General features: G+C 52.1%; 58 protein-coding genes (2 of these 58 cut by a window edge). 23 read left to right on the forward strand and 35 right to left on the reverse strand.

Annotated features, from left to right (window positions below; genetic code table 11):
* The 3 genes from DL239_RS06365 to DL239_RS06375 form a co-directional block, all read left to right on the forward strand.
* Positions 1–169, forward strand: partial view of a methyltransferase domain-containing protein gene (locus DL239_RS06365; RefSeq protein WP_167683165.1) — the 3' end only. It extends 662 nt beyond the left edge of the window; the window shows 169 of its 831 coding nt (coding positions 663–831); the start codon falls outside the window, past its left edge; it ends in the stop codon at positions 167–169.
* 55 nt (positions 170–224) lie between these two features.
* On the forward strand, positions 225–1,262 hold the full coding sequence (hemH, locus tag DL239_RS06370; protein WP_167683166.1) for a ferrochelatase: 1,038 nt from the start codon (positions 225–227) through the stop codon (positions 1,260–1,262).
* A 118-nt stretch (positions 1,263–1,380) separates the two neighbouring features.
* Positions 1,381–4,377 carry an aminotransferase class III-fold pyridoxal phosphate-dependent enzyme gene (locus DL239_RS06375; protein ID WP_167683167.1) on the forward strand — a complete coding sequence of 999 codons (2,997 nt, stop codon included), beginning with the start codon at positions 1,381–1,383 and terminating at the stop codon, positions 4,375–4,377.
* Positions 4,378–4,515: 138 nt separating this feature from the next.
* Here the strand turns inward: DL239_RS06375 and DL239_RS06380 are convergent, their stop codons facing one another.
* Both DL239_RS06380 and DL239_RS06385 read right to left on the reverse strand, forming a co-directional pair.
* Positions 4,516–4,698: a hypothetical protein gene (locus DL239_RS06380; RefSeq protein WP_167683168.1), complete on the reverse strand. Its 183-nt coding sequence runs from the start codon at positions 4,696–4,698 to the stop codon at positions 4,516–4,518.
* Positions 4,699–4,838: 140 nt separating this feature from the next.
* Positions 4,839–5,456, reverse strand: a complete 618-nt coding sequence (locus DL239_RS06385; RefSeq protein WP_167683169.1) for a L,D-transpeptidase — start codon at positions 5,454–5,456, stop codon at positions 4,839–4,841.
* A 167-nt stretch (positions 5,457–5,623) separates the two neighbouring features.
* Here DL239_RS06385 and dalA point away from each other — a divergent pair, with 167 nt between their 5' ends.
* Positions 5,624–6,115, forward strand: a complete 492-nt coding sequence (dalA, locus tag DL239_RS06390; protein ID WP_167683170.1) for a divisome-associated lipoprotein DalA — start codon at positions 5,624–5,626, stop codon at positions 6,113–6,115.
* Between the two features lie 65 nt (positions 6,116–6,180).
* On the opposite strand, the gene DL239_RS06395 is transcribed toward dalA, so the two are convergent.
* The 8 genes from DL239_RS06395 to hslO all read right to left on the reverse strand — a co-directional run bounded on the left by DL239_RS06395 (position 6,181) and on the right by hslO (position 15,478).
* On the reverse strand, positions 6,181–6,699 hold the full coding sequence (locus DL239_RS06395) for a L,D-transpeptidase family protein (RefSeq protein WP_167683171.1): 519 nt from the start codon (positions 6,697–6,699) through the stop codon (positions 6,181–6,183).
* Between the two features lie 65 nt (positions 6,700–6,764).
* Positions 6,765–7,556 (reverse strand): ion transporter, encoded by a 792-nt coding sequence (locus tag DL239_RS06400; RefSeq protein ID WP_167683172.1) that lies wholly within the window; start codon positions 7,554–7,556, stop codon positions 6,765–6,767.
* A 21-nt stretch (positions 7,557–7,577) separates the two neighbouring features.
* Positions 7,578–8,825 carry a class I SAM-dependent RNA methyltransferase gene (locus tag DL239_RS06405; RefSeq protein ID WP_167683173.1) on the reverse strand — a complete coding sequence of 416 codons (1,248 nt, stop codon included), beginning with the start codon at positions 8,823–8,825 and terminating at the stop codon, positions 7,578–7,580.
* A 41-nt stretch (positions 8,826–8,866) separates the two neighbouring features.
* Positions 8,867–10,711 (reverse strand): ABC transporter ATP-binding protein, encoded by a 1,845-nt coding sequence (locus tag DL239_RS06410; protein ID WP_167683174.1) that lies wholly within the window; start codon positions 10,709–10,711, stop codon positions 8,867–8,869.
* Positions 10,708–12,546: an ABC transporter ATP-binding protein gene (locus DL239_RS06415; protein WP_167683175.1), complete on the reverse strand. Its 1,839-nt coding sequence runs from the start codon at positions 12,544–12,546 to the stop codon at positions 10,708–10,710. Before DL239_RS06415 ends, DL239_RS06410 begins: the two co-directional genes overlap by 4 nt.
* Positions 12,547–12,751: 205 nt before the next feature.
* Complete coding sequence (locus tag DL239_RS06420) at positions 12,752–13,906, reverse strand: CCA tRNA nucleotidyltransferase (RefSeq protein ID WP_167683263.1); 1,155 nt, start codon at positions 13,904–13,906, stop codon at positions 12,752–12,754.
* Entirely contained in the window at positions 13,906–14,499 is a 594-nt protein-coding gene (locus DL239_RS06425) for a CoA pyrophosphatase (RefSeq protein WP_167683176.1), read from the reverse strand. The genes DL239_RS06420 and DL239_RS06425 overlap by 1 nt, the downstream gene beginning before the upstream one ends.
* Complete coding sequence (hslO, locus tag DL239_RS06430) at positions 14,492–15,478, reverse strand: Hsp33 family molecular chaperone HslO (protein WP_167683177.1); 987 nt, start codon at positions 15,476–15,478, stop codon at positions 14,492–14,494. The genes DL239_RS06425 and hslO overlap by 8 nt, the downstream gene beginning before the upstream one ends.
* A gap of 78 nt (positions 15,479–15,556) precedes the next feature.
* Between hslO and DL239_RS06435 the strand changes: the two genes are divergently transcribed.
* A complete protein-coding gene (locus DL239_RS06435; RefSeq protein WP_167683178.1) occupies positions 15,557–16,009 on the forward strand; it encodes an NUDIX hydrolase in 453 nt (150 codons plus the stop codon).
* Positions 16,010–16,045: 36 nt separating this feature from the next.
* Here the strand turns inward: DL239_RS06435 and DL239_RS06440 are convergent, their stop codons facing one another.
* Entirely contained in the window at positions 16,046–17,314 is a 1,269-nt protein-coding gene (locus DL239_RS06440) for a PP2C family protein-serine/threonine phosphatase (protein ID WP_206188366.1), read from the reverse strand.
* Between the two features lie 174 nt (positions 17,315–17,488).
* Between DL239_RS06440 and DL239_RS06445 the strand changes: the two genes are divergently transcribed.
* Positions 17,489–17,815 (forward strand): Hpt domain-containing protein, encoded by a 327-nt coding sequence (locus DL239_RS06445; RefSeq protein WP_167683180.1) that lies wholly within the window; start codon positions 17,489–17,491, stop codon positions 17,813–17,815.
* A 16-nt stretch (positions 17,816–17,831) separates the two neighbouring features.
* Here DL239_RS06445 and ilvA read toward each other — a convergent pair whose 3' ends face one another.
* The gene (gene ilvA / locus DL239_RS06450; protein WP_167683181.1) at positions 17,832–19,058 is read right to left on the reverse strand and encodes a threonine ammonia-lyase IlvA; all 1,227 of its coding nucleotides are present in this window, start codon (positions 19,056–19,058) and stop codon (positions 17,832–17,834) included.
* 76 nt (positions 19,059–19,134) lie between these two features.
* A complete protein-coding gene (locus tag DL239_RS06455) occupies positions 19,135–19,896 on the reverse strand; it encodes a hypothetical protein (RefSeq protein ID WP_167683182.1) in 762 nt (253 codons plus the stop codon).
* A 137-nt stretch (positions 19,897–20,033) separates the two neighbouring features.
* On the opposite strand from DL239_RS06455, the gene DL239_RS06460 reads away from it, so the two are divergent.
* From DL239_RS06460 to msrA, 4 genes are all read left to right on the forward strand, one after another.
* The gene (locus tag DL239_RS06460) at positions 20,034–21,257 is read left to right on the forward strand and encodes an argininosuccinate synthase (RefSeq protein WP_167683183.1); all 1,224 of its coding nucleotides are present in this window, start codon (positions 20,034–20,036) and stop codon (positions 21,255–21,257) included.
* Positions 21,257–21,694, forward strand: a complete 438-nt coding sequence (locus DL239_RS06465; protein WP_167683184.1) for a DUF1810 domain-containing protein — start codon at positions 21,257–21,259, stop codon at positions 21,692–21,694. Before DL239_RS06460 ends, DL239_RS06465 begins: the two co-directional genes overlap by 1 nt.
* Before the next feature lie 77 nt (positions 21,695–21,771).
* Positions 21,772–22,056: an SCP2 sterol-binding domain-containing protein gene (locus DL239_RS06470; RefSeq protein ID WP_167683185.1), complete on the forward strand. Its 285-nt coding sequence runs from the start codon at positions 21,772–21,774 to the stop codon at positions 22,054–22,056.
* 178 nt (positions 22,057–22,234) lie between these two features.
* Complete coding sequence (msrA, locus tag DL239_RS06475) at positions 22,235–22,900, forward strand: peptide-methionine (S)-S-oxide reductase MsrA (RefSeq protein ID WP_167683186.1); 666 nt, start codon at positions 22,235–22,237, stop codon at positions 22,898–22,900.
* A 71-nt stretch (positions 22,901–22,971) separates the two neighbouring features.
* Here the strand turns inward: msrA and DL239_RS06480 are convergent, their stop codons facing one another.
* Entirely contained in the window at positions 22,972–23,844 is an 873-nt protein-coding gene (locus DL239_RS06480; protein WP_167683187.1) for a ribokinase, read from the reverse strand.
* 6 nt (positions 23,845–23,850) lie between these two features.
* Complete coding sequence (locus DL239_RS06485) at positions 23,851–26,106, reverse strand: NADP-dependent malic enzyme (protein ID WP_167683188.1); 2,256 nt, start codon at positions 26,104–26,106, stop codon at positions 23,851–23,853.
* Between the two features lie 422 nt (positions 26,107–26,528).
* Between DL239_RS06485 and mutS the strand changes: the two genes are divergently transcribed.
* Positions 26,529–29,147 carry a DNA mismatch repair protein MutS gene (gene mutS / locus DL239_RS06490; protein ID WP_206188376.1) on the forward strand — a complete coding sequence of 873 codons (2,619 nt, stop codon included), beginning with the start codon at positions 26,529–26,531 and terminating at the stop codon, positions 29,145–29,147.
* Between the two features lie 91 nt (positions 29,148–29,238).
* Here mutS and DL239_RS06495 read toward each other — a convergent pair whose 3' ends face one another.
* Positions 29,239–29,802, reverse strand: a complete 564-nt coding sequence (locus DL239_RS06495; protein WP_167683190.1) for a nucleotide exchange factor GrpE — start codon at positions 29,800–29,802, stop codon at positions 29,239–29,241.
* A gap of 9 nt (positions 29,803–29,811) precedes the next feature.
* Positions 29,812–30,876, reverse strand: a complete 1,065-nt coding sequence (gene hrcA / locus DL239_RS06500) for a heat-inducible transcriptional repressor HrcA (protein ID WP_167683191.1) — start codon at positions 30,874–30,876, stop codon at positions 29,812–29,814.
* 143 nt (positions 30,877–31,019) lie between these two features.
* On the opposite strand from hrcA, the gene rph reads away from it, so the two are divergent.
* From rph to DL239_RS06520, 4 genes are read left to right on the forward strand one after another with little or no spacing between them, the layout of a single operon-like run.
* Positions 31,020–31,733, forward strand: a complete 714-nt coding sequence (gene rph / locus DL239_RS06505) for a ribonuclease PH (protein WP_167683192.1) — start codon at positions 31,020–31,022, stop codon at positions 31,731–31,733.
* Positions 31,730–32,344, forward strand: a complete 615-nt coding sequence (rdgB, locus tag DL239_RS06510; RefSeq protein ID WP_167683193.1) for an RdgB/HAM1 family non-canonical purine NTP pyrophosphatase — start codon at positions 31,730–31,732, stop codon at positions 32,342–32,344. Before rph ends, rdgB begins: the two co-directional genes overlap by 4 nt.
* Complete coding sequence (hemW, locus tag DL239_RS06515; protein ID WP_167683194.1) at positions 32,337–33,491, forward strand: radical SAM family heme chaperone HemW; 1,155 nt, start codon at positions 32,337–32,339, stop codon at positions 33,489–33,491. Before rdgB ends, hemW begins: the two co-directional genes overlap by 8 nt.
* A gap of 6 nt (positions 33,492–33,497) precedes the next feature.
* A complete protein-coding gene (locus tag DL239_RS06520; protein ID WP_167683195.1) occupies positions 33,498–33,851 on the forward strand; it encodes a YbaN family protein in 354 nt (117 codons plus the stop codon).
* Here DL239_RS06520 and DL239_RS06525 read toward each other — a convergent pair.
* From DL239_RS06525 to DL239_RS06555, 7 genes are all read right to left on the reverse strand, one after another.
* Positions 33,841–34,734, reverse strand: a complete 894-nt coding sequence (locus DL239_RS06525) for a ParB/RepB/Spo0J family partition protein (RefSeq protein ID WP_167683196.1) — start codon at positions 34,732–34,734, stop codon at positions 33,841–33,843. The two genes, DL239_RS06520 and DL239_RS06525, sit on opposite strands and share 11 nt — an antisense overlap.
* 17 nt (positions 34,735–34,751) lie before the next feature.
* Positions 34,752–35,561 (reverse strand): ParA family protein, encoded by an 810-nt coding sequence (locus tag DL239_RS06530; protein ID WP_167683197.1) that lies wholly within the window; start codon positions 35,559–35,561, stop codon positions 34,752–34,754.
* A complete protein-coding gene (rsmG, locus tag DL239_RS06535; RefSeq protein WP_167683198.1) occupies positions 35,554–36,171 on the reverse strand; it encodes a 16S rRNA (guanine(527)-N(7))-methyltransferase RsmG in 618 nt (205 codons plus the stop codon). Before rsmG ends, DL239_RS06530 begins: the two co-directional genes overlap by 8 nt.
* Positions 36,168–38,042 (reverse strand): tRNA uridine-5-carboxymethylaminomethyl(34) synthesis enzyme MnmG, encoded by a 1,875-nt coding sequence (mnmG, locus tag DL239_RS06540; protein WP_167683199.1) that lies wholly within the window; start codon positions 38,040–38,042, stop codon positions 36,168–36,170. The genes rsmG and mnmG overlap by 4 nt, the downstream gene beginning before the upstream one ends.
* 12 nt (positions 38,043–38,054) lie before the next feature.
* Positions 38,055–39,341 carry a tRNA uridine-5-carboxymethylaminomethyl(34) synthesis GTPase MnmE gene (gene mnmE / locus DL239_RS06545; protein WP_167683200.1) on the reverse strand — a complete coding sequence of 429 codons (1,287 nt, stop codon included), beginning with the start codon at positions 39,339–39,341 and terminating at the stop codon, positions 38,055–38,057.
* 28 nt (positions 39,342–39,369) lie between these two features.
* Positions 39,370–40,641: a transcription termination factor Rho gene (rho, locus tag DL239_RS06550; RefSeq protein ID WP_167683201.1), complete on the reverse strand. Its 1,272-nt coding sequence runs from the start codon at positions 40,639–40,641 to the stop codon at positions 39,370–39,372.
* Positions 40,642–40,767: 126 nt separating this feature from the next.
* A complete protein-coding gene (locus tag DL239_RS06555; RefSeq protein WP_167683202.1) occupies positions 40,768–41,226 on the reverse strand; it encodes a CopD family protein in 459 nt (152 codons plus the stop codon).
* A 405-nt stretch (positions 41,227–41,631) separates the two neighbouring features.
* Here DL239_RS06555 and DL239_RS06560 point away from each other — a divergent pair, with 405 nt between their 5' ends.
* The 4 genes from DL239_RS06560 to dnaQ are packed head-to-tail and all read left to right on the forward strand — an operon-like array spanning position 41,632 to position 44,366.
* Complete coding sequence (locus DL239_RS06560) at positions 41,632–42,231, forward strand: Maf family protein (RefSeq protein ID WP_167683203.1); 600 nt, start codon at positions 41,632–41,634, stop codon at positions 42,229–42,231.
* Positions 42,228–43,061, forward strand: coding sequence for a shikimate dehydrogenase (locus tag DL239_RS06565; protein ID WP_167683204.1), 834 nt, complete (start codon positions 42,228–42,230; stop codon positions 43,059–43,061). The genes DL239_RS06560 and DL239_RS06565 overlap by 4 nt, the downstream gene beginning before the upstream one ends.
* Positions 43,058–43,651: a dephospho-CoA kinase gene (gene coaE, locus DL239_RS06570; protein WP_167683205.1), complete on the forward strand. Its 594-nt coding sequence runs from the start codon at positions 43,058–43,060 to the stop codon at positions 43,649–43,651. Before DL239_RS06565 ends, coaE begins: the two co-directional genes overlap by 4 nt.
* Positions 43,644–44,366 carry a DNA polymerase III subunit epsilon gene (gene dnaQ / locus DL239_RS06575; RefSeq protein WP_167683206.1) on the forward strand — a complete coding sequence of 241 codons (723 nt, stop codon included), beginning with the start codon at positions 43,644–43,646 and terminating at the stop codon, positions 44,364–44,366. The genes coaE and dnaQ overlap by 8 nt, the downstream gene beginning before the upstream one ends.
* 66 nt (positions 44,367–44,432) lie before the next feature.
* Here dnaQ and secB read toward each other — a convergent pair whose 3' ends face one another.
* Together secB and DL239_RS06585 are read right to left on the reverse strand one after the other, a co-directional pair.
* Complete coding sequence (gene secB, locus DL239_RS06580) at positions 44,433–44,924, reverse strand: protein-export chaperone SecB (RefSeq protein ID WP_167683207.1); 492 nt, start codon at positions 44,922–44,924, stop codon at positions 44,433–44,435.
* A gap of 68 nt (positions 44,925–44,992) precedes the next feature.
* Entirely contained in the window at positions 44,993–45,490 is a 498-nt protein-coding gene (locus tag DL239_RS06585; RefSeq protein WP_167683208.1) for an FxsA family protein, read from the reverse strand.
* 109 nt (positions 45,491–45,599) lie between these two features.
* On the opposite strand from DL239_RS06585, the gene DL239_RS06590 reads away from it, so the two are divergent.
* The 3 genes from DL239_RS06590 to DL239_RS06600 are packed head-to-tail and all read left to right on the forward strand — an operon-like array spanning position 45,600 to position 47,892.
* Positions 45,600–46,256, forward strand: a complete 657-nt coding sequence (locus DL239_RS06590; protein WP_167683209.1) for a Tim44/TimA family putative adaptor protein — start codon at positions 45,600–45,602, stop codon at positions 46,254–46,256.
* Positions 46,253–47,305 (forward strand): murein transglycosylase A, encoded by a 1,053-nt coding sequence (mltA, locus tag DL239_RS06595; protein WP_167683210.1) that lies wholly within the window; start codon positions 46,253–46,255, stop codon positions 47,303–47,305. Before DL239_RS06590 ends, mltA begins: the two co-directional genes overlap by 4 nt.
* The gene (locus DL239_RS06600) at positions 47,305–47,892 is read left to right on the forward strand and encodes a Smr/MutS family protein (RefSeq protein WP_167683211.1); all 588 of its coding nucleotides are present in this window, start codon (positions 47,305–47,307) and stop codon (positions 47,890–47,892) included. Before mltA ends, DL239_RS06600 begins: the two co-directional genes overlap by 1 nt.
* An 8-nt stretch (positions 47,893–47,900) precedes the next feature.
* Here DL239_RS06600 and DL239_RS06605 read toward each other — a convergent pair whose 3' ends face one another.
* The 4 genes from DL239_RS06605 to hslV form a co-directional block, all read right to left on the reverse strand.
* A complete protein-coding gene (locus DL239_RS06605; RefSeq protein ID WP_369410546.1) occupies positions 47,901–48,938 on the reverse strand; it encodes an alpha/beta hydrolase in 1,038 nt (345 codons plus the stop codon).
* A gap of 158 nt (positions 48,939–49,096) precedes the next feature.
* Positions 49,097–50,404, reverse strand: a complete 1,308-nt coding sequence (hslU, locus tag DL239_RS06610) for an ATP-dependent protease ATPase subunit HslU (protein WP_167683213.1) — start codon at positions 50,402–50,404, stop codon at positions 49,097–49,099.
* A gap of 11 nt (positions 50,405–50,415) precedes the next feature.
* A complete protein-coding gene (locus DL239_RS06615) occupies positions 50,416–51,480 on the reverse strand; it encodes a hypothetical protein (protein WP_167683214.1) in 1,065 nt (354 codons plus the stop codon).
* Positions 51,477–52,034 carry an ATP-dependent protease subunit HslV gene (hslV, locus tag DL239_RS06620; protein WP_167683215.1) on the reverse strand — a complete coding sequence of 186 codons (558 nt, stop codon included), beginning with the start codon at positions 52,032–52,034 and terminating at the stop codon, positions 51,477–51,479. The genes DL239_RS06615 and hslV overlap by 4 nt, the downstream gene beginning before the upstream one ends.
* A 195-nt stretch (positions 52,035–52,229) precedes the next feature.
* On the opposite strand from hslV, the gene DL239_RS06625 reads away from it, so the two are divergent.
* Positions 52,230–52,421: a DUF1127 domain-containing protein gene (locus tag DL239_RS06625; protein ID WP_167683216.1), complete on the forward strand. Its 192-nt coding sequence runs from the start codon at positions 52,230–52,232 to the stop codon at positions 52,419–52,421.
* A 59-nt stretch (positions 52,422–52,480) separates the two neighbouring features.
* Here the strand turns inward: DL239_RS06625 and DL239_RS06630 are convergent, their stop codons facing one another.
* The 5 genes from DL239_RS06630 to addB all read right to left on the reverse strand — a co-directional run.
* Positions 52,481–52,846: a Lin0512 family protein gene (locus tag DL239_RS06630; RefSeq protein ID WP_167683217.1), complete on the reverse strand. Its 366-nt coding sequence runs from the start codon at positions 52,844–52,846 to the stop codon at positions 52,481–52,483.
* Positions 52,846–53,193, reverse strand: coding sequence for a Lin0512 family protein (locus DL239_RS06635; protein WP_167683218.1), 348 nt, complete (start codon positions 53,191–53,193; stop codon positions 52,846–52,848). The genes DL239_RS06630 and DL239_RS06635 overlap by 1 nt, the downstream gene beginning before the upstream one ends.
* Positions 53,194–53,329: 136 nt before the next feature.
* Positions 53,330–53,698, reverse strand: coding sequence for a thioredoxin (trxA, locus tag DL239_RS06640; RefSeq protein ID WP_167683264.1), 369 nt, complete (start codon positions 53,696–53,698; stop codon positions 53,330–53,332).
* Between the two features lie 14 nt (positions 53,699–53,712).
* The gene (gene addA / locus DL239_RS06645) at positions 53,713–57,069 is read right to left on the reverse strand and encodes a double-strand break repair helicase AddA (protein WP_167683219.1); all 3,357 of its coding nucleotides are present in this window, start codon (positions 57,067–57,069) and stop codon (positions 53,713–53,715) included.
* Positions 57,066–57,671, reverse strand: the 3' portion of a protein-coding gene (gene addB / locus DL239_RS06650) for a double-strand break repair protein AddB (protein ID WP_167683220.1). It continues 2,325 nt past the right edge of the window; only the last 606 of its 2,931 coding nucleotides appear in the window; its start codon lies beyond the right edge, outside the window; it ends in the stop codon at positions 57,066–57,068. The genes addA and addB overlap by 4 nt, the downstream gene beginning before the upstream one ends.

A 57,671-nucleotide genomic window follows, 5' to 3' on the forward strand; every position in this document is an offset into this window, starting at 1 on the left:
TCGACAGCATTTCGCCACCGAAAACAATCGCCTGCCAGCCACCTTTGAACTGGTTTGCCTGACCGGCTGGTCGCCATCCGATTCACAGCAGAAACCCTTGCGCCCCGGTTCGGCCAAAGCTCGACTGGCCGACGCTCTAAAGGTGCCAGAGACCAAATTGCCCGATTGACCCCAAATCGGTTTTCCCTATTCATCCGAACGACCCAGCCTTACAGGACGCCACCATGTCGGACGCCACAAAACACGCCAATCACCCATCGCTACCTACCGAGAAAGTAGGCATCTTGCTGGCAAACCTTGGTACTCCGGATGATTACACCTATTGGCCAATGCGGCGGTATCTGAGCGAGTTTTTGTCTGACCAGCGGGTAATCGACTATCCGAAATGGAAATGGCAACCTTTGTTGCAGCTGATCATTCTGACTAAACGTCCCTTCAGCTCGGGCGCGGCGTATAAATCCATTTGGAACCACGACAAGGGTGAAAGCCCCTTGATGACCATTACCAAAGACCAGACCGCCAAGATGGCCGAGGCCTTAAAGGCACGGTATGGAGATCAGGTTATGGTCGATTTCTGCATGCGTTATGGCAATCCTTCGACCAAATCCAAGGTTCGTGCCATGGTCGAAGCAGGGTGCACCAAAATTTTATTCCTGCCGCTGTACCCACAATACGCCGGTGCCACTTCGGCCACCGCGAATGATGCATTTTTCAGCGCCCTGATGGACGAAACCTGGCAGCCTGCGGCCCGCACGGTTCCGGCCTATTTTGATCACCCCGATTATATCGACGCTTTGGCTAAATCTATCGAAGATGCCTTTGCCAAAATGGCAAAACGTCCTGACATCCTTGTGGTGTCATATCACGGTATGCCCGAGCGCTATTTGCAACAGGGTGATCCCTATCATTGCCAATGTCAAAAAACCACGCGCCTGCTGAAGGAACGCCTTGGTTGGGACGACACCGATCTGGTCAGCACCTTCCAGTCTCGGTTTGGCCCCGAGGAATGGCTGAAGCCCTATACCGTTGATCATGTTGCCGAACTTTCCAAGCAGGGCAAGAAAAACATCGCTGTTGTCGCCCCAGCGTTTTCGGCCGATTGCATCGAAACACTGGAAGAGATCAATGACGAGATCCGCGAGAGCTTTGAAGAGGCCGGAGGTGAGGTGTTTGAATACATCCCCTGCCTAAATGACAGCGACAGTCACATCGAGGCGCTGTCCACAATCGTGCAAGAAAACCTGAAGGGTTGGCTCGACTAAAAGAATTTGCAGTGCCGGGTGGACTAATCCAACCACCTTAGTCCAAATACGCGCAACGATATTTGTTTGCGCTGTAACAGATCAAGCGGCAGCACAAACGTGACATGGGAAAGCACGGATGAGCGAACTGCATTGGGCCACAACGCTGCAACAAAACTGGGGCATCACGGCGAACCTGACCCGGTTAGACGGTGAGTATGACCTGAACTATCTGGCCGAGGATGAAGACGGCCAAGGCTACATTCTAAAAGCTATGCGACCCGGTTGCGAAACCTGGTTGGTCGATATGCAAATCAAGGCGTTGGAGCATATCGAAGCTGGTGCGCCCGATCTACCCTGCCCCCGCGTTGTCCGCACGCCGTCCGGCGATTCTATGTTGGAGCTACCCGATGAAAACGGTGACCTGTGTCTGGTGTGGTTGCAGAACCGGCTGCCGGGAGTGTGCTATGCCAAGAAAGCCCCCAAGACACCTGATCTGATTTTTGATGTTGGCAATGTTCTGGGCAACTGCGCCAAGACGCTGGCTGATTTTCAGCACAGTGGGCTGCAGCGCGACTTCAAATGGGATCTGACCACAGCTGATTGGATTGCGGATCAGCTGGACTGCATCGCCGACCCAGCACGGTGCGCCATTATTGCCGATATTGCAGCTGAGTTTGCCAAGATCAAGCCAGCCCTTGCGTCCATGCCATCACAGGCGATCCACAACGACGCGAATGACTATAACATCCTTGTCACTGGTGAGCTGAGCGAACCGCGTCGTGTATCCGGATTTATCGATCTTGGTGACATGTGCGCCTCTCCCCGCGTTTGCGACTTGGCCATTTCTGCGGCCTATATCGTGTTGGACCATCCCAACCCCGAGGCTGCGCTGGCAGACATTGTGGCGGGTTTTCACGCGGCCAATCCGCTCAGCCCGGCCGAAGTCGACCTGATCTGGCCACTGCTGCGCGCTCGTCTGGCGGTTAGCGTGGTCAATTCGACCCTGATGGCCGTGGATAACCCAGATGATCCCTATGTGGTGATTTCCCAAGGTCCGGCCTGGCGGTTCTTGGAAGGGCACCCGCTGAACGGCGGCTTGGTCGCTGCGCGGCTACGCGCGGCCTGTGAACTGCCGGTCGTTGATGGTGCTGATCGTGTGATGGCCTATTTGGAGGCTGAACGTGGGAACTTTGCCCCGCTGATGGGCACAGACCTGACCGAGACTCCAATGGGCAGCCTCTCGGTTGAAAATTCCACCTGGCCACAAAACCCGTTTGATCTGCCTGCTGACGAAGCCGCCCGCGTGGGTGAGGAGTTCGGTGATGGAATTTGGCTGGGCTACTACCACGAACCGCGTCTGATCTACACGGCTGATGCCTTCCGCAAAGGTCCGTACAGGGCCAGCGATCGTCGCACCGTGCACCTGGCCGTTGATGGATTCGCTCCAGCAGAAACCCTACTTTACGCGCCTCTGCAGGGTACGGTTTTTGCAATTGAAAACCGAAATAACCATCTGGATTACGGCGGAGTCATCATCCTGCGCCATGAAACACCAGATGGTGATGCCTTCTACACTTTGTACGGTCATCTGAACCCTGAGTGCTGCAACCGCCTGAAGCTCGGCGATTCCATCGAAAAAGGCGCCGAGTTCTGCCGTTTGGGAGACGCTAGCGTCAATGGTGGCTGGGCGCCGCACGTGCACTTCCAACTGGCGTTGACCACTGATGGAATCGAGGCCGATTGGCCCGGCGTCGGTGATCCGGATGAGATGTACATGTGGCAGGCAATCTGCCCGAACCCAGCGGGGTTGTTGAACCTGCCAGAAGACAAGGTCTGCTATCAGCCAACCGACAAAGGTGAGGTTTTGGCAGGTCGCAAGGCGCATTTTGGTGGAAATCTGTCACTGACCTATACCGACCCTGTGATGCTGGTACGTGGATGGAAACATCATCTGTTTGATGAATGGGGTCGCCCCTATCTGGACGCCTATAACAACGTGCCTCATGTCGGCCATGCACACCCGCGTATTCAGGCTGTCGCCGCTGATCAGCTTAAGCGGATGAATTCTAATACCCGCTATCTACACCCTGCCCAAACAACCTTTGCTGAAAAGGTTCTATCAAAGCTGCCAGAACCTTTTGAGGTGTGTTTCTTTGTGAACTCTGGCACCGAAGCCAACGAGCTGGCCCTTCGCCTCGCCCGCGCCCACACTGGCGCCAAGGGCATGGTTACGCCGAACCATGGCTACCACGGCAATACAACCGGGGTGATTGATATCTCGGCCTATAAATTCAACGCTCCAGGTGGAATCGGTCAGACCGATTGGGTTGAACTGGTCGAGGTCGCAGACGACTATCGCGGGTCATTTAAACGGGACGATCCGGACCGGGCCCAAAAATTTGCGGACCTGGTAGACCCAGCCATCAAGACACTGCAAGACAAAGGCCATGGATTGGCTGGATTTATTGCAGAGACCTTCCCTTCGGTTGGTGGGCAGATCATTCCGGCTAAGGGCTATCTGGCGGCAGTTTACGAAAAAATCCGAGCCGCTGGAGGGGTTTGCATCGCAGATGAAGTGCAAACTGGACTGGGGCGATTGGGCGATTACTATTTTGGCTTCGAACACCAAGGCGCTCTGCCCGATATAGTTGTTATGGGAAAACCCATTGGCAATGGTCACCCACTTGGCGTTCTTGTCACAACCAAAGAGATTGCTGACAGCTTTGCCAAGGGACCAGAGTTCTTTTCAACCTTTGGCGGATCAAATCTATCCTGTCGAATCGGCAAAGAAGTTCTGGATATTGTCGATGACGAAGGATTGCAGGACAATGCACGGGTTATGGGTGCAAAGCTGATTGCCGGACTTAAAGCCTTGGAAAAGAAGTTCGGCTGCGTCGGTGACGTACGCGGAATGGGCCTGTTTTTGGGGCTGGAATTGATTAATCCGGATGGCTCAGAGGGCAAGGAAATATGCTCGTATGTCAAAAACCGGATGCGTGATCATAGGATATTGATCGGCAGCGAAGGACCTAAGGACAACATCCTAAAAATCCGCCCTCCACTATCTGTTGATGATGAAGGCGTCGAAATGATCTTGGGATCTCTTGGCCAGATCTTAGCTGAGCTGGATTAAGAGTAGCGTTCTTTAATACTACAAGTTGCTTTTCACTTGATTGGCAACTTGTAAAAACCAGCAACCTTAGACCGAGTATCGGCCAACAAAAAAGGCGGTGGGAAACCACCGCCTTTTCCGTAACTTTGGTCGTAGCAATTAGCTGCTTGCAGCAGCAGCGCCAACCAGAACCAGCAGCAGCAGTGGCAGCATGATGCCGCTGGAAGAACCTTGAGCTTCTTCAACAACAACGATCGGCTCAACGACCGGCTCAGAGTAACCACCAGCAAATGCGGTCGAAGCAGCAGCTGTCAGTGCAGCGGCGAGAACGAGTTTTTTCATATTAACCTCCAGAAAAAGGCGCGGCCAATTAAAATTAGCCTACGCAGCCAAGACATACCTCGTGGTTTTTTCTAATCAGTAAAAACCCGGGATTGCAAACGCTTGTTGAAAGAAATCGACCTAGCGGGACTAAATTGTGGTCAAATAAGCAACACTTGAGTACCTATTTTGGCCATCCCAAAAAGCTGTGCAATATGTTCATTATATAGCCCAATGCAGCCATTGGAAGACTTCCGGCCAATCTTTCGCGTGTCATGAGTGCCGTGGATACGGTAATACTTCCAGCTTAGGTACAATGCATGCGATCCCAACGGATTGTCCGGGCCTGGGGGAACATAACTCGGCCACTCTGGGTTTCGCTTGCGCATATTCGGTGTAGGTGCCCAAGACGGGCCCTCAACTTTACGCACAACTTGAGTACGTCCACGGCGTGTCAAATCGTCGGAAAGCGGCACCGATGAAGGAAATAATTTATAGGTTGTTTCATCGGCAGACCAATAATGCAAAGCACGGCTATCTATATCGACCAGAATCGCCCCGTTTTTGAGATTGTCGAAATACGGTTGCCAATTTTTCGCCCGAAAGGCCGAAATATTTCGGCGTACAGGCGGTTCGGGCTCGGGTGGCGGGCGTAGCGGATCATATGCGGGTTCAGCATCTGGGTCCGTCACCTGCGACAGTGCCGGGGTTGCAAGCAATGCTGCAGTGCCGGTTAAAAAATTCCGCCGGGACGGAAATTGAAATGATTTGGAAGACATGGTCGTCACTACCTGCTCTGTATAGAAGCTATCGGCGCATAATATGGCGTGAATGCCTCAGTCGCAAATCAAACACGCGTCACTATCGGCATTTTGATGTCACTGCATTTGCGCCAATGCCACAGTAAGGCTAAGTGCTGTACCTAGGTATTAGACTAAGGTGCAAAATGAAGCGTGTATTATTGATAATTGCGGCAACCGTGCTGACACTAACGGCTGCATGTACCCCTTCCCCAAATGGCGGTTCAGGTGGCAAAGCGTATCGCATCCGTAACGCAGACAAAGTTCAATTTCGTATGCTCGATTCGGTAAATGCGCTCAGGCAGGCTTCGGGCTCTTCAGTCGTGCAATTGAACTCTCAACTGAACGCCGCTGCAGCCACCCACTCCCAAGATATGGCGGTACAGAACCGCCCTTGGCACTTTGGCTCGGACGGATCATCACCATTAGATCGCGTAGCCCGCACAGGTTATACAGGAACGTTGATGGGGGAAGCCATTTCAGAAACCTATGAAAGCGAAGTGGAAACCTTGGCAGCGTGGATGGAAGACACGGGTACACGCGCAGTGATCATGGACCCCAAAGCGGTCAACATGGGGTTCTCTTGGTTCCAAGAACAGAACGGCAAAATCTGGTGGACTTTGGTGATGGGTAACTAACTACCCAACTACAACTCCGAGATCAGAGGCGGCTCATAGCCGCCTTTGTTATTTCAGTGGCTCTGCTACGAGCGCAAGCTGATTACTGTGCCATCTTTGACCATAGAGAAAATCTCTTCAATCTCATCGTTGCTTACCGCAATACAGCCGGCGGTCCAGTCATCAACCCGTGCCGCACGTCTACGGGCCTTGGCGTCATTGGGTTGACCGTGAATGAATATCTCACCACCCGGTTTCTTACCAAGTGCATTTGCTTCAGAAACGTCCTGACTATTGGGATATGAAATTCCGATCGAAAGGTGGAAAGAGCTGTTAGGATTTCGACGATTGATCACATAGGTGCCTTCAGGAGTTTTCCCGTCTCCTTCGACCGTTTTTGCCCCAACCGGAGCGAAACCCAGATCAACTTTGTATTCGCGCAACACTTCTTCATTGTGAAGCAAATACATCTTACGGGCACCTTTGTTGACAACAATGCCGGTAACCTCGGGTCCCTGATAGCTTTGGAACCTACTTGTGGCACCACTGCATCCTGCCGAAGCCAAGATTGCTGCGGCACCCAAACCGAATGCTCTTCTGTCCATACTGCTCTATCTCGTTTCTTTTGATCTTTCTGCCAAAATACTTCTAAATAGTTCGTTAACCAAAATCACTTCTTTAGGATTTCTTCACTTTGCTGCGGCAACCGCTGCTCAATTGCCTCAAGTCTTGCGAGTACCTGATCCCGGTAAGCATCGGTTCGTTCAGTGTCTTCAACGCTATGCGCATCCTGCATCGAGTTCACGATCAAACCCACCAGCAAGTTCACAACTGCAAAAGTCGTGACCATGATGAATGGTACAAAGAACACCCACGCGTAGGGGAAGACCTCCATCACTGGGCGAACAATGCCCATGGACCAGCTTTCCAGTGTCATGATCTGGAACAGGGAATAGGCGCTATCCCCCAGGTTACCGAACCATTGGGGAAAAGCTTCGCCGAATAGCTTGGTGGATATCACTGAGCCAATGTAGAAAATAATCGCCATCAACAGGAAGACAGAGCCCATGCCCGGCAAGGCTGTGATGAAACCCTCGACCACACGACGCAGACTTGGAGCCACGGAAATAACACGCAAGACACGCAAGATTCGCAGAGCCCGCAGAACCGAAAGCCCCTGTGCTCCTGGAACCAAGGCAATGCCGACAATCAAAAAGTCGAACACGTTCCATCCGCTTAGGAAAAACCGATGCTTAGAAACTATCAACTTGGCCAGAATTTCGAGAACAAAGATCGATAAACAGATCTCGTCGATCAAATGAACAATCCCGCCAATCCGCGCCATGACATACGGCGAGGTTTCCAGCCCAAGAGTAACCGCATTGACCAAAATAACAGCCGTGATGAAGTGGCCAAAACGGGCAGCTTCCAAAACAGCCGACATACGTTGAATAAGAGGCATGATAATAATCCGGTTAAAGGCTCAAGCGGCTAGGGTGAAGGATGCAACCAGTTCGGTATGGGCTGACCAGCGGAACTGGTCAACAACCTGCACCCAGTTCAACTGATAACCTGCATCAACCAGTAACTTGGCGTCTCGGGCAAAGCTGATCGGATTGCAGGACACATAGGCGATGATCTTGGTGCGGGCCTTAATCAGTTCAGCTACCTGCGATTCGGCACCCGAGCGCGGTGGATCAATCACTGCGGCCTCGTAAAACGCGCCAAAAGGGTTCAGCTCGTCTGGCATCATCGGGCGGCGAAACAGGTCGCGCGCAACAGCTTTGACCACTTTCAGGCCCTTGGCCTGTCGCCATCCGGCTTCTAGCGCCTGAACCATCTCTGGATCACCTTCAACCGCCAGAATTTCCGCATCTTTGGCCAGAGGCAATGCAAAGGTACCGCATCCGGCGAACAGATCGACGATACGTTTTGATCCTTGAACGATTTCTTGCACGCCAGCAAGCAAGGCTGCCTCGCCATCTCGTGTGGCTTGCAGGAAGCTGCCCGGAGGTGGGCAAACCTTGGCCGGACCAAAGGTCTGGGTAGGTGGCTGGGTCATTGCGATCTGTTCGTCATCCCAAGTCAGACGGGTAATGCCCAGCTTTTCGACTGACTGGGCCAACTGCATACGCAACGGCCCATCCAGTGGTTTGCCGTTCATCACCAAAACATCCAGACCAATGTCCGACAGCGTTATGGTAACCGCCAATGGCGTTTTACGGCTGGCTCCGATCAGAGCCAGGTCCTCGGCCATTGGAATTGCTGCCAACAGATCCGGATGTAGAAGATGACAATCTGGGATCTGAGTAATTACGCCCGAAGCACGACCGTGAAACCCTGCCATCGCTCCCTTTTTGGTGCGCCGAACAGCCAGAGTGGCACGTCGACGCGATTGCGGAGGCGAAGTGTGGATTGGGCGAAACGTGGTTTCCAGCCGTTGAGCACTAAGCGCATTGCTTACGATGCCTTGCTTCCATTCAGCCACGAAACCATCGTCTGCGTGCTGCAGCTGACAGCCACCACAGGATTTGTAGTGCCGACACGGCGCCTGCACCCTGTGATCCGAGGGCGTTTCAATGCGAATGTCGCCCAGCGCGCTACCATCAACGACCCCTGTCACCACTTCACCCGGAAGGGTGCGCGGGGCAAACAATGGGCCTTCGGCGACTCCGTCGCCCTGGTGTCCGAGACGTGTGATGCTGGCGGTGGTTCTAGCTGATGTACTCATGGGCGTCCTGATACAGATACCCGAGCGCTTTGGCAAAACCCTTATTCAGCTGCTTCAGATTCTCTTTCCGTACGGATAAAGCCACCTGACTGACGGGCCCAGAACTGAGCATATAGCCCACCCTGCGCCAGCAGCTGTTCATGGCTACCGATTTCGGCAATCTGACCTTGTTCCATCACGATGATCCGGTCCATTTCACTAAGCGTTGATAACCGGTGGGCAATTGCCAGCACGGTTTTACCTTCCATCACCCGATGCAGCGCAGATTGGATGGCTGCCTCCACCTCAGAATCCAGCGCCGATGTTGCCTCGTCCAGCACCAGAATAGGCGCGTCTTTCAGAATGGCGCGAGCCAGAGCGATCCTCTGCCGCTGACCGCCAGATAGTTTCACACCACGCTCACCAAGGTGAGCATCATAGCCTTGTCGGCCACGCCCATCCTGTAACGTCCCGATGAAATCATCCGCTTCGGCTTGGCGTGCAGCTGCAATCAGCTCCTCCTCGGTTGCATCCGGCCGTCCATACAGGATGTTGTCCCGCGCTGAACGATTGAACATAGCAGTTTCCTGCGTGACCATGCCGATCTGACGCCGAAGCGAATCTTGCGTGACCTTGGCGATATCCTGACCATCGATCAAAATTCGCCCACTCTCGCCTTCGTAGAGCCGCATAAGGAGGGAAACCAGCGTCGACTTCCCTGCCCCAGACGCACCAACGATACCCAATTTTTCACCGGGTTGGATGGTCAAGGAAATTCCGTCTATCCCGCCAACATTCCGCCCATAAGCAAATCCAGTTTCCTCAAAAATGATCTCGCCGTTGGGCACACTCAGATCAACAGCTTCAGGTACATCCTCGACCCGGTTGCGGACGGTGAGTGTCTTCATTCCGTTTTCGATTTCACCAATGTTGGAATAAATACCCATCAGCGTGAAGCTGACCCAGCCCGTCATCTGCGCAATCCGGATCGATACAGCCCCAGCGGCAACGATGTTGCCTTCGGTAGCCTGCCCTGTTTGCCATAGCAGCAATGTTGAGCCGATCAGCAATACTGGCAACAAGCCTGCCAGTGTCATCAGACCAAATCGGAACCCGGCTGCTAGATAGCCAAAACTGAGCGCCTTGGTTCGAAAATCGGCCATGGCATCCTGCGCAGTCTTCTCCTCGTGATCTGAGTGAGCGAACAATTTGACTGTCTTGATATTAGTGATGGAATCAACAACTTGCCCCGTGACCATCGCCTTGGCACCAGCCCGCGTTCCGGCCCGGATGCGCACCCGAGGCAAGAACCAACTAATCATAGCGAAGTAACCGATCAACCAGACAAGAAAAATAGCCGTCACACGCAAATCGATTGCACCAAGCAAGGCCATCGCACCGATCATCGACGCCAAGGCAAAGGCCACGACGTTGATAACTTCGGAGGCGACAGACGTTACCGCGCTAGAGGTTTGCATCTGTTTCTGCGCGATGCGGCCTGCAAAGTCGTCGTCAAAGAAACTGACAGACTGCCCCAACGTCCATCGGTTAAGTCGGGACAGGACCATGGGATTCACGTTGGGTTGCACGATTATCGAATTCGACACTGCAGACAGGCTGAACAGGACAGGCCGAATAACTAAGAAAAACCCGATCGCCGAGGCAATCATGACGACATTTTGAGCTGAAAAGAACGCCTGCGGCCCGCTGGATACAGCGGTATCAATGACAAGACCCAGAATATAGGCGGTTCCTGCCTCCATCCCACCAGCCAAAGCCGAAAACAGCGCGGCCAGCAACAGCATCGGCCAAGCGCCAGTCAGACACCAGCGTAGAAAAGCCCACAAAGTCTGAGGTGGCGGGCCTACTGCCGGTCTAAATGCGTCGATCCAATTGCCAATGTTCATTCTGCAGCCTCAATATTCAGGAACCCGCCCGATTGCCGCGCCCAGAATTGGGCATACAACCCCTGAGCCTGTAGCAAATCAACATGCGAACCTTCTTCGACAATGCGGCCTTGGTCCAGCACTAGAATGCGGTCCATCTGTGCGATGGTGGACAGCCTATGTGCAATGGCAATGACCGTCTTGCCCTCCATCATGCCATATAGGGTCTGCTGGATGATGGCTTCAACCTCACTGTCGAGCGCACTTGTGGCCTCGTCCAGCAGCAAGATCGGCGCATCCTTGAGGATTACTCGAGCCAAAGTAACCCGCTGACGCTGCCCACCTGACAATTTCACACCGCGTTCACCCACATGGGCATCATAGCCGTTGCGCCCCTGCGGATCCTCCAGATCCATTATGAAATCATGCGCTTCAGCCTGTTTCGCCGCCTTGATCATCTGCTCCTCACTCGCGTCGGGGCGACCGTACAACAGATTGTCACGTACCGAGCGGTGCAACAGCGAACTGTCTTGCTGCACCATACCAATGTTGCCACGCAAACTATCCTGCGTAACCGCGCGGATATCCTGACCATCGATCAAAATTTGCCCAGCTTCGGTGTCATAGAACCGCAACAGCAGCTTGACCAAGGATGACTTCCCGGCCCCCGAACGCCCAATCAAGCCGATCTTCTCACCGGGCTGAATGGTCAGGTTCAGCTTGTCTAATCCACCAGAGTCGCGCCCATAGTGATGCGACAGGTTCTTGATCTCGATCTCGCCATCGTTCAGCAGTAAAGGTTCGGCATTGGCTGCATCGACCAGTTCAATCGGTTGAGCAATAGTCTCCATACCCTCGGCCACCACGCCAAGTTCCCGAAAGAACGAGTTTAGCGCCCACATGATCCAGCCGGTCATTGCATTCAAACGCAAAACCAATGTCGCCGCAGCGGCGATCACCCCTACCGAGGCCTGGCCAATCATCCACAGATAGATCGCCCAGCCAACAACACCAATGATCAGCAATCCATTGAGAGTTACAAGAACCACATCAACAACAGTAAAAATCCGCATTTCGGCCTGAACCGTATTCCGCGTCGTCTCAATGACTTTCTTAGAACTGGTCAGCTCCAAGTCGTGATGGGCAAACATTTTGACCGAGTGGATATTGGAATAGGCATCAACAACAAGACCCGTCACGGCAGAACGTGCGTCGGAGGAAGCCTTGGATGCAGGTCCAACCCGCTTGATCATCCAGCGAACCAAGAATCCATATAGAACAAACCAGATCAGCAGCGGTAGGATCAGACGAACATCAGCAAACATTAGCAAGATCGCGGCGCCAACCAAATAGGCCAGCGAATAGGAAATGGCGTCAAAAACTTGAAACACCACTTCAGCAGCAGCGGGTGGGGTTTGCATGATACGGTTGGCAATCCGGCCTGCAAAGTCATTTTCAAACCACCCCACCGACTGGCGGAGTACATGTTTGTGAGCCCGCCAACGGATCAGAGCGCCGATATTGGGTAGGATCGTATTGCTGAGCAACACCACATCCAACAATTGCAAGGCCGGGCGAATAAACAGAATGAACAGCGCGACCAAGATCAATTCAGTGCCGTAGTTGGCCCAAACCTGCTGTGGTCCCTCGCCAAAATAATCAATCATCCGACCCATGTAATAGATCAGGCCGATCTCAACCGCGGCAACCACCAGAGACATTAAGGCGGTCCAGATAAAGATACCTTTGAACGGGCGACAATAGTCGCGCATGAACGGCCACAGGCGCGTTGGCGGAGTATCCTGTTCAGGATAGTCGCAATACGGATCTACAAGATTTTCGAAGTAACGAAACATAACGGTGCTCCAGGTGAGCGAATAAAGGATGCAAATGCAGACAGAGGCGGCGCCGAAGCCCCCCGGTCAATACTCGGAAGGATATCGGCGTTAGTTGAGCCAGATCCCACGATACATATGCATTCCTCCGTCATATGACAGTTGTCGATGCGATATGCTTAGGGCAGATTTTTGGCTTTGTCACGCGCTTTGGTGGCGCTGTGGTTTAGTTTAGCTTGGAGAGTAACGTATCACGGTTGAGTGAAAATTCGGATGATATCCAGTCTGCCTCAAGCCGCTTGAGTGTTAGACCTAGGGCCTTGCCGGTAATTTCTGGCATCAAGTCTATTGCCGAAAGTGGGAATTTAGCCGAAGATCCCCGCGAGATATCAGTCTCTAAGTTGGGACTTAGGGGCTGTTCTAGCAATGCAGATCGCAGCAACAGAACATCGCGCGCCTGAATTTCGCCCAAGCGATATCCCAGCTCTGCGGCCCCTGTGGTTGCTACAGCTTGGTCGCGCAAAATAGTCCAATTGCTAGACTGCGCTTTACTTAGTCGAAGATGTTCACCCATTTCCGGTCCGCCCAGCGCCGCAAGACGACGGATCGGATCAGGTTTCAAACCAGCCTCAAGATGTATTAGCGGGGCCAGAGCGCGATCATCGGATCCCGGCAATAGTTCCAACAACACACCTGCCTGCCGCATCGCTGCTACTGCCGGTGCCGGATCATCAGCAGCCAGCAATTTCAACAATTCAGCTCCAACCCGTTCACGCGATAGCTGGCCCAAACCATCTAGGTTGGCGGCAATCGCAGCTAGGGCTTCGGGGTCAAACCCAGCCTCATGATCACCGTACCAAGCGTGAAACCGGAAGTATCGCAGCGAGCGTAGATAATCCTCGCGGATGCGGTTTTGAGCCGTGCCAATGAAACGCACACGTCGCGCATCCAGATCTGCCATGCCACCCAGCGGGTCCACCAGACTGCCGTCCGGACGGGCATAGATTGCATTCATCGTAAAATCTCGCCGCGCCGCGTCGTCGGCTATGTCATTCGAAAAAGCCACCATTGCGCGGCGGCCATCGGTGGCGACATCCTTGCGGAACGTTGTAATTTCAAACGGGATACCATCACAGATGACTGTAACAGTCCCATGATCAATCCCAGTTGGTATAACCTTTAACCCGGCCTGCTTTGCCAGATCTATCACCGTCTTGGGGTGGGCGTTTGTCGACAGGTCCAGGTCTGAGACAGGAACGCCCATCAGCGCATTGCGAACACATCCCCCGACAAAGTACAGCTGCGCTCCTTTTGCGGTGACTGCGTCGCAAACTGTTTGGGTGGCTGCGTCCTTTAGCCAGGATTGGTCGATCTGGGTCATCATTTCATTCGCACAGCTAACCCACGCAACATTCGCGCGGTGGCCCCCCAAATATAATAGGGACCAAACGGTACGGTATAGTAGTGCCTTTGCACCCCACGCCAACGCCGGGACTCTATTAGATAGTTATCCAAATTCAAAAGATGAGCGAGAGGTGTAGAGAACACCTCGTCCACTTCTCCCGGCTCAGGTTTTAGATGAAATTCATGTTTCAGCAGAGCGACAACAGGCGTGACCTGAAAGCCAGTTACGGTTTCATGGTCTGGTAGGTGACCAATTACCTCTGGCAAGTCACGTGGCAGACCAATTTCTTCCCAAGCTTCACGTAGGGCGGCATCAGTTACATCTTTATCGCCTTCGTCTTGCTTGCCACCGGGAAATGCAATCTGACCCGGATGATGCTTCAAAGCGGAGGACCGTTTGGTCAGGATCACCTGCGGCGTATTGCTGGTAACAGAAATGGCTACAAGAACGCCGGCAGGGCGCATTTTTCGTCCTGCCGGGAGCTTAAAGTCAGGGTTCAGATCAAAATCAGACGAGCCATCCCCAGAGTAATCTAAGGCCTCTCGTAGGGTTTCGATCAAATCAGGCACTCGGCGGATTCTCCGCGTCGAACCCAACCGTTTTCGGGTCAAGATCGTAATGCGCGCTGCAGAATTGGCAGTCCGCAGTGATTCGCCCCTTGTCAGTCGTCATCTTTTCAAGGTCTTTCGCCGAATAGATCGACAGGCTTTGACGCACGCGGTCTTCGGAACAGGTGCAGCCAAATTTGACTGCCTGGGGATCATATACCCTTGGCGCTTCTTCGTGGAACAGGCGCAACAGAATGTCTGTAGGTGGAACCGAAGGACCAATAAGTTCCAGATCTTCGACAGTATTCAGAAGTATATTGACCCGGTTCCAGTTCTCGCCCTCTTCACCATCAACCAGATCTGTGGCGGTCAAGTTCGCCCCGTCGCCTTCAGCTTGGGCAGCAAACGGTGACGCCTTGGGCATGCTCTGCAACATGATACCACCAGCCCGCCAATGTTCGGGATTTCCCGGTTCCGACGATTTGCCAAAGCTAAGATTGAACCGAGTCGGCAACTGTTCGGACTGGGCAAAATATGCCTCGGCACAGACAGAAATGGATTCACCATCTAGAGAGGTAATCCCTTGATAAGGCTTATTTCCGTCACCCTGATCGATCATGACTGCAAAGTATCCGTCGCCGACCTGATCAAACGGCGTTCCGTCGGTCAGTCTCTCTGCGTCATAACTGGCATAGGCACGAATTTGGGCCGGCTCGCCCTCAGCTTGGGGGGCATAATAGTCCGTAGCGATCATTCGCACCGGGCCTTTTGACTGAACCTGTAGTGACAGCTTCCAGCGCAGCTTGATCGTCTGCCCGATCAATGCGGTCAGCAACGCCATTTCGGCCACCAGTGCTTCGACCTGTGGCGGATAGTCATGTTGCTTGAGAATACCGTCAAGCACACCGTCAAGTCGCGCCACGCGGCCACGCATGTCGACGTTATCCAGTTGGAAGGGCAGGACTGTATCGTCCCAAGCGATTTTTGTTCCAAGAGTCATGGGGGTTTCCTTGTACGCCCAGGGTTGGCATATCGAGCGTATATAGGGTTATCACATTTGGATGAAAGGGGTCACTGCGTGATCAGACGATTTGGAGAGCCGCCACAGAATGGTCAACGCTATACTCGCCGACCCGGTGCCTATGCTCTGCTACCTAGAGATGGCCGGTTTTTGTTGACCTGCCAATATGACCCGGACCCGGATCTACAGTTGCCCGGCGGCGGCATCGATCCTGGAGAGTCACCAATTTCCGCGCTGCACCGTGAGGTTCATGAGGAAACGGGTTGGAATATAGCCACACCACGGAAATTGGGCGTGTTTCGTCGGTTTGTGTATATGCCAGAATATGATCTATGGGCCGAAAAGCTCTGCCATATTTTTGTAGCGCGACCGGTTTTGCAACTTGGCCCACCAAGGGAAAAGAACCACGAAGCTGTCTGGATGGATCAAGAAAAAGCTGCTGGTCTTCTTGGCAATCCTGGTGATCGCCATTTTGCTATGCAATTCACTATGCCAATGGCTAGTTACTAGATCAGACAACGGCGAAACCCCTTTCAAAGCAAGGGATCAAACGCCGTTGTATTCAAACACTGTAGCCGAAACATCGTCTTCTAAACCGTATTCGGACGACATGACCTGAGTAAGGTTCCAATACAAGTCATCCAAAAATTCCTGGCCACTATGCTTGGAATCGCATTTTTCAATGAGTTCCAACAACCCTTCTGGTTCAAGCATTTCGCCATTCTCTAGCCGTGCTTCGGTAAAGCCATCCGAGTAAAGAAGCAGCCGATCACCCGGTTCTAAGACGGTTTCCATCTGTGAATAAGGAATATCGGGGAGCAGCCCAACTGGCACCCCACCTTCACCGATAAATTCAGTTGTTCCGTCTTTTCTCAAAACCAATGGATGCGGGTGGCCGGCCTGAACCATTTTCAGCAAACCGCTTCGCAGGTCTACAGTGCAGTAGGCCATGGTAAAGTACTCTTCGATCCCGGTATCCGCTATCAGCCGAGCGTTTAGTAGGCTGGCCACCTCTTCAGGCTGGCGCAGCGCATAGAAACGATTGAAGCGTTTCTCCATTGCGACGTTCTGATCAAAGTGGGTCGAAGACAAATATCCGCCTAGACGGGCAGTCATCATGGCTGAGGTAATCCCGTGCCCGGAAACGTCGATTGAGTAGAAGCCCAAACGGTTTACCCCGGGAGAGAACATTCCAACAAGATCGCCGCCAATGTGACCACAAGGCTTTAGTAGCAAGCTAACGGAAGACGAACCGAAATCGCGCGACAGTTCAGGTACCAAAGATTGTTGGATTTTACGGGCCTGGACCAGATCTTTGTCAATCGCGTCATAGACCCGCTGCAATTCATCCAAAGTATCAGAAACAATGCGGTTTTTCTCTGACAGCTCACGCTGCATCCGCAAGATGCGTTCGCCGGCAGAGATTCGCGCGCGCAGCTCATCCGAACTGACAGGTTTGGTCAGGAAATCATCCGCGCCAGCATCCAGACCTTCGGCTATTTCGTTTTTTTCACTTTTTGAAGTCAGCAGGATAAAATAGCTGTAGCTTTCCTTAGATTTCTCGCGGAATTCCCGACAGAACTCTAAACCGTTCATGCCTGGCATCATCCAGTCACTCAGAATCAGATCAGGCGGATTTTGATTGCAGATTTCCATAGCCGCTTCACCGCTCTCGGCCTCGGTAACCTCAAATCCCCATTTCTTTAAAGACGCCACAAGAATGCGGCGCTGAAGCCGACTGTCGTCGACTACTAGAACTCTACGAATCGAACCATTGTCGACCTGTTCTTCGTCTTTAAATGTATTGTCTGCCAACACAGAATGGACCTCGTTAATCTCGGCGGATATGCGGTAACTGTCAACAATATCATACCTGCCGCTTAATAAGCTATGAACCTTACAATTTGACCTTTTTTCCCCTGTTCACCATACTTTTACATACTATTGCTATAATCAGTGAAATTAGCGTTATGTAACAGGAATTATTCCATGATTGACTGGCCAAGAGTGACAGAGTTGCGCGAAGAGGTCGGCGCAGAAGATTTTGGAGAAGTTATCGATTTATTCTTGGAAGAAGTTGAAGAAGTCATTGATAAACTCGCCAAAACAAACGACCGAACACAGCTGGAACAGGATTTGCACTTCCTCAAGGGCAGCGCATTGAGCCTTGGATTTCAAACTTTTTCTTCGCTATGTCAAGATGGAGAGCGGATGTCCTGTGAGGGCAAGGCCGCAACTGTTGATGTTCCTTCGATTATTGCTGAATATCAAGCTTCTAAGACGACTTTTATCAGTGAATTACCTACACGATTCTAAGCTCCGCTCAACCTGATTAAATCACGAACTGAGCCAGAGTTTCGTCGTTGGTAATATCAGTGTAAGTAAAGCCGGCTGCATCAAGCCGGGCGAACAGTTTTGGGAAATTTTCGGGCCGTTTGGTTTCAAGACCAATTAACACAGACCCGAAGTTTCTCGCTGACTTTTTCATGTATTCGAAACGGGCAATATCATCCTCTGGACCAAGAATTCCAAGGAATTCTTTCAATGCGCCGGGACGTTGTGGAAGGCGGAGCAGAAAGTACTTTTTCACTCCTGAGTAGCGTTGCGCGCGTTCTTTGACTTCGGGCAGTCGTTCAAAATCGAAATTGCCGCCTGAAGTAATACAAACCACTGTCTTCCCGCGTATCCACGATCGCACATCGCCCAGCGCCTCAACCGCCAATGCTCCGGCTGGCTCTAGTACAATTCCCTCAACATTCAGCATTTCGATCATCGTGGCGCAAATTCTATCCTCAGCGATACTCAGCACATCCGGCAAGGGTACATGCTGTAACAAGGCAAAGGGCATCACCCCGATCCGCCCGACCGCAGCACCATCAACAAAAGTATCTACATAATCCAGTGAAACTGGGTGCCCGGCAGCCAAAGCGGCCCGCAGACAGGCACCTCCCTCAGGTTCAACAAACAGGCAATGCACTCGGTCACCAAACCAGTTTGCCACGCCAGAGGACATTCCTCCTCCACCCACAGGTAAAATTACATGATCAGGTGTGCGGCCTAGTTGAGTCTCAACCTCTACCGCGATCGAACTTTGGCCTTCGATCACATCTGCATCGTCAAAAGGAGACAAAAAATGTCCGCCTTCGCGCTGGCACCACTCCTGCGCCGCCGAAAGAGTATCGTCAAAGTAGTCACCAACCAGATGGATCTCGACCTGATCACCGCCAAACATTCGGGTTTTCTGTATTTTTTGCTGAGGTGTTGTGACTGGCATAAAAATCACGCCCTTCACCCCCATATGGCTGCACATGTAGGCCACACCCTGAGCGTGATTGCCGGCACTCGCACAGACAAACAGGTCCTGATCTGGCTGCTTTCGCATGGCATTATAGGCGCCACGCAGCTTGTAGGACCGAACTGGGCTCAGATCTTCGCGCTTCAGATAGATCTCAGCGCCAAAGCGTTCGGAGAGATGGGCGTTCCGCTGCAACGGTGTTGCAGGGAACACGTCGCGCATGGCAGCTTCGGCGGCGCGGGCCTGTGTCTGGAAATCAATCATATCTTATTGAGTGGCCTATGCACGCCCCCATGGCAAGGGGCAGGCACGAAAGCTAGCATAAGAATACCCGTTGTAATCAGCCGATTTCACGACCTTCAACGTAGTGACCGTAAAAAGTGGTCAGAATGCTGACATTCACCAGTGACATCACCAGTGCAGCGAACAGCTGAAATGCGATGCCAAGTGGTGGGAAAACCATCATCGACAGGCCGCTCACGACCTGAAGGAGAATTTGCGCCAGAAAAATAACAACCATCAGTACCAGAATAGTCCCCGACGACCCTCTCGTCGCTTCCCATGCCTGACCAATCGTCAATGGCCTGCCAATAGCGGCAGCGGGTAGAATAGCAACCAGCCGATAGATTAGAACAACCATAAAGAGAACTGTTCCCAGCACGCCGATAATGGCCAGCGGGCCTAGAAGAAAGGTCAAGATCATCGCAGGGATCCACAGTAGCATGACGATAATTCCAATCATTATGCCCCGGCCGGCATAGGCCAGAATTCGGTCAAAACGAAATTCGGGGACCCAGCCGTTGGGATATTCTTCAAGCAGAATAAACCGGTGCCAGGATACGAAAATCCACAACTCCATTATGAAGAAGACTAGGATAGACAGAGAAAAAGTTAGGAAAAACGCACCCACCCCATCTTCTTGAAACATCTGTTCCATAGCTGCTTCGTCAGTCATGGTGTCCATCGACAGCCCAGAAGTCATTACCAATGCTGCAATCAGTACAAACCCAATCAACACAGGCACTAATGCAACTCTCATCGCCTCGGACAGGTTGCGGGTCACCATGCCAACCGAATGCGAAAAAATGCTCCAACCCTTCATAATTCGTCCTTCCAAATCTCATACTAAATCTGCTGTGGACCCTAGACTGCGCAAGTCAGCTCGAAAACCCCGGAAATCCTTGCCCTCGACTGCGAAAACCGCTATCGGCCAATCGTTCTGCTGAAGAGGGAAAATCCATGTCCGCGCCTAAAAAAGTTGTTCTGGCCTATTCCGGTGGCCTTGATACCTCAATCATCCTGAAATGGCTGCAGACCGAGTACGGCTGTGAGGTAGTTACCTTTACCGCCGATCTGGGTCAGGGTGAGGAGCTGGAACCAGCCCGAGCCAAGGCGGAACTTTTGGGAATTGCCCCAGAAAATATCTATATCGAAGACGTACGCGAAGAATTTGTTCGCGATTTTGTCTTCCCAATGTTCCGCGCCAACGCGGTATACGAAGGCCTGTATTTACTGGGTACTTCGATCGCACGCCCGCTGATCTCCAAGCGTCTTGTTGAGATCGCCGAAGCGACTGGCGCCGACGCCGTTGCACACGGTGCGACTGGTAAAGGCAATGACCAGGTTCGTTTCGAGCTTGCCGCTTATGCGCTGAACCCCGACATCAAGGTGATCGCACCTTGGCGTGAATGGGATTTGACCTCGCGTACTCGTTTGCTGGAGTTCGCCGAACAGCATCAAATTCCGGTTGCCAAAGATAAACGTGGCGAGGCCCCCTTCTCGGTTGATGCCAACCTGCTGCACACATCTTCCGAAGGTAAAGTTCTGGAAGATCCCGCTGTTGCTGCACCGGACTATGTGTACCAGCGAACTGTACACCCCGAAGATGCGCCAAACGAACCTGAGTTCATCGAAGTTGGCTTTGAAAAAGGCGACGCAGTTAGCATCAATGGCGAAGCGATGTCACCTGCGACCATTCTGACCAAGCTAAACGAGTACGGCGGCAAGCACGGCTGTGGTCGTCTGGATCTGGTAGAGGGTCGCTTTGTTGGCATGAAATCCCGAGGTATCTACGAAACTCCGGGTGGCACACTGCTACTGGAAGCACACCGTGGTATCGAGTCGATCACAATGGATCGCGGCGCGATGCATTTGAAAGACGAGCTGATGCCAAAGTACGCCGAGCTGGTTTACAACGGTTTCTGGTACTCACCCGAGCGGGAAATGCTACAGGCTGCGATCGACGCCAGCCAGGAGCACGTCACCGGTACTGTACGTCTGAAGCTGTACAAAGGTTCTGCCACCTGTGTAGGCCGTTGGTCCGAGCATTCGCTGTATTCTGAAGAGCACGTGACGTTCGAAGATGACGCCGGCGCATATGATCAGAAAGATGCCGCTGGATTTATCCAATTGCAGGCCCTACGCTTAAAGCTGATTGCGATGCGGAACAAACGGGTCAAGTAATGGAAGAAGACGACTTCTCTGATGAATTAGAGATGTTTATCGAGGCTCAGGACACCGTCTGGAACGATGTCTTGGCCGAGATGAAAGCAGGTCAAAAGGCAAGCCACTGGATGTGGTTTGTCTTTCCCCAACTCGCTGAATTGGGGAAATCCCATATGGCTCAGCTTTACGGGATCGAGGATCTGAGTGAGGCGACTGCCTATTTGGCCCACCCTGAGCTGAACCGTCGATTGATTGAAGTTAGTCGTTTGGTTCTGTCACACACAGACAGCGACGCAGAGCAAATATTTGGCGCTACAGACGCAAAGAAATTGCGCTCTTCCATGACACTGTTTGCGGCTGTGCCCGGTGCAGCGTCAGAGTTTGTACAGGTTCTTGAGGCTTTTTATGATGGCGAGTTTTGCCCGCTAACGGTCAAGACACTTTCTGGGGTCTGATTTTCAAGCTTCACCTTTGGTCAGCATTGCCCAATTTCCCTTTCCGATTTAGCGCTAGCTCGGGCAGGGAGAAAAATATGACACTTCAAGACATCGCAGACCAAATTCAAACAGGGTTGAATGGTACCCATTTTGATGGATCTCTGAAATTCGACTGTGGCGATGATGGCGCCATTGTATTGGCCGAAAACAAGGCCAGCACCATGGAGCAGGACACCGACTGCACCATCCGCCTGTCACAGGATAATCTGGTTAAATTGCTAACCGGAAAGCTAAACCCAATGACAGGGGTAATGATGGGCAAGCTTAAAATTTCGGGCGATATGTCAGTTGCTATGAAGCTCGGGAAGCTTTTGGGCTGAACCCTACCCCATCTTTCGGCATTTCTAGCGGTAAAGCGCATGAGGGTGTTGAAACGGCGCTCTGTATTCGTGACCACCGGTTAAAACAGTAAACTTCACTCACCAGGTCGTGACATTTGGTTTCACCCTATTGAGCTCAGATTTTCCGCCAGTCAGGGTTAGCCAAAAGGAGACCGTGATGCGTATTTCTGACAATCTGAGGCTCTTAGTATTGGCCGTTTTGGTGCTAGGCGCGGGTGTTATGCGGGTGCATCAAGCCCATGCGCAACAACCAGAGGTGCTGGTTGTGGCTGGTGGGTGTTTTTGGTGCGTTGAAAGTGATTTTGAATCGGTGGCCGGGGTAAGTGCCGCCATTTCAGGCTATACGGGTGGTGTCAGTGAAAACCCATCTTACAAGCAGGTAAGCAAAGGCGGAACCGGCCATTATGAGGCGGTGCAGATCTTCTTTGATCCGGAAACGGTCAGTCGGAAAACATTGGTAGAGATGTTTTTTAGATCGGTGGATCCTACTGATGCGGGGGGGCAGTTTTGTGACCGAGGTGAGAGTTACCGAACGGCAGTTTTTGTCTCTAACGCAGAGGAATTGGCTCTTGTTGAGCAAATTAAGACTGAGGCGCAGGCCGATTTGGGACAGGCGATTGTAACGCCGGTTTTACAGGCCGCACAGTTTCATCCAGCCGAGGCGTATCATCAAGATTACTACAAAGGCCGTAGTCTGGTATTCACCAGATTTGGTCCAAAGCGTCAGTCAGAAGCGTACAAGCGTTATCGGTTAGCCTGCGGCCGTGATGCACGAGTGTCGCAGCTGTGGGGGGATGCCGCCCCGTTTGCTAAGGAGCATTAATGAGGCAAAGGGGGCCAGCCCCCTTTGAACCCCCGGGATATTTTTGGCCAGGCGAATAGGAGTTTCAGTGCTTAAAAACTGGCCTCTTGTACCTCCTTCAGGTCTGGGATCACATCTGCTGTGCCAGGTCGCGTCACCATCAGGGCAGCAGCACGGGCAGCCAGGGCCATTGCTTGGGGCATCGGTAAACTCCGGTCGAGACCAGAAAGGACGTAGCCGGTAAACGTGTCGCCGGCCCCTGTTGTGTCAACGGCCGTTACCCTATGTGCAGGAAAGTCCTGTATTTCCCCAGTTTCAGCGCAGAAGTGACGCGCGCCTTTGGCTCCGAGTGTGATAATCACATCTGCAATGCCCAACTCCATCGGGGTTTTTCCAGTTGCTTGCTGAAGTTGTTGGGCTTCTACCTCATTCAGGAATAGAAGATCCAGAAATGGTAAAACCGACTGCACAGCTGTAGCATCAAAGGGTGCAGCAGCATAACAGACACGTAAACCCAAATCACGGCCCATTTTTGCAGCCTCAGCCTGCATATTGGTTTCATTCTGTATAATCAGAATATCGCCGGATTCGGCCTGTGTTAGAGCCTGTCCAAGTTGATCAGTGGATATTTCTCGGTTGGCGCCAGGAAACAGAATGATCTGATTTTCAGCCTGACGGTCCACTGCAATGATGGCATGGCCGGTTGGGGTATCGGTTTCGGCGATGTGACGTGTGTCGACACCGTATTCCGTCAGCCGGTCTACTGCCCAAACTCCATCTGCTCCGACTGCACCGATATGGCAGACGTGGGACCCAGCTCGCGCTGCAGCAACAGACATGTTGGCACCCTTGCCACCCAGAAATTGCTGCAGATCCGTCGCCGCGAGGGTTTCCCCTGGCGCAGGTAAATGCGGCAAGGCGTAAACCATGTCTGCGTTGATCGAACCTAAATTCCAAATTGCCATAGTATTTTACCCGATATCGCAGGCAGCCAACACTGCCATGTTGAGAATGTCATTGGCGGTTGAGTTGGTTGCACAGATCTGGATCGACTTGTCCACCCCGCTCAGGATCGGGCCAACTACCGTTGCGCCACCCATTTCCTGCATCAATTTGACCGAGATCGAGGCCGAATGGCGAGCAGGTACGATCAAGATATTGGCGGGGCCAGTCAATCGTGAGAAAGGATAGGCCTCTTGAGCTGAAGCATTCAGCGCAACGTCGACTGTCATTTCTCCTTCGAACTCAAAATTTACACCGCGCTGTTCCAGAACTGCCGGGGCCAAGTGCATTTTCTCAGCCCGTTCAGAAACGGGATAGCCAAAAGTGGAGAAGCTGACAAATGCAACGCGGGGGTCCAGGCCCATGTGACTGGCGACTCCAGCGGCGCGCTCTGCAATATTGGCTAGGTCATTTTCATCAGGCCATTCGTGCACCAAGGTATCGCCGATCAAAACGATCCGGCCCTTGTGCAACAACGCTGTCACTCCCGCTGCTCCTTGTGCGGCATCGGCATCAAAAACATGATTGACCTGATCCAACACATGCGCAGATTTGCGGGTTGCGCCGGTCACCAGGCCATCACCATGGCCGTGGGCCAGCATCAACGAAGAGAACACATGACGGTCACGGGCTGCTAGACGGTGTACGTCTTTGAGATCAAACCCTTTACGCTGCAGACGAGAATAGAGGAAATCCTTGTACGTATCCAAATGCGGAGTATTGGCTGCGTTTACGACCTCCAACTCGCTCACTGCATCAGCGAGACCGGCCTCTTCCAATTTTCTTTTCACATCATCTTCACGGCCAACCACCAGCGATTTACCAAATCCGGAGCGTTGGTAGGTGACAGCGGCACGCAGCACGCGTGGGTCGTCACCCTCGGCAAAAATCATCTGACTTTGGGCTGTACGCGCGCGCGCATTCAGGCCACGTAGAATCGACGCCGTAGGATCCATCCTGCCCTTCAGGTTTAGCTCGTAGGCCTCCATGTCGATAATCGGGCGGCGGGCAACACCGGTATCCATACCAGCCTTGGCAACCGCAACCGGGATTTGGTGAATCAATCGAGGATCAAACGGGGTCGGAATAATGTAATCACGGCCAAAGGTCAGTGTCTTGCCATAAGCGAGCGCTACTTCGTCTGGCACATCTTCACGAGCCAAGGCAGCCAGCGCATGGGCGCAGGCAATTTTCATCTCATCATTGATCGCACGGGCATGGATATCCAGCGCACCGCGGAACAGATAAGGGAAACCTAATACGTTATTGACCTGATTGGGGTAATCTGACCGCCCGGTCGCAACGATTGCGTCCTCGCGGACCTCATGCGCCTCTTCTGGAGTGATTTCCGGATCCGGGTTTGCCATCGCAAAGATCACCGGGTTAGGTGCCATAGCCCGCACCATATCCTGAGTAACCGCGCCTTTGGCCGAAACACCTAGAAACACATCAGCGCCATCCATCGCTTCTTCGAGTGTTCGAAGATCGGTGGGAACAGCATGCGCCGATTTCCACTGGTTCATACCTGCGGTGCGACCCTGATAAATCACCCCTTTAGTGTCACACACGATGCAATTGTCGTGCCGCGCGCCCATAGATTTGAGCAACTCAATACAAGCAATGCCAGCGGCCCCTGCCCCGTTGAGAACGATTTTCACGTCCTCGATCTTCTTACCCGAGATATGCAGCGCATTAATCAGTCCGGCGGCGCAGATCACAGCTGTGCCATGCTGGTCGTCATGGAACACCGGAATGTCCATTTCTTCCTTTAGGCGCTGTTCGATGATAAAGCACTCTGGCGCCTTAATATCTTCTAGGTTGATACCACCAAAGGTTGGCCCCATCAGCTTGACCGCGTTGATAAACGCCTCTGGGTCTTCGGTATCCAACTCGATATCGATCGAATTCACGTCAGCAAAGCGTTTGAACAAAACCGCCTTGCCCTCCATCACTGGCTTTGAGCCAAGCGCGCCCAAGTTGCCCAGCCCCAGCACCGCAGTACCGTTAGAAATCACCGCAACTAGGTTACCTTTGTTGGTGTAGTCGTATGCAAGCGCCGGATTTTCCGCAATTGCCTCACATGGCACTGCTACTCCGGGTGAGTAAGCCAGTGAAAGGTCACGTTGCGTGGTCATCGGCACAGTCGCCGAGATCTCGAACTTGCCGGGGGTTGGTTCTAGGTGAAAGGCCAAAGCCTCTTCGTTTGTTATTTTTGCTTTGGGCATGGGCTGGGAAATTCCTCTGACTATCCCAAGCGTCATAACCTAGCCTGCAGACCTTCTCAACGGAGTTTGACGAAATTTTCTTGCGCGCATAGAGGTAAGTCGAGAAATGAAATTACTTAACAGGTATTATGGTGGTGATTTGACAAGATATTGAAACTAGGTCGTTAATGGCAAAAATACCTAGGTTGGTGACGCCACTCTATACCTCAGGGTTCACTTTTTTAGTTTCACATCTTTTCATCAAGTCCTTCAAAGAAGCATTGAAACCATTATAAGCCGTTCTTCCAGCCTGTACCGTTGCCCGCTATTAGACCTTCTGTTGACTTGTTTCTGCTTTTCCCCGCCACAGCAGCTTTGTAAAGTCGCGCGTACCGCAACCCTTCCGACAAACCGGAGATCGTCCCTTGGCCACAGTCACGCCTATGATGGCACAATATCTTGACATCAAGGCGCAGTATCCTGACGCGCTGCTGTTCTACCGAATGGGTGACTTCTACGAAATGTTCTTTGATGATGCCGTGAATGCGGCGGAGGCATTGGACATCGCGCTCACCAAACGCGGCAAACACAACGGTGATGATATCCCGATGTGTGGTGTGCCGTTTCACGCAGCCGAGGGATATCTGCTAACGCTGATCCGCAAAGGCTTCCGCGTCGCGGTGGGTGAACAGCTAGAAACACCAGCTGAAGCCAAAAAACGCGGCAGCAAGTCGGTGGTAAAGCGCGATGTTGTGCGTCTGGTAACGCCGGGCACCTTGACCGAGGACTCTCTGCTTGAGGCGCGGCGGCATAATTTCCTAGTTTCTTATGCCGAGTTACGCGATCAGGCTGCGCTGGCCTGGGCGGATATTTCAACCGGTGCGTTTCACGTGATGCCAGTCGCGCGGGTCCGTCTATCTCCTGAACTGGCCCGATTGGGCCCATCCGAGCTGATCGTCGCCGATGGCCCTGCCTATGATCACATCCGGCCCTTGGCAGACGAGTACAAAATCCCCCTGACACCGCTAGGCAAAGCCAGTTTTGACAGCACTGCCGCCGAAAAACGCATTTGTTCGTTGTTCAAGGTCAGCGCTTTGGATGGATTCGGAACATTTACGCGCGCCGAAGTCTCGGCAATGGGCGCGTTGATCGACTATTTGGAAATCACCCAAAAGGGCAAACTACCGCTTTTACAGGTGCCCGAACAAGAAGCCGAAGATCGGGTCATGCAGATCGATGCAGCCACTCGGCGCAATTTGGAACTCACACGGTCGTTGTCTGGTGGTCGTTCTGGGTCCTTGTTGTCGGTTGTGGATCGCACTGTCACTCCTGGTGGTGGTCGCTTACTAGAACAACGCCTATCCAGCCCATCGCGTAATCTTGCCGTAATCCATACCCGGTTGGCTGCATTGGATTTTATCGTCGACCAGAGGCAACTGGCAGAGCAATTGCGAAATGCTCTGCGACAAAGTCCGGATTTGGATCGCGCACTATCAAGGCTGGCGCTGGACCGGGGCGGTCCACGTGATCTGGCCGCAATTCGTAATGGCCTGACCCAGGCTGAAACCATCGCCTCTCTGTGTCAGGAATTGAACCTACCTGAACTAATCGTCGGCGCTATCGGCAGTCTACAGGGGTTTGACGACCTACTAGAAGTCCTGGATGCATCGTTAATCGCCGAGCCTCCACTATTGGCCCGTGATGGCGGTTTTATTGCACCCGGCTACGATGACGAATTGGATCAGGCCAGAACCCTGCGAGACGAAGGCCGGTCGGTCATTGCTGCGATGCAAAAGCAATATGCGGAACATACCGGCATCACGTCATTGAAAATCAAGCACAACAATGTGCTGGGATATTTCATCGAAACCACCGCAACGCACGCAGACAAAATGTTGTCCGCGCCATTGTCCGAAAGCTATATCCACCGCCAAACCACCGCCAATCAGGTTAGGTTCACTACAGTAGAGCTAAGTGAGATAGAAACCAAAATCCTGAATGCCGGAAACCAGGCGTTAGAGATCGAAAAACGGCTCTATTCCGCGATTTCTGACACTATTTTGGGTATTTCCGCACCCCTGAACAGTGCCGCACGTGGACTGGCGGAGTTGGATTTGTTGACCAGTTTTGCTGATTTGGCGACAGGTGAGAACTGGAGCCGCCCGCATGTTGACCAAAGCCGGGCATTCGAAGTTTCTGGCGGACGACATCCGGTTGTTGAACAGGCACTGCGCCAACAAGGCGGTGATGTTTTCATTGCAAACGACTGTAATCTAAGCGCCTCTGACGGTGCGGCCATCTGGCTGCTAACTGGTCCAAACATGGCTGGTAAATCCACCTTCCTGCGGCAGAACGCACTAATCGCTTTGCTGGCTCAAATCGGCAGTTATGTACCAGCAGACAAGGCCCATATCGGTGTCGTCAGTCAGCTTTTCAGCCGCGTTGGGGCGTCTGATGATCTGGCGCGCGGTCGATCCACTTTCATGGTTGAAATGGTCGAGACCGCCGCCATTTTGAACCAAGCCGATGATCGTGCACTGGTTATCTTGGACGAAATTGGCCGCGGCACAGCCACATATGATGGTCTGTCAATTGCATGGGCCACATTGGAACATCTGCACGAGACCAACCAATCGCGCGCCTTGTTCGCGACGCATTACCACGAACTAACCCAACTTGCTGCTTCACTGGCGGGTGTTGACAACGCTACGGTCACTGTCAAAGAATGGGAAAACGAAATAATTTTCCTCCACGAAGTCCGCAAAGGCGCGGCAGATCGCTCGTACGGTGTGCAAGTTGCCCAGCTAGCAGGTCTTCCGACAACTGTGGTCGCGCGCGCTCGGAATGTTTTGGATATGCTGGAACAATCGAACCGGGATGGATCTGGGTCAAAAATCCAAATTGACGATCTGCCCCTATTTGCCGCCGCACCGCCACCGCAGCCGACCGCTCCCAAGGGACCGTCACCTCTTGAAACATTGCTGGACACTATTCACCCTGACGATCTGTCTCCACGTGAAGCGCTCGAAGTGCTCTACCGGCTGAAAGAGGCTGGTAACTAAAGAAAGGGCGGATCTTTTAGGATCCGCCCTTTCTTCTTGTCCTAAATACCTCTGCCGGAGGCCCGTACCGTTCCTTGGAATGGTACGTCTTTTAGCCGGCTGGTGTCGACGACACGCCAACCTGAGCGGGGCGCAGCAAGCGGTCATGCAACATAAAGCCTTCGGCTGCGACTTGGATGATGTCGCCTGCACGAGTGCCTGGTACCGGTGCTTCAAACATCGCTTCATGCATCTGAGGATCGAACCGATCACCAATTTGCGGTGCAATATTCTGAACACCGTGCTTACTGAACACGTCCAACAGTGCGCGCATGGTCAACTCGATACCTTCGATTAGCGCAGCGGATCCTGCCTTCTGCTCATCAGTTATCGAATCCAGCGCCCGCTTCATGTTATCGTAAACCGGCAGCATATCGCGGGCTAGTTTTGAGCCACCATATTGCTCGGCGTCGCGGCGAGCCCGGTCGCCACGCTTACGCGAATTCTCAGCATCAGCCAGCGCACGCATGAACCGGTCTTTCAACTGATCCCGTTCCGCCCGAAGCTGTTCCAGCTCCAGAGCTTCGTCATCAATCTCAGCGAACTCCTCAGCCAACTCTTCCGCCTCAGCGGTATCAATGTCGTCCAGGAAATCTTCGTTTTTGGGCTCTGCCATGTTTCACCTCTAACTCCGGTCGGAAATCAGTTTTCCGACCAGCTGCGCCGTGTAGTCCACAATCGGCACAATCCGTCCGTAGTTCAGCCGAGTGGGGCCAATCACCCCAACCGCGCCAATGATCTTTCGATCCGAGTTCATATAGGGAGACACCACCAAAGAGGAACCCGAAAGTGAAAAAAGTTTGTTCTCAGAGCCAATAAAAATGCGCACTCCGTCGCCGTCTTCGGTCAGTTGCAGAAATTCGGCTATATCCCGCTTACGTTCAAGGTCATCAAACAGACTTCGGATACGGTCTAGCCCCTCATCCTGATCGCCACTTTCCAAAAGATTCGCACGTCCGCGCACGATCAAACGCGCCGAGTCTTCGCCTTCATCCTGCCAAAGCGCCAAACCACTTTCGACCATATCCTGCGACAACAGGTCAATCTCTTGCCGGCGGCTAGCTATCTCTGTTTGGATCACACCACGCAACTGCGACAGTGTCTTACCTTCGATCAGTGCATTCAGGAAATTAGCTGCCTCGCGCATCGAACTGGGTGTTTGTCCCGGCGGCGGAGTAAACACACGGTTTTCAACTTGGCCATCCGAGAAGACCAAAACCACCAATGCACGATCCTGTGCTAGCGAAACAAACTCTATATGACGAATTTCTGCTTCATGCTTGGGTGTTAGGACCAATGATGCGCCTTGGGTGACACCGGACAAGGCCGAGCCGACACGATCCAACATGCCGCCAACATCGGCAGAATTCCCACCTAGAGTCGCATCAATTTTCTGCCGATCCTGAGACTTAACGTCCTCAATTTCAAGAAACCCATCAACAAACATCCGCAGACCAAGCTGTGTAGGCACCCGGCCGGCGCTGATGTGCGGGCTGTCAAGCAAACCCAGATGTTCCAGATCCTGCATAACATTCCTGATTGTTGCGGCGCTGACTTGTTCGCTCAGGCTGCGGGCCAAGGTGCGACTACCAACTGGATCTCCGCTATCCATATAGGTTTCAACCACAGCCCGGAATACTTCACGGGAGCGGTCATTCATGTCCTTCAGGATATTGCTGGAGTCGTTCATTTCATTCCTGCATGTCGTCTGCCCGCTGTATAGGACAATTAGCGCCTATCTGCCATTAAAGAGGCTGGTAGCAAAAGGTCAATCAGGCTTGCATCACAAGGGCGTCGAAGGCTATCCCGAAGTCAACCAACAAAGGATATCCCATGCGACCCTCCGGACGAGAATTGAACCAAATGCGCACCGTCTCAATCGAGACTGGTTTCACCAAACACGCCGAAGGCTCTTGCCTGATTAAAATGGGCGAAACACATGTTTTGTGTACTGCTTCAATCGAACCGCGGGTTCCTTCGTTCATCAAAGGTTCAGGCCTGGGTTGGGTCACTGCTGAATACGGTATGCTGCCCCGTGCTACCAACACCCGGATGCGCCGGGAGGCTGCGGCCGGCAAGCAGGGTGGTCGCACTGTTGAAATCCAGCGCCTGATCGGTCGTGCGCTACGCGCCGGCGTTGATCGGGTTGCATTGGGTGAGCGTCAAATAACAGTCGATTGCGATGTCCTGCAGGCTGATGGCGGCACCCGCTGCGCGTCGATCACAGGTGGCTGGGTTGCGCTGCGTCTGGCAGTGAACAAGCTGATGAAGGCCGGCGACATTAAGATGGACCCTTTAGTTGATCCTGTTGCCGCCATTTCTTGTGGTATCTATGCCGGCCAGACTGTGTTGGATTTGGACTATCCAGAAGACTCTGAAGCTGGCGTCGACGGTAACTTTATCATGACCGGATCTGGCAAACTGATCGAAGTTCAGATGTCTGCCGAAGGGTCTGTCTTTTCTCGTGATCAGATGAACCAACTGATGGACCTAGCTGAAAAGGGTACATCCGAACTGGCTAAGATGCAGAAGGCAGCTTGCGCATGATCCGTGCTTTCACCGGCGAGAAGCTAGTGCTCGCAACACACAACAAGGGTAAATTGGAGGAGATGAAACATCTCCTCGCCCCTTTTGGTGTCACTGTGGTTAGCGCCGGTGAGATGGGCCTTCCCGAACCTGAAGAAACCGAAGACACGTTTGTTGGCAATGCCCGGATCAAGGCCCACGCCGCCGCTACGGCGACTGGCCTGCCGGCCTTGTCCGACGATTCAGGCATCTCAATTGATGCCTTGAATGGCGCACCCGGCGTTTATACAGCTGATTGGGCAGAAACTGAGAATGGTCGTGACTTTATGATGGCGATGACCCGGTCACATAATGAGTTGGAAGCGGTAGACGCCCCCTACCCTCGTACTGCTCAATTTCGCTGTACCTTGGTTCTGGCATGGCCTGATGGCCACGACGACGTTTTCGAGGGTGTGATGCCTGGACAGTTGATCTGGCCCATTCGTGGTGAAAATGGGTTTGGTTATGACCCGATGTTTCAGCCCGACGGTTTAGATGTGACATGCGCCCAAATGTTGCCGGCAGACAAGCATAAGATAAGCCACCGTGGTCAAGCGGTCGCAAATTTCGTTCAGGCCTGTTTCGGTGGATGATTGGCGCAATGGGGGCTTTGGCCTGTACGTACATTGGCCATTTTGCCAGGCCAAATGCCCCTACTGCGATTTCAACAGCCACGTAACGGCCAATGTTGATCAGAAAAAATGGGTTAAGGCCTATGTCAGTGAACTAAAGAGACACGCACAATTGGTTCCAAACCGAGTGTTAAATGCAATTTTCTTTGGCGGTGGCACCCCTTCCCTTATGCAACCAGAAACTGTGGCGGCAGTGATCAACGCTGCTCGAGATATCTGGCCTTTTGCTAATGATATTGAAATCACGCTTGAAGCCAATCCTGGATCAGTAGAAGCCGGCCGCTTTGCGGGATATCGTGACGGCGGCGTAAATCGCATTTCCATGGGTATTCAGGCGCTGAACGATGAAGACCTACGCAGACTGGGCCGAATTCATTCCGTAGCGGAGGCCCAGGCGGCCTTTGAAGTAGCACGCAACTGCTTTGATCGTGTCAGTTTTGACCTGATTTACGCGCGCCAAGGTCAAACACTAAGCGACTGGAAGGCCGAGTTAAATCAAGCCCTTTCAATGGCCATTGACCACTTGTCACTTTACCAACTGACCATTGAAGAAGGTACAGCCTTTGGTGATCGCTATGCACGTGGGAGACTACGAGATCTGCCCACCGATGACAGCGCCGCAGACATGTATCAGGCAACACAGGATATCTGCGCAGATCACGGTATGCCCGCGTACGAGGTTTCAAACCACGCCCGACCTGGAGCCGAGTCCCGCCACAACCTAATTTATTGGCGTTACGGTGATTATATCGGGATAGGCCCTGGGGCCCATGGGAGGCTAACCTTGAAAGGTCAACGCTTTGCTACTGAATGCATACGAGCGCCTGGTGCCTGGTTGAAGGCCGTTTCCGAAGGCTCAGGCGATTGCGAGAACATTACCCTAGCCCCAGATGAGTATAGCGCAGAGCATCTAATGATGGGAATGCGCCTTGTCGAAGGCATAGACACCGACAGATATGCCCGGCTGGCAGGACATCCATTACCTCAAGACAAAGTGTGTGACCTAGTGAAGTTGGGTATGGTGGATCAGACTGGTCCAATATTGCGCGCAACTGATCAAGGTCGGGCCGTGTTGAATGCTGTACTACGTGAATTATTGGCGGATTGAGAATTAATGCGGTTTTTGTATGCTGGATTGGGACTTCTATTTGTGGCACTGGCCGTTGTTGGCGTAGTCCTCCCCCTACTCCCAACCGTCCCCTTTCTTTTACTTGCAGCGTTCTTCTTTGCGAACTCTTCCGAACGGCTTCACAACTGGATCTTGTCACACCCTCTTTTCGGCCCAATGATCCTAGATTGGAACGAACACCGCGCCATTCGAACAAGCGCAAAAAAGGCGGCAACCGTATCGATTGCCGCCGTATTCCTTTTATCGCTGGTTCTTGGTGCGCCTGAACATGTCCTGATTATTCAATCAGTCGTTCTAAGCTGCGTCCTAATCTTCATATGGACACGCCCTAGCGGCTAAGAACTCCACAAAGTTCATCAAGTTGATCCAAGTTTTCGTACGAAATAGTGACGGTTCCAGACTCGCCACCCGCCTTATGATCAATTGAAACCGCCATTCGAATGATCGCTGACAGGTCATTTTCCAACGCTCGCGTGTCAGCGTCCTTGTCATTCAGCTTTTTCGGAACCCGTTTCGCTCTTGGCGCGTCACCAGCCGCATCCTTTTTAACTAGACTTTCCGTTGCACGAACAGAAAGTCCACCTTTGACGATTTTCTTTGCCAATTCCGACGCATTGTCCGAAGTGATCAGAGCACGCGCGTGGCCCGCCGATAATTTACGTTCTTGAACAAGTATTTGCACATCATCAGGAAGATGGAGCAACCGGACCAAATTGGCGATATGACTGCGACTTTTGCCAAGCGCCTCGGCCATTTTTTCCTGTGTGTGTCCAAACTTTTCCATCAAAAGCTTGTAGCTCTGCGCCTCTTCGAGTGCGTTCAAGTCTGCCCGCTGAATGTTCTCAATCAGCGCGACTTCCATAACCTCAAGATCAGAATAATCACGGATAAGAACAGGTACTTCATGCAGTTGCGCAGCCTGCGACGCGCGCCAGCGGCGCTCACCCGCAACAATTTCATACATCCCGCCATCACGCGGACGTACGATCAGCGGCTGAAGAACGCCCTTTTCCTTAATCGAGGCCGTCAAATCATCCAGGTCGACCTGAACAAACTGACGCCGCGGCTGTTCGGGGTTTGCCACAACTTTTTCGATGGGTACGAATACTTCGACATTCCGAGTGGACTTCTCCGTCGAAGCCGTCGGCTCTAGGTTTACATCCGCCATAAGAGCGGACAATCCACGGCCAAGACCGCGTGGCTTACCTTTTTTATTCGACATAGTCCGTTCTCCCCTGCTTACGCTGCAAGTTTATGGTTTTTTTTGATCAACTCATCCGCCAATGACCGGTAAGCTTGCGCGCCCTGTGAGTTTGGGTCGTATTGTAGCACTGGAAGCGCATACGATGGAGCCTCACTCACTCTAACATTTCTGGGTATCTTCGTTTCAAACACCAAATCCCCCAGATTATCACGCGCATCTTGTTCTACTTGCTGTGACAGGTTGTTGCGTTTGTCATACATCGTCAACACTATACCTTCGATCCGTAAATCCGAATTTGCGGTCTGGCGAACATCTCGAATTGTCATCATCAACTGAGACACCCCTTCCAGAGCAAAAAACTCACTTTGCAACGGAATTAAAACCGAATTTGCGGCAATCATCGCATTCACGGTCAACAGGTTCAGTGATGGTGGGCAATCAATAAGAATGTAGTCCCATTCATATTCGTCCATAGCAGTTTGTCGAAGCGCGTCATACAGCAGAAAGCTCCGACGTTCATTGGCGATAAGTTCAATATCTGCTGAACTCAGATCGACGGTCGCTGGAACAATACAAAGATCCTCTATCTCAGTTGCTCGGATTACCTCATTTAGTGGCGATTCACCGATCAATAAATCATAGGTCGTCAGATTTCGATCTGTACTGTCAATTCCCAATCCTGTTGAGGCATTCCCTTGCGGATCCAGGTCAACTACTAGGACGCGTAGACCTGTTTCCACCAAAGCCGCAGCGAGATTGATGGTGGTTGTGGTCTTCCCCACTCCACCTTTCTGGTTAGCAATCGCGACTATGCGAGGCCCAGATGGGCGGGATAGATCAGGCAAGGGTGACTCCCTTTACTTTCAGAATGACGGCGTCGGGTTCAGTCAAACTTGTAATCGGTTCTGCATCAAAACGCCAATGTTGGCGTGCTGCTTCTAGCTCTTTTTTCCAGGTGACACCTTTTGGAAATAGCGCAACTCCGTCGACGTCTAGATGTCGATCAGCAAATCCTAACAAAGTATTAAGATCCGCCAAGGCTCGTGCTGACAGGACATCCGCCTTGTGCGGCTCCACTTTTTCAATACGGTCACTAATAACTTTAATTTTCACACCGCATTCGCGTGCTGCAGTACGTAGAAAGGCCGACTTACGTTGATCACTTTCAATTAAGGTCGTCGTCATACCCGAATTCTCATCAGCGGCCAAAATCCCAACTATTACCCCAGGAAACCCCCCTCCACTGCCGATATCAAGCCAGTGATTTACGGGTTGTACACTTCTGTAGACTTGGATTGAATCTATTATGTGGCGCATCCACAGGTCACCCAAACTAGAACGAGAGACTAGATTTATCTTTGGATTCCACTTACAGATTACTTGTTCAAAGACTTCAAGTCGATCTTGTGTTTCACGTGAAACATCAAGTTGGTTTAGTAGATCTTTGACACTCATGCCTTTTGTTCCTGAAGCCGATCACCACGTCTAAGACGTGCTAACAACAAGGCCAGTGCAGCGGGCGTCATTCCATCAATTCGTGCTGCCTGGGCCAAATCAACTGGTCCCGTCAATTTGAGTTTCGCCTGAAGCTCATTAGATAGACCGGAGATGGTGGAGTAATCCAAATCTGATGGGATTTTTAGGGCTTCATCTCTTTTCATAGCCGCAATTTCACGGTTCTGGCGGTCGATATAGTTCGCATACAGTGCGTCCCGCTCTACTTGACGTCTGATATCATCACCAAACTCACCTAATTCAGGAATAAGAGGCAACAGATCTTCAAAGGTCACTTCAGGAAATGCCAATATGTCCATTCCATTTCGACGATTTCCATCCTGACTAATCCGTATCCCAACTTCTCCAATCTGTTTTGGCGTATAGGAAGCTCCACTCAGTACATCCTGGGCTAGTCCCAGCCGTTCTGCTTTATTTGAATAAACAATACGCCTAGCTTCGCTGCAACAACCAAGTGACATAGCCAGAGGTGTTAGTCGCTGATCGGCGTTGTCCGCCCTAAGAGAAAGCCGGAACTCTGCTCTTGAAGTAAACATCCTATATGGTTCGGTAACACCATTGGTAGTCAGATCATCTATCATTACACCAATGTAACTATTCGAGCGCCCGAATATCACAGGTTCCTCATTCCGGCTGCGTAGGGCTGCATTCAGTCCCGCGACCAGTCCTTGCGCGGCTGCCTCTTCATACCCTGTCGTACCGTTGATTTGCCCTGCAAGGAATAATCCAGGAACTGATCGAACGGATAGATCCAAGGAAAGGGACCTAGGATCAACGTAATCGTATTCGATCGCATATCCAGGTTGCAGGATTTCAGCATTTTCCAAGCCAACAATCGAATGAACGTAGTCTAACTGCACGTCTTCAGGTAAGCTTGTAGAGATCCCGTTAGGATAAACTGTATGGCCAGTAGCGCTCTCTGGTTCCAAGAATATTTGATGAGAAGTTTTTTCAGCAAAACGGACCACTTTATCTTCGATCGAGGGGCAGTAACGGGGCCCAACGCCATCAATCTTACCACCATACATTGCGGATCGTGCTAGATTGTCACTAATGATCTGATGTGTTTTCTCGTTTGTATGTGTAATCCCGCATGCGACTTGAGGCGCTGAAATCTGCGTTGACAGAAATGAAAAAAGGGTAGGGGTCTCGTCTCCGGGTTGGCTCTCCAACCCAGACCAATTGATGGTGCGTCCATCCAGTCTTGGTGGAGTACCCGTTTTAAGACGGCCTAAGGGTAGATCAAAATTATCTAGTCGATTAGCCAGCGCTACAGAGGGTCGATCCCCCATACGGCCGCCTGGGCGCGCTTGGTCCCCAATGTGTATGACTCCTCGAAGGAAAGTACCTGACGTCAAGATCACTGAGGCACTGGGAAGTTCCATTCCGTCGGCTAAAAGAACTCCTGTAACGGAGTCACCTTTCATCAGAAAGTCGGTTACTTCCCCTTCAATTATATCGAGGTTATCTTGCGCCTCTGTCAATTTCAGCATCTCTGCACGATAGATCGTGCGATCTGCTTGCGCTCTTGGACCTTGAACTGCTGGTCCTTTACGTCGATTGAGAAGACGGAACTGTATTCCCGCCTTATCGGCTACGCGTCCCATAACCCCATCTAGCGCATCAATTTCCCGTACTAGATGCCCTTTGCCCAATCCACCAATAGCTGGGTTGCAAGACATTACCCCAATGTCTTTTTTCTTTAGTGTAACTAGGGCAGTTCTGGCACCCATTCTCGCCGACGCATGTGCGGCTTCGGTGCCGGCGTGTCCTCCACCGACAACGATTACATCATAGTTTGAATGTTTCACGTGAAACACTCCTTATTTCCCAAGGCAAAAACTCAAGAAAATCTCATCCAGAAGATTTTCAACATCAACGCGTCCTACCAGCATCTCAAGTGAACGAATTGCTGAGCGCATATCTTCGGCAGCAATTTCGTAAAACTCTGGGCCTCGCTGAAGAATATCTGTAGCGGAAGTAAGACTCAACAGGGCTGTCTTCATAGTATCCTGATGTCGTTGCCTGGTAGCAATCCCGACATTCGCTGATCGAGCCTTTAGGACGCTTGACACGTGAGACACCAACTGGTCGACACCATGGCCGGTAAGTCCTGAAATAGAATTTTCGGATTTCTGTCGCTCATCGGCCTTCGGTAACAATCTGATATCTCCGACCTGCATTACAACATCCAGCGCTTCGTCTGCTTCCACCAGAAATACCCGGAGATCGGCATCTTCGGCACGCTTACGGGCTAGTGCAATTCCTATACCTTCAACATGATCCTCAGTTTCGCGTAAACCCGCAGTATCGAGTAGGGTAACTGGTAACCCGCCTAAGTCCATGCGAACTTCGATAACGTCACGCGTAGTACCCGCATATTCCGATGTGATAGCTGCCTCTCGGCCGGCCAGCACGTTAAGGAGGGTCGATTTACCCACATTTGGCGCTCCAACAATCGCTACTTCAAAACCGTGGCGGATTCTCTCTGCTATCACAACTCCCTGGCATTCACGTTCTAGATCATTTTGAACACCAGCCAACAATGCTGTAACTTCAGGAGTTACGTCTACTGGCACATCCTCGTCAGCGAAATCTATCGTTACTTCAATCAGCGAAGCGGCGCGTATCAGGTCTCTCCGCCACCTCTCAGCTAGTTGACCTAATCCTCCGCTAAGAACAGCATGAGCTTGTTTTCGTTGCGCTTCGGTTTCCGCATCAATTAGGTCAGCCAGACCCTCAACTTGCGCAAGATCGAGCTGACCATTTTCTAGCGCACGCCGAGTAAATTCACCTGGATCTGCTAGCCTTAATCCGTCGATTTTGGAAAGAGCATCCAGCACTGCAGAGACAACCGCATTACTGCCATGTGTTTGAAATTCAACAACATTTTCACCAGTAAAGCTGTTTGGTGCTGCGAAGGTCAACACCAATGCTTGATCCAGGGGGTCACCCTTATCGTCTCGTAGTGTCCGTAGAGTGGTTCCACGGAGTGGGATTTTTCGACCACATAGTTGGGCACTGGCGTCATGGGCGAGGGGCCCTGACACGCGGATTACCGCAACTCCAGCCTTGCCCTGAGCCGAGGCCAACGCAAAGATCGTATCCATGGGTTGGCCTTTCGTACTGCCAGTTTGATCAGGTGTTCATTGAGTCGAAGAAATCGCTGTTCGATTTCGTCTGCTTTAACTTGGACAGCAAGAATTCAATCGCATCTGTTGGCCCCATGGGGTTCAGGATACGGCGAAGAACGAATGTCTTGGTTAGGTCGACCTTATCAACCAACAGCTCCTCTTTCCGCGTGCCCGACTTGAGAATATCGATAGCCGGGTACACACGTTTGTCAGCGATCTTACGATCAAGAACGATTTCCGAGTTACCTGTACCTTTGAATTCCTCAAAGATAACTTCGTCCATGCGAGAGCCTGTGTCGATCAAGGCAGTAGCAATGATCGTCAAAGATCCACCTTCTTCGATGTTACGGGCTGCACCAAAGAAACGTTTTGGGCGCTGCAATGCGTTCGCGTCAACACCACCTGTCAGAACCTTACCGGACGAAGGAACCACGGTGTTAAACGCTCTACCAAGTCTGGTGATGGAGTCGAGAAGAATAACAACATCTCGCTTATGTTCGACCAGGCGCTTGGCTTTTTCTATAACCATCTCGGCAACGGCAACGTGACGTGTGGCGGGTTCGTCAAACGTGGACGACACGACCTCTCCCTTGACCGATCGCTGCATGTCGGTGACTTCTTCTGGGCGTTCATCAATGAGAAGAACAATTAAGTAGCACTCAGGGTGATTTTTTTCAATTGAGTGAGCAATATTCTTTAGAATTACGGTCTTACCGGTCCGTGGCGGTGCGACTATCAACGATCGCTGGCCCTTACCGATAGGTGCGACCAGGTCAATCACACGGGAAGAGCGATCCTTGATAGTTGGATCTTCGACTTCCATCGTCATACGCTCATCAGGATACAACGGAGTAAGGTTGTCAAAGGCGATTTTATGACGAGCTTTCTCAGGATCTTCGAAGTTAATCTGAGTAACCGTTGTCAGAGCAAAATAACGCTCGGTGTCCTGTGGAGCCTTCATGACACCATCAATGGAGTCTCCGGTACGCAGAGAGTGCTTGCGGATCATTTCAGGTGAAACGTAGATATCATCCGGACCCGGCAGGTAGTTCGCTTCAGGTGAGCGCAGGAAGCCAAAGCCATCTTGCAGCAGTTCCAGAACACCATCACCGGAAATTTCCCAGCCTTCATCTGCGCGTTCACGCAGAATTTGGAACATCATTTCGCCCTTACGCATGGTGGAGGCGTTTTCGATGTCCAGCTCTTCGGCCATCGCCAACAGAGATTTAGGGCTTTTTGCCTTTAGGGTGGCAAGACTCAGAGTTTCGACGGTCATATGATACAGCCCTTATGCAGCCAAATCTGGATGCGGTGTCACTGAAGAATGGAAAATGCGTTGACCCGGACGGGCTCGCTTAGGTCGAGTACATATGCGGTCGTTCGGGGGGAGTCAAATATTGCGTCAGAATTTAAAAACGACCGATATGACGATGATGACCATCAAAAGAGTAGGGACCTCATTTAGAAGCCTGTATTGGCGCCCTGTGAGCGTATTCTGTCCGTTAGCAAAGTCGCGGTAGCGTTTCATTAGAACATAGTGAAACCCTGTCATTGCAATAACGGATGCGCCTTTAGTCCAAGGCCAAATGTAAGTCCAGTCCACCAGACCCGGTGTAAACACCATAAGCAGCCCTGCAAGCCAAGTTACAATCATCGCTGGTCTCATGATTAGGCGCAGTAGCTTGTCCTCCATCATGAGGAAGATAGGAAGGGATTGCTGAACCTTCTCTGCCTGCTCCACGTGATACACAAACAAACGCGGGAGATAGAAGAGACCTGCCATCCAACTGAGTACAGCCATTATGTGGAGGGACTTGGCGTATGGGTAGAGCGTGAACATAAAATCACTCAGGTCCGTCATGGTTTTCCTCAGGCTGGTCGGGTCTCCCTATAAATAGAATATTTATAAGAAAGGATGATGTTTTAGTAGTGCCCCATGAATCCGGTGGATAAGTGAGTCACTCACCGGCTTATCCCCAGCATGCATAAGTTTCCAGTTGTTCGAGCTAGTTTTGGGATGAAATTTGGACCGGCTATATAAAAAAGGTTGTTAGGACTTTATTAACCAAGATTACCGTGGGGATAACGTGGTGGGTATTTAGGGATGGTCAGGATATCCCAAGTTTAGAAGTTATCCTTATCCTCGGAGGGCGAATCTGTCGGCTTTTTTCCGAGATAACGGAAAGACCCCCAGAGCTTGCCTTGGGGGCAAATTCCATACAAACCATCCCAAAAAGATCAGAAACTTTTCCAAGGGGTTTTCCACATGTCTACCCACATCATTCTTGCCTCAGGATCTGCAATTCGGGCGCAGTTATTGCGCCAGGCGGGTATAGAATTTGGAGTCGAGCGCCCCGACGTGGATGAAGAGGCCATTAAAACAGAGCTGTTGAATAGGAACGCAGCACCGCGAGATATTGCAGATGCCTTAGCAGAACAAAAAGCTTTAAAAATAAGCGGTAAGGCTACAGGGATGATGGTTTTGGGATGCGACCAGGTGTTGGATTTCGAAGGCAAACTGCTGTCAAAGCCTGAGAACCCCGATCAGGCACTAGAGCAATTGACGGCAATGCGCGGTAAATGGCACACGCTATTGTCTGCGGCGGTGATTTGTCGTGATGGCAAACCAATTTGGCGACATGTTGGGCAGGTGCGATTGCAAATGCGGGATAGTTCGGATGCTTATCTAAGTGATTACGTTACACGAAACTGGGACAGTATCTGTCACGCGGTTGGCGCTTATAAACTGGAAGAAGAGGGCGTTCGGCTGTTCTCGGCCATTGACGGCGACTACTTTAACGTTTTGGGATTACCCTTGATGGAACTTATTAACTTTTTGGCACTGCAGGGGATGATCGAACAATGAGTGACGCAAAAATACCGTTGGCGGCAGTGATTGGTTGTCCGGTGGCCCATTCAAAGTCACCTCAACTCCAGCGCCATTGGTTGAACACCTACGGGGTTTCTGGCCACTATATTCCGATGCATGTCGAACCTGGTGACTTGGAGGACGTGATACGCTCCATGCCTAAGATGGGTTTTGTTGGCGCGAATGTGACCATTCCTCATAAAGAGAAAGTAATGTCGATTGCCGATCAGGTTACCGATCGTGCGACTCTGATTGGAGCGGCAAATACACTGATTTTTCGCAAGGATGGCACAATCCTTGCGGATAATACGGACGGATATGGTTTTATCACTAACCTTCATCAGATGGCACCAGAGTGGGATCCAAAATCGGGACCAGCTGTGGTTCTTGGGGCAGGGGGGGCCTGTCGCGCTGTAGTGGCTTCGTTGCTGGAGGCTGGAGTAACCGAATTAGTTCTTTCGAACCGCACGCGGGGTCGGGCAGATCAGTTACGACAGGAATTTGGTGCGCGTCTTCGGGTTGTTGAGTGGGTGCAAGCCGGCAATGTAATCGAAGAGGCGGCGTTGTTGGTCAATACTACGTCACTGGGGATGGTTGGCAAACCACGGTTGCGCGTCCCGTTGGATGGTTTGCAGTCTAGCGCAGTAGTGACTGACTTGGTCTACACGCCGCTGAGGACGGATTTACTGAAATATGCCGAAGAAATCGGGTGTACCACCGTTGATGGACTTGGGATGTTATTGCATCAGGCAGTGCCTGGCTTTGAACGTTGGTTCGGCCAACGTCCCGAAGTGGATAAGGCAGCGCGTGCCGCGGCTTTGAGATGACGTTTAATCTAGGGCTTACCGGATCTATTGGGATGGGCAAAAGCACCACAGCGAACCTGTTTGCTGCTGCTGGTTGTGCCGTCTGGGATGCTGATGCGGCGGTGCATCGGTTGTATGACCGTGGTGGCGCGGCTGTTTCGGCGATTCAGACCCAGTTCCCTGACGCGATCATAGATGGTCGGGTCGATCGACAGGTGCTGAAGGGCATTATTTCAAAGAACCCAAAGGCTTTGACGGTTATTGAATCCATTGTGCATCCCTTGGTGGCGCAGGACAGAGAAGGTTTTCGTCGCACTGCTGAGGCCGATATCCTTGTTTTTGATATCCCGCTGTTGTTCGAAACCGGTGGGGACAGTGAAATGGATGCTGTAGCCTGCGTGACGATTGATGCGGAAACCCAGCAAAAGCGAGTACTTGAGCGTGGAACCATGACGCTTGATCAATTTTTGCATATCCGACAAAAGCAGATGCCGATTAAAGAGAAAACTGAGCGATCAGATTATGTGATTGTCACCGATACGCTGGATCATGCGCGCCAGCAGGTGGGGGTTATTCTAGCTGATATCCGGGAGAAAATAGCAAATGCGTGAGATTGTTCTGGATACTGAGACTACCGGGTTTGACCCATTTTCGGGTGACCGGATTGTTGAAATTGGTGCTGTGGAACTGTTGAACCACATGCCGACGGGCGAAACATACCATGTTTATATCAATCCAGAACGCTCGATGCCGACTGAGGCATTCGGGGTGCATGGAATTGGTCCTGACTTGTTAGAGCCACCTCAGACGCCGGAGCCGGGTGCTGTTACACTGAAAGACAAGCCAGTATTTGCCAAAGTCGGGCAGGGGTTTCTGGACTTTGTCCGAGACTCCAAGATGATAATCCACAACGCCAGCTTTGACATGAAGTTCCTGAATGCGGAACTCCGCTGGATGGGGTTGCGGGAACTTCCAATGGAACAGGCGCTGGATACACTGGCCATTGCGCGCAAAAGGTTCCCTGGCTCGCCGGCAACGCTGGATGCACTATGCCGCCGGTTCCATATCAATAACTCAAACCGAGTTTTACACGGCGCGCTGCTTGATTCTGAAATTTTGGCAGAGGTGTATCTGGAGCTGATAGGTGGACGACAGCCAGATTTTGGTTTGGCAACAAATGCGTCCAGTTCTTCCAATGCGGTCACGGATGACTGGCGCCCCACTGTGCGGCCCACGCCGTTGAAAAAACTTCTGACAGACGAAGAGCAAGCAGCCCACGATGAGTTTGTCGAAAAGATGGGTGATGCTGCGCTTTGGAAAATCTGAGAGCAAAAGGGTAACGCCGCTGACGGGTCAGCGGCGTTAATGCACTATTCCTGAATATTCAGAAACTTATTGTGTTGGCTGCTGAGCAGTAGTTTCTGCCTGACGGCGCGCCAGTTCGTTACGGTAGATCGCGACGAAATCAATATTGTCCAAGTTCAGTGGTGGGAAGCCACCATCACGAGTCACGTCAGATACGATGCGACGCAAGAATGGGAACAACATGCGTGGGCATTCGATCAGCAGGAACGGGTGCAGTTGGTCCTCTGGCACACCCTCGATGTTGAAAATGCCAACATATTCAAGTTCAAAAACAAACAGAACATCGCCTGTTTCTTTGACTTTGGATTCGATGATCAGCTTGGTGATCACTTCATACTGATTTTCAGTTGTACGCTTTTTTGCATCCAAGTTCACCTGAACGCTGACGTCGGGCTGGGCTTCTGTGCCGGTGCCTTTTTGCGCCATCACATTTTCGAATGACATGTCGCGAATAAACTGTCCCAGAACTTTCATCTGGACTTGTGGCTGTGTGCCCTCGGTGGCGCCGTTTTCGGCCATAGAACTACTCCTGAAATAACAATCTGGCTGTGCATATCAGCTTGGGAACTGCACCTCAACGGGTCAGGTTAATCTTGGTCGGGACCATTTACCCAACCCGAAGGACCTTGGTTGGGTTTTCTTGGGGTCACGTCTTCGTAATCGCCGTCAATAATGTCATCCTGGCGGCCGTAGTTCGTCCGTGATCTCGTCGTTCCAGTACCCATCTGGAATTGTGCCATCGTTATGCGAGCGCTTAGGAAACGAAAGACTGCCATGCGTACAGGTGGCATCAACAAAGAAAACCCAACCGCATCAGTGAAGAAACCGGGTGTCAGCAACAAAGCGCCGGCCACTAGGATCATGGCTCCGTGCGCCAAAGGCTCGGTTGGATCGTCAAGTTGCTGAAACGAGCTTTGTAATTTCCCCAAAGCCATACGGCCTTGTGACTTAACCAACCAGGTTCCTAATACAGCCGTCAAAACAACGATGGCCAAGGTTGGCCAAAGGCCGATTATTCCACCGACCTGAATAAACAACGCAATTTCGACGATTGGCACCAAAAGAAAGGCCAGAAGCAGGTACATGAACGGTTTCCTTGTCACATTCTCGGGACGGTGGACTTGACCCCGCCTGTCACATACATAAGTGCTGAGTGCTTTGGTTACAAAGCCTAGTCTTTAAAATGAGGTCCAAATGGAGTCTCCCTTGATCCAGCTTTTGGTTTTAGCCGGTATTGCCGTCTTTTTGATCCTGCGCCTGAAAAATGTGCTGGGCACCCGCGAAGGTTTTGAAAAACCGCCACTCCCCAAGCCAAACGGGCGGGCAGATCGGTCAGATTTCGAAGTTATTGAAGGTGGGCCGGATCGGGACATCACCGATCACGTGGATGAAAACAGCGCCGACGCGAAGTCGCTGAGTGCCATGAAACGAGTAGAACCTTCGTTTTCGGTAAGCGATTTCGTGCAAGGCGGGCGCGGTGCCTATGAAATGATCCTCATGGGATTTGAACGAGGTGAGCTGGACAACATTCAGCCGTTTATGTCCGAAGAGATCTTTGACAGTTTCGTCGATGCAGTTGCGCATCGCGAAGATCAGGGTTTGACTATCGAGGCCGAGTTCATTGGTGTAAGAGAAACCACCGTTGTTGAAGCCACGTTTGACGAAGGCGAACAGCGGGCTGAGATCACAATGCGCTTCGTTGCTGAGTTGACCTCGGTTGTGCGGGATCGTGGCGGCGATATTGTTGAGGGTGATCCAAAGACTGTTAAAAAGCAGAAAGACACTTGGACATTTGCACGCAACATGGGAACGGATGATCCGAACTGGCATCTGGTCGCTACAGAGGCATGATAAGTGCGCTTCGGCGGGCTATGGGCATTGCCTGCCTGATAGGGGGGGCAATGACTGCAACCGGGGCGCAATCAGAAATCAGCTATAGCCTGCTGAATTTTTCCCAGCTTGATGGCTGGGAAAACGACAATCACGCTGCCGCACTGGATGTTTTTCAGAAAACCTGCATGGACTTCGACGATCCTGACTGGCGATCGTTATGTGCGGCTGCGAAGCAGCAAAAACCAGAAGCTGCGCGGGCATTCTTTGAATTGTTGTTCCGACCGGTTTTGATCGAAGACGGGCAGGGTGCACTGTTTACGGGTTATTTTGAACCAGAACTTGATGGTTCTCGCTCTCGCAGCTCGCGGTACCGGTATCCGATCTATAGAATGCCACCTGAAGCCCGCAATGCTGGACAATGGTTGCCACGTCGTGAAATCCTGACCAGTGGTGTGATGGACGGCAGAGGGTTGGAAATAGCTTGGGTCGATGATTCAGTTGAACTATTTTTCCTGCAAATCCAAGGCTCTGGTCGTGTTCGGTTGCCAGATGGGTCGACAATTCGGGTTGGGTATGGCGGCTCTAATGGACACAATTACCGGTCAATCGGCCAAGAGTTGGTGAGGCGTGGGGTTTATTCGATTCACCAAGTCAGTGCTCAGGTGATCAAGAATTGGGTGCGCCGAAATCCATCTGATGGCCGCGAATTGCTGATGCATAACCCCACATACGTGTTCTTTCGAGAAGTACGCAATGTGGCCTCATCAGCGGGACCCTTGGGCGCGATGAACAGATCAGTGACAGCACTGCGTAGTTTGGCAGTGGATCCCAAATATACCCCGTTGGGAGCGCCGGTTTGGTTGGAAAAAGACGGTGATGGGAAAATGCGCCGTCTGATGGTTGCGCAGGACACTGGTTCGGCAATCAAGGGCGCGCAGCGGGCGGATATTTTCTACGGAACAGGTGATGAGGCAGGGCAGGCAGCTGGTCGGTTGCGTGATCCGGGTAGAATGGTTGTATTGCTGCCTATCCAGCGCGCTTATGCGTTGCTACCGGAAGATATCTGATGACACGGCGGAAACTAACGGCAGATGAGATCGACCTCTGGCAAGAAGTCGTCAAGAAGGCTGAGCGGCTGCATCCTGGTGCTCATAGTGTGCCGCCGGCCTTGCCATTACCGAAGCCAAAACCGACAAGGCATCCGGTTCCACGGATCGATAACTTTGAAATTGGCAGTCATTCGCGCCAAAAGCCCGTTAAGCACGACCTGAAACCAGCAATTACGGACCGGTTGTTCAAAGCGCCAGTCCAGATGGATCAAAAGGCATTTGCCCGAATGAAGCGCGGTAAACTGCGGCCAGAGGGAAAATTGGATTTGCACGGCATGCGGGTCGACTCGGCGCATCCGGCTTTGATCCGGTTTATTCTGTCTGCACAGGCATCGGGTAAGCGGTTGGTTTTAGTGGTTACGGGGAAGGGCAAAGATCGGGATGAACCCGGTCCAATACCAACCCCGCGTGGTGTGTTGCGCCATCAGGTGCCACAATGGTTGGTTTTGGCTCCATTGGCTCAGGCGGTGTTACAAGTGACACCGGCTCATGTCAGCCATGGTGGGGCAGGGGCGTACTACGTTTATCTTCGCCGAACGCGCTAATCTTGGCTTTATCTGTTTCCCGAAGCAGAGTTAGCAAGGCTAACCTGAGTCGTACCGTCGTTATAAGACACTTTTCCCGGAAGAAGCTTCTCGATCGATAGGTTTTCACGACCAAAAGCATCGGCGGTTTTTCGGGCGGAGTTCAACATCGCGATCAAAGCTGGTGATGTACCTGCAACTAGATGCGTAGATTCTGCGTCATCTGAATAAGAAGTTGTATCTACAATATCGATCGGCAATCCGGCTACGGCGTCCAGAGAAGTGATATTTCCCAACCGTTCACTTGTGTGGGTTCCGCGTAACCGAGCGGAGATATTCAGAAGCTTGTCTTTGCTCGACACAAAAACAAGAAAAGGCTGTGGAACATCTTGGATACGGTTCATCTGGCTGCGAAAAACATCGATATCCAGATCGGGTGACATCAAAACAACTCCATTCAGGTTATCTGCTGACCATCCCGGGGTCTGTATTTCGATTTGACGAATGGTTTCCATAACCAGTTGCGACCCCATTGAATGGGCAACCAGATTTATGCGCCCAACCCTTGCTGAGCGGACTTGGCGTAGCATTTTTTCAAGCCCATCCCGGGCAAACAAAACACTATCACCGTCGTAGGCATAACCCAGTGGGTTTCCTTGGCTGGGCCAGGAATAGATCATGGTGGCGCCTGGTAGCTGGATATCCTCAGCCAATTGTGCGGCGCGAAAGGCTGTTTCGGCCTGAGTGGAATTGAAACCGTGTACAAATACAGTCACTTCGCGGTGTTCTTTGGGCAATCCGCTAACTAGGGTCCTTATCCGGGATCTGAATTCCTCAGCGCCATTGAACACGTGACGGCCGGCCATTGTGAACTGCTTTTCGGGATCAGGGTTGGCATATGCGAAATCTAGTTGCCCGGGTTTATGGTTGGGCGGGATCGATACGGTTAATTCTAACAGATTGAAATGATCAGATCTTCCCGGGCCAAAACCACCATCTGGCGATAGCTTGCGAACTGTCGCGGCAAAAATGGTTTTTGGAGTACCGACCTCTAGTGCTTTGGGCATTACTGGGGTGAAAGATCGGTCACTGCAGGATGCAATGAAAACCAATGAAATACCGATAACCACTTGAAATAAAACATGCATAAAACTTTGCCGATCGACATCTAGTTAAATATTCGGTGCCTCTGACAAGCATCAGAGACACCGGAACAAAGCCCTGACTACAAAACATACCGACTGATGTCAGCGGATTTGGTCAGTTCACCAAGATTTTTGTCAACAAATTGGGAATCAACAACAATTTCTTCGCCTCCACGGTCTGGAGCGGAGAATGATAGCTCTTCGAATACCCGTTCCATCACAGTGTACAGTCTGCGGGCGCCGATGTTTTCGACTGACTGGTTCACTTCAGCAGCAATTTTGGCCAGCGCTGCGATGCCGTCGTCGGTAAAGCTGACAACAACTTCTTCAGTGCCCATCAAGGCTGTATATTGCAGGGTTAGTGCATTGTCTGTCTCGGTCAGAATGCGGACAAAATCCTCTTCGGTCAGTGCGCGCAGTTCTACTCGAATTGGTAGGCGACCTTGCAATTCGGGCAATAGGTCAGACGGCTTGGCGATGTGAAATGCACCAGAGGCGATGAACAGGATATGGTCTGTCTTAATCGAACCATGTTTGGTCGACACTGTTGTGCCTTCGATTAGCGGCAGCAAATCGCGTTGCACCCCTTCACGACTGACATCACCGCCACGCGCATCAGATCGCGCGCAAACCTTGTCGATTTCGTCTAGGAACACGATGCCGTTTTGTTCAACTGATTCCAACGCTGTTCGCGAGACGATTTCATCATCCAGCAGCTTGTCGGCTTCTTCTCCGATCAGGATCTCATAGCTTTCGGCAACTGTTGTCTTGCGACGAACGCTGCGCCCGCCCAATGCTTTTCCGAACAGATCCCCCAGGTTCATCATTCCCATGTTTGATCCAGGTTGGCCCGGAACCTCAAATGAACCCATCGGGTTGGATGTATCAGCCAGGTCCAGCTCGATTACCGTATCATCCAACTCACCCGACTTCAGCTTCTTGCGGAACATTTCACGGGTAGATTCACGAGCGTCTTCCCCGACAATTGCCTCGATGACACGGTCCTCGGCCGCTTGATGCGCTTTGGCTTTCACGTCTTCGCGCATCAACTCGCGAGTTTGCAAAATAGCGGCATCGGCCAGATCGCGGATAATTTGTTCTACATCTCGGCCAACATAACCAACTTCGGTGAACTTGGTTGCTTCGACTTTGATAAATGGCGCGCGGGCCAGTTTTGCCAGTCGTCGGGAGATTTCAGTTTTGCCAACGCCGGTGGGGCCGATCATTAAGATATTCTTTGGGTAAACCTCGTCGCGTAGATCATCTGCCAGCTGCTTGCGCCGCCAACGATTGCGCAGCGCCACCGCGACAGCGCGTTTTGCGTCGTTTTGACCAATGATGAACCGATCCAGTTCGGAAACGATCTCGCGTGGTGTTAAGTCTGTCATAAGTCGTCCGATCAGTGGGATGGAGGGAGGAGATGCAGGGGGAGAATACCGGATAGAGGTCTCAATAGGGCAGCACGGATACTCGCCCAGAAGGCCCCTAACATCACAAGAAAAATACCAAGTATTAGAACAACGATTGCAGTGCTTTCACCGTCAAAAACGGTCCAAGCAAGAGTTACGATATAGCCAATGGCCGCAATCAGGAAAGACCGACGGTCGATCAATATGGCCACAATGGCAAACAGGCATAAAACTGCCAATAGCACGGAATATGCCATGTCAGATTCACTGCTGAGCAAGCTCAATGCGATAGTGTTTACAAGGGCAGGGGCGGCAACAACATGTAGCCAGAAACCCTGTGCTGATCGACGCGTCACTCGATGTGGATCGGACATGTCAAAAGCCATGGCTACGGTAAACACAGCGATACCCACCGCCAGAGTGATAAAGGCAAACGGCCCATCAGCAGAAAGAAGGAACAGATCACCAAAGCTGCTTGGTGTTCCGGTTTGGTTGGCGCCCATCATGATTGACAGGGAAAAAAGTCCAAGCGCGATCAGGGCCATGGAAAAGGGCACGCGAAAACGTAACCAGAATAGTGCTATGGCCAACGTGGTTAGGGCCAGCGGCAACGGCAAGCTCGACAGATCTTCTTGGGCAAGCATGAAGGGTTGGGCAAAGTAAGCTGTGATACCCGAGCCGGCATTGGCAACCCAGAGCAGCGACAATGCGATAGCCGGGGCAATCATTCGACGACGACGGATGAAGTACTCTGCCAAAATCCAAATGGCGAATGCTGAAAATAGGGAAGTCGAGACGATTTTGAGCCGGTAATTGGTGATTTCCCCGACCATAGCTACGCCGTTTACCGCCACCCAACCTGCGGCAAGGATCAAGAGGCCAATAACGATGAAAATCTCCGTGAAGCCTTTGAACAGCTCAAAAGGTTCGTCTCCTGGCGCTAGGTTTTCGCGAGCACCTCGACGACTGTCAGCTAGGGCAGCCAAAGACGCAGCCTGCGACTCGCCGATCAAACCGGACCCGACAGCGGCGCGAAGATCGTCGCGGGTGATCATGAAGAGATACTCTCCACTGTCAGGCGCCCATTGGTGTAGACACATATGTCAGCAGCAATCGCCATCGCATCGCGGGCTACCTGTTCAGCGGATTTATCGCTGTCCATCATTGCCCGTGCTGCTGCTAGGGCAAAATTGCCACCAGATCCAATGGCTGCCACTTCGTGTTCCGGCTCAAGCACGTCGCCGGCACCGGTGATCACCAGCAAATCAGTGCCGTCCGTAACGATCAGCATGGCTTCTAGCTTTTGCAGATACTTATCTGTTCGCCAATCTTTAGCCAATTCAACGCTTGCACGGGCCAGTTGGCCGGGAGTTGCCTCTAGTTTGGCCTCCAGTCGTTCCAGCAGGGTAAAGGCATCGGCTGTTGAACCAGCAAAGCCGGCAACAACATCGTATCCACCCGGCGACAGCCGACGTACTTTGCGCGCTGTGCCTTTGATTACGGTCTGGCCCAAAGAAACTTGCCCATCTCCAGCAATTACAACTTCACCGCCTTTTTTGACACCGATGATAGTTGTGCCGTGCCAGCCAGGGAATTGATCATCTGCCATGAAGGCCTCCGTTTGATAACAATACGTATATATGGGGGCCGGATGCGGCGGAGGCAACGGTTAACCCTTTGCTAACTTGCTATGCGCTGCGTGCATTTCGGGGCTGTCGAACGGGCAATTGTGCGACTCACCTAGCGAACTTACATCAAGGTCAACACCGACACAGTGTCGGCGGTAGATCAAAGGAAGCGTACCATGGCATATGTAGCCGCAAACACCCAAGCTCCTCTGGGAGCAGTCGCCACTCTTCGTGTTGTTGATAGCGTTTTGAGCTTGAAGAACTCCGTTGTCGCTTGGAACGAAGCCCGCGTAACACGCAAGGTTTTGTCTCGCTTGAGCGCGGAACAACTTCAGGACATCGGCCTGACACGCGCTGATCTGTTCTGATCGCACGATACAGTCCAAAGATTAAAGCCGCCGCTCCTCCCTGGGCGGCTTTTTTCTTTTCAGGACTTCAGTATGTAACGTCCGGCAAGATCGGGCAAAAATGCCTCTACTGCGGCGGTCGCAACCACATGGCGGGTTCCAGCTTCAGAATCCTCGACATCCAAACCGCCTAGGACAGCGCGCACCGAGGCACGACCCCGCGGCAGATCACTGGCAACCAGTTCACAATCAACCTGTTCCGGTTTTTGCACGGCGATAGTGACGGCCACCCGCATTTCGGTTTGATCGATCCCCAGCTTGGAAAACAATGTGATCGAAGAATGGTGCAACGCATCCTGCACCGCGCGCCGGGCTGCTTTGGTGTAATTCTGACCATACAGATCGTTGCCAGTGCCCATTTCCAGAATGATACGTTTCTCGACCATCACACGACCTCCATCTCAAACGACACTACAATTGCGGCATTGGCGATAACGGCTCTACCATCCGAGTGGGGCTTATCGATATCCAAGCCACCTTGCACAACAGTCACGTTTGGCTGGCCGTATGGGAAGATCGCTTTCAAAGCCTCAACATCTACGTTTTCGGGTTTCTGCACTCCGATTTCCGCATCAATGATCATGGATTCTTTTGGAAAGTCAAATAGTTCGACCATATTGACCGAGTTGTGCCACAGCGCGTCCTTGATTGCCCGAATTGCGGCCTGGGTGTAATCCTCGCGCCTGAGTGAGGTTCCCATTCCAAATTCTACCAATACTCGAGTCTTGGCCATCTTATCCTCACTATCATTTACGGGAAATTGGCACCATGCCGTGTGCAAATGGAAGAGCCAAATTTACACAGGCATGGTGCCAACAAAAAAGGCGCCCAAATTGGGCGCCTTCTTCGAATCTGGTGATCTGAGTTTATCAGATTGAGTCGTTGATCCAGCTTTGCAGTGCAGACTTGGGTGCTGCGCCTGATCGGTTTGAGACTACTTGACCATCTTTGAAAACGAACAAAGCAGGGATACTGCGCACGCCCATTGCGGCTGCAACATTTGGGTTGCTGTCCAAGTCAATCTTGGCAATTTTTACCTTGTCGCCATACTCGGCTGCCAGCTCTTCCAGAGCCGGGCCGATCTGCTTACAGGGTCCGCACCATTCGGCCCAAAAATCCACCACTACGGGCACTGTTGAGTTTTTGACTTCGGTGTCGAATGTGTCGTCGGTGACGGCTACGGTGGACATATGCATGTCTCCATGAGTGTGTGGCAACTGGAGTTGGAACCTAGGAATGGGTTGGCTGATCGTCAAGGTATCAGACGTCGCAATAACGCTTCGGACACAAGATCGTGTGGTAGAGGCATCAGGGTCGCGGTACGAGTCCAGATAATTGCGGTTTCAACCTGACGGTCGGGATAGATCTGCGCCAAAGCATGGGCGTAAGCACCCATTTGACGCAAAACACCCTCGGGGCACTGTGCTGGCAGTTCGGGAACTGTGGCATTGGATTTGAAATCTACAGCAATCACCGTGTCAGGTGTCACAATCAGCCGGTCGATAACCCCGTGTAGACGCTCGCCGTTTAGCTCGGCAGTTACCGCGACTTCGGCCAAGGTATCCGATGCAAAGATCGTCGTCATTGCAGGGTTTTCAATGACAGCAGTTGCTTCTGCCATCAGTTCATCCATATCTTCGGCGTCTTGCAAAAGGTTTCGGGCGATTTTTGTTTGGTTTTCTTTGGGCACTGCCGGCAGGTGTTCCAGCAACAAGTGTAGTCGCGATCCTCGGGCCTTGGCCTGCTCTTCATCCAGCCCTTGATCGCCGGGCAGGGCCTTGGCCCCACCTAAATCAGATGGGCTAAGTGTAGCAGGTGGAGCCTGATAGGAGGCTGCGGGTTCCAAGAAAACTTGTGGCAGCGCAATCTCGTCTCGCTTGGTTTCCTCCTGGGGTTTGAACTCTAGGCCATCCCAATCTCCGTGTTCCAGCCGCAGTCCTTCACCACCTGCTGTGTCCAGTGTCACCGCTCCGGCGTCTCCCAAAGAGGTTTGAACCATCTGATACCAACTGTCGCCGTCCTTTGAGAGATCGCCGGCAGCAGCAACTATCAACCACTTTTCAGCCCGTGTTAGAGCCACATACAGTAGGCGTAATCGTTCATTTTGCTGCTTTTCTTGTGCAGCCTCTTTGGACTCGAGCATTGCCGCAGGCATTTGGGCAGTGGGTACTTTCCAAATTGGCGTGTCACTTGCCAACATGATCTCGTTATCCCGTGGAGCCTGTCGTTTGGCTGTGTCGGGTAGGATCACAATCGGTGACTCCAGACCCTTAGAGCCATGTACAGACATCACCCGTATCATTTTGCCTGCTGCGCCCATCTGGCGCTTGATTTCCAAATCGTCGGTTTGCATCCAAACCAGAAATCCCGTCAGGCTGGGAATGTCAGTGCGCTCATAGGCCAAAGCCTGCGAAAGTAGCGCGTTGATTCCATCCTCGGCCTCAGTGCCAAGCCTTCCCAGCAGGTTCTGGCGGCCCTTGTGGCGGGTCAAAATGCGTTCGATCAGGTCAAACGGGCGCAAAAAGTCTGTTTGATTGCGAAGGTCGTCAATGATTTCCATTGTTTCAGGGAAATCGGCCACACGATCACGCAAAGCTGTCCACAAGTACTTGGACGTTCGGCGATGCGATAGGTCAAACAGCATTTGTTCTGACCAGCCGAAAATGGGCGACTTCAACGCACAGGCCAGAGAAAGTGAATCTTCGGGTGTTGCCAGAAAATTCAACAGTGCCGCCAAATCTTTGACCGCCAGTTCTGCTCCGACTTTTAGCCTGTCAGCGCCGGCAATGGGCAATTCGGCCGCCTTGCAGGCGCGGATGATTTCGGAAAACAGGTCTGAACGCCGCTGGACCAAGATCAGAAAATCGCCGGCGTGAACGGGACGACGTACAAATGTGCCACGTGTGGTGCCGTCTTCGGGGATGGTCGTGTTGTCGTGGATCATCTGTTTAATTGACTGGGCAATGCGCTCTGCCAGAATGACATTGTGATGTCGGGCACCGGGGCGGTCTACAGGGTCTGTCCAGGCCCGTTCATCCTTGTCATCGACCTTTTCCACGATCGGCCAAAGGTCAACGCGGCCCGGAAGATCGGATTTAAATGCACGGTGCAGGGATTCCTTGTGAAATCCGGCGCGGGGCATGTCCTGAAACACCAGATCAACCAATCCCAGAATTGCTGCTGAAGAGCGGAAGGAGAAATCGAGTGACGAGTCTTGCAGTTCCGTTCCCGTGTCGCGCAACCGGTTGCCGAATTCGGCTCGCATGCGGTCGAAAGCATCGGGATCGGCGCCCTGAAACGAATAAATCGACTGCTTTTTATCGCCGACCACGAAAATTGTACGTTCGACACCGGATCGTGCGCCCTCACCAGAGGTGAACTCTTGCGCCAGCTTTTCAATTACGTCCCATTGAACCGGGCTAGTGTCCTGCGCCTCATCTACCAGAATGTGGTCAATTCCACCGTCCAAACGGTACAAAACCCAGGCAGCGACGGCGGGGTCGTTTAGTAATTGTCGGGCTTTCAAGATCAGATCGTCAAAATCAAGCCACCCCCGCAGCTGTTTTCGACGGCTGTATTCGGGGACAAACGCGGCAGCAAATTGGTGCAAATCGTACGATTTTCGCGCCGCGAAGAGCCCAAGCCGTTTGGCTCGCGAATCCTCGATCCGCAACATGAACGGTTCTAGCCGGTCCATTAGAGAGACATTGGATTCGCGTAGTTTTTTGGTGGGAAAGGACCCAACTTTAGCGCTGAACGGCTCTTTGGCGCCAGAACCGGTCAGAAAAACGCTTTCAAGAAGTGGAAGATCCGACATGGTCGGGTGAGTGATCCCTGCCAGTTTTTGGGCGGCTTTTTTGTCATTGGTCCCGCCTGTGGCCAACATGTTGCGGGTCTGTTCTAACAACTCTTCTTCGCCACCAAGGAAAACCAAACCTTTCAGGGCAGACTCGTCAAATCCGTCAGGCAGATCGAACAATTTCAATAAATCAGGCCAGTCGGTCAACGTTTCGAACCCGGCCCGACGATGGCAAATCGCGGTGGTCAGTGCGTCAAAGTCACTGTCAGTTACGTGATCGGCTAGTGCTTCGATTAAATGTGCTTGATCTCCTTTGGCAAAATCCTCAGTGATTTCCGCCCGTAATAGTGTCGCAGCGCGGTCTTCCATCTCGGAAAACAGCGGGCTGACGCCGGCCTCTAGTGGGAAGCGACGTAGCAGGGACGAACAGAATGAATGGATGGTTTGGATTTTCAACCCACCCGGCGTCTCTAACGCGCGGGCGAATAGAGTTCGTGCCTGCGACAACCCCTCGGGTGAGATGGCATCGCCGGCCCCAAGCTCTGTCAGCGCATCAATCAGTTGGGCATCCTGCAACATTGCCCATTCGCCCAAGCGTTTGAACAAACGGTTCTGCATCTCGCTGGCGGCGGCCTTGGTATAGGTTAAGCACAGGATATGTTGTGGCTGAACACCGCGCAGCAATAACCGAGCCACCCGGTCTGTCAGCACCTTGGTTTTGCCTGATCCTGCATTTGCGGCCAGCCAGGTGGAAGCATCCGGGCGGGCAGCGCGGTACTGTGCTTCGGATGCGGCGTCGCGCTTGTTCATTTCAGGTCCTCAGGTTCCGGGGTTGCGCTTCGGTCCCATTCACCAAATCGTGCTAGGTGATCATAATCGCCCACGTCGGTATCTAGATGCAGCATTCGACGGCTCGAAAACCCTTGGTTAGGCTCGAAATAGGCCCCAATTAACTCGCGCAGTTCTTCCCAGACTTTGGCTGGTGGATCTTTGTCGATCGGCGCGCGAACTTCCTTCATTGCGGTGCCCAATCCGATGAACAAGGCGCGGGAGACTTCTCTTGGGCCGATATCTGCGAACGCCCCTTCCTCTGCCATTGCAGCTTCGATCAGCAATTGTTTTTCAAACTTCAATTGTTGGGTTTCAGACGGAGGCGCACCGGTTTTGTAGTCGTAAAGGTGCAAGAAACCGCGATCATCTTCGTCAATGCGGTCTGCACGGCAGGCAATGGTGAAATCAAGCGGATCCAGTCGGGCCTCTCCCTTGGCTTCAAATGCGATGGGTCGAGTGGTTAAGCGGCGGGTTTGCTCAGATTGAATGAAATCCCCTGCAATTCGGCTTACTCGTGACAGCCAAAGACATCGAGCCACAGGCCAAGGCACATGTTCGTCCAGTAACTCACGGGATTTTTG

This window comes from Parasedimentitalea denitrificans (assembly GCF_011813015.1).
Lineage (GTDB): Bacteria > Pseudomonadota > Alphaproteobacteria > Rhodobacterales > Rhodobacteraceae > Parasedimentitalea > Parasedimentitalea denitrificans.

Coding starts and splice junctions, on each gene's coding strand:
- hemH (WP_167683166.1), top strand. CDS start 225: ATGTCGGACGCCACAAAACACGCCAATCACCCATCGCTACCTACCGAG.
- DL239_RS06375 (WP_167683167.1), top strand. CDS start 1,381: ATGAGCGAACTGCATTGGGCCACAACGCTGCAACAAAACTGGGGCATC.
- DL239_RS06380 (WP_167683168.1), bottom strand. CDS start 4,698: ATGAAAAAACTCGTTCTCGCCGCTGCACTGACAGCTGCTGCTTCGACC.
- DL239_RS06385 (WP_167683169.1), bottom strand. CDS start 5,456: ATGTCTTCCAAATCATTTCAATTTCCGTCCCGGCGGAATTTTTTAACC.
- dalA (WP_167683170.1), top strand. CDS start 5,624: ATGAAGCGTGTATTATTGATAATTGCGGCAACCGTGCTGACACTAACG.
- DL239_RS06395 (WP_167683171.1), bottom strand. CDS start 6,699: ATGGACAGAAGAGCATTCGGTTTGGGTGCCGCAGCAATCTTGGCTTCG.
- DL239_RS06400 (WP_167683172.1), bottom strand. CDS start 7,556: ATGCCTCTTATTCAACGTATGTCGGCTGTTTTGGAAGCTGCCCGTTTT.
- DL239_RS06405 (WP_167683173.1), bottom strand. CDS start 8,825: ATGAGTACATCAGCTAGAACCACCGCCAGCATCACACGTCTCGGACAC.
- DL239_RS06410 (WP_167683174.1), bottom strand. CDS start 10,711: ATGAACATTGGCAATTGGATCGACGCATTTAGACCGGCAGTAGGCCCG.
- DL239_RS06415 (WP_167683175.1), bottom strand. CDS start 12,546: ATGTTTCGTTACTTCGAAAATCTTGTAGATCCGTATTGCGACTATCCT.
- DL239_RS06420 (WP_167683263.1), bottom strand. CDS start 13,906: ATGACCCAGATCGACCAATCCTGGCTAAAGGACGCAGCCACCCAAACA.
- hslO (WP_167683177.1), bottom strand. CDS start 15,478: ATGACTCTTGGAACAAAAATCGCTTGGGACGATACAGTCCTGCCCTTC.
- DL239_RS06445 (WP_167683180.1), top strand. CDS start 17,489: ATGATTGACTGGCCAAGAGTGACAGAGTTGCGCGAAGAGGTCGGCGCA.
- ilvA (WP_167683181.1), bottom strand. CDS start 19,058: ATGATTGATTTCCAGACACAGGCCCGCGCCGCCGAAGCTGCCATGCGC.
- DL239_RS06455 (WP_167683182.1), bottom strand. CDS start 19,896: ATGAAGGGTTGGAGCATTTTTTCGCATTCGGTTGGCATGGTGACCCGC.
- DL239_RS06460 (WP_167683183.1), top strand. CDS start 20,034: ATGTCCGCGCCTAAAAAAGTTGTTCTGGCCTATTCCGGTGGCCTTGAT.
- DL239_RS06465 (WP_167683184.1), top strand. CDS start 21,257: ATGGAAGAAGACGACTTCTCTGATGAATTAGAGATGTTTATCGAGGCT.
- DL239_RS06470 (WP_167683185.1), top strand. CDS start 21,772: ATGACACTTCAAGACATCGCAGACCAAATTCAAACAGGGTTGAATGGT.
- msrA (WP_167683186.1), top strand. CDS start 22,235: ATGCGTATTTCTGACAATCTGAGGCTCTTAGTATTGGCCGTTTTGGTG.
- DL239_RS06480 (WP_167683187.1), bottom strand. CDS start 23,844: ATGGCAATTTGGAATTTAGGTTCGATCAACGCAGACATGGTTTACGCC.
- DL239_RS06485 (WP_167683188.1), bottom strand. CDS start 26,106: ATGCCCAAAGCAAAAATAACAAACGAAGAGGCTTTGGCCTTTCACCTA.
- mutS (WP_206188376.1), top strand. CDS start 26,529: ATGATGGCACAATATCTTGACATCAAGGCGCAGTATCCTGACGCGCTG.
- DL239_RS06495 (WP_167683190.1), bottom strand. CDS start 29,802: ATGGCAGAGCCCAAAAACGAAGATTTCCTGGACGACATTGATACCGCT.
- hrcA (WP_167683191.1), bottom strand. CDS start 30,876: ATGAACGACTCCAGCAATATCCTGAAGGACATGAATGACCGCTCCCGT.
- rph (WP_167683192.1), top strand. CDS start 31,020: ATGCGACCCTCCGGACGAGAATTGAACCAAATGCGCACCGTCTCAATC.
- rdgB (WP_167683193.1), top strand. CDS start 31,730: ATGATCCGTGCTTTCACCGGCGAGAAGCTAGTGCTCGCAACACACAAC.
- DL239_RS06520 (WP_167683195.1), top strand. CDS start 33,498: ATGCGGTTTTTGTATGCTGGATTGGGACTTCTATTTGTGGCACTGGCC.
- DL239_RS06525 (WP_167683196.1), bottom strand. CDS start 34,734: ATGTCGAATAAAAAAGGTAAGCCACGCGGTCTTGGCCGTGGATTGTCC.
- rsmG (WP_167683198.1), bottom strand. CDS start 36,171: ATGAGTGTCAAAGATCTACTAAACCAACTTGATGTTTCACGTGAAACA.
- mnmE (WP_167683200.1), bottom strand. CDS start 39,341: ATGGATACGATCTTTGCGTTGGCCTCGGCTCAGGGCAAGGCTGGAGTT.
- rho (WP_167683201.1), bottom strand. CDS start 40,641: ATGACCGTCGAAACTCTGAGTCTTGCCACCCTAAAGGCAAAAAGCCCT.
- DL239_RS06555 (WP_167683202.1), bottom strand. CDS start 41,226: ATGACGGACCTGAGTGATTTTATGTTCACGCTCTACCCATACGCCAAG.
- DL239_RS06560 (WP_167683203.1), top strand. CDS start 41,632: ATGTCTACCCACATCATTCTTGCCTCAGGATCTGCAATTCGGGCGCAG.
- DL239_RS06565 (WP_167683204.1), top strand. CDS start 42,228: ATGAGTGACGCAAAAATACCGTTGGCGGCAGTGATTGGTTGTCCGGTG.
- coaE (WP_167683205.1), top strand. CDS start 43,058: ATGACGTTTAATCTAGGGCTTACCGGATCTATTGGGATGGGCAAAAGC.
- dnaQ (WP_167683206.1), top strand. CDS start 43,644: ATGCGTGAGATTGTTCTGGATACTGAGACTACCGGGTTTGACCCATTT.
- secB (WP_167683207.1), bottom strand. CDS start 44,924: ATGGCCGAAAACGGCGCCACCGAGGGCACACAGCCACAAGTCCAGATG.
- DL239_RS06585 (WP_167683208.1), bottom strand. CDS start 45,490: ATGTACCTGCTTCTGGCCTTTCTTTTGGTGCCAATCGTCGAAATTGCG.
- DL239_RS06590 (WP_167683209.1), top strand. CDS start 45,600: ATGGAGTCTCCCTTGATCCAGCTTTTGGTTTTAGCCGGTATTGCCGTC.
- mltA (WP_167683210.1), top strand. CDS start 46,253: ATGATAAGTGCGCTTCGGCGGGCTATGGGCATTGCCTGCCTGATAGGG.
- DL239_RS06600 (WP_167683211.1), top strand. CDS start 47,305: ATGACACGGCGGAAACTAACGGCAGATGAGATCGACCTCTGGCAAGAA.
- DL239_RS06605 (WP_369410546.1), bottom strand. CDS start 48,938: ATGCCCAAAGCACTAGAGGTCGGTACTCCAAAAACCATTTTTGCCGCG.
- hslU (WP_167683213.1), bottom strand. CDS start 50,404: ATGACAGACTTAACACCACGCGAGATCGTTTCCGAACTGGATCGGTTC.
- DL239_RS06615 (WP_167683214.1), bottom strand. CDS start 51,480: ATGATCACCCGCGACGATCTTCGCGCCGCTGTCGGGTCCGGTTTGATC.
- hslV (WP_167683215.1), bottom strand. CDS start 52,034: ATGGCAGATGATCAATTCCCTGGCTGGCACGGCACAACTATCATCGGT.
- DL239_RS06625 (WP_167683216.1), top strand. CDS start 52,230: ATGGCATATGTAGCCGCAAACACCCAAGCTCCTCTGGGAGCAGTCGCC.
- DL239_RS06630 (WP_167683217.1), bottom strand. CDS start 52,846: ATGGTCGAGAAACGTATCATTCTGGAAATGGGCACTGGCAACGATCTG.
- DL239_RS06635 (WP_167683218.1), bottom strand. CDS start 53,193: ATGGCCAAGACTCGAGTATTGGTAGAATTTGGAATGGGAACCTCACTC.
- addA (WP_167683219.1), bottom strand. CDS start 57,069: ATGAACAAGCGCGACGCCGCATCCGAAGCACAGTACCGCGCTGCCCGC.